Here is a 41,706-nt window from a genome sequence, read left to right as displayed (position 1 = left end):
GTTCTTTTTCTAAAAGTGCCTGTCCAGATAGTTGTTCTATAAGTGCCTGTCCAGATAGTTACTACTATTATGAATATTAAATCTCCCTTTTTATTATTTATATATGAGCACATGCATACGCTTCGATATGCAAAGCGTACTATTGAAAGCTATCTATATTGGATTCGATTTTTTATTAAATATAATAAAAATCAACATCCTAATGTCTTATCTGAGCATGATGTTGAATCGTTTTTAAGCTATTTAGCAAATCAAAGGCAGGTAGCTGCAAGTACACAAACGATTGCACTAAACGCGTTAGTTTTTTTGTACAAAGAAATCATTAAACGCCCGTTAAAATTAACTTTAAATTTTCATCGCAGTGCAAAGACCACCAAATTGCCCGAGGTTTTGACACCTCAGCAAGTCTCTATGCTTTTAAATCAACTGGCAAACCCGCAAAAATTACTCGCAAGTATCATGTATGGGAGCGGATTGCGTTTAATGGAAGCTATAAGGTTAAGAATTCAAGACATTAATTTTGACTACCAATGTATTGAGGTTTGGAACACGAAGGGCTTTAAAAATAGAAGGGTAACTCTAGCGACGGAATTAAATCAAGAGTTAGTAAAGCAAATGAATATTGCAAAAGCTTTTTATCTACAGGATATATACCCAAGCGACTTGAAGATGCGAGATTTCAGCAAGAGATAAAAAAACATTTAGACAAGGCATTGATTGCAGGTAATGGTTATTCCCTTGTCAAAATCAATAACGCCGTATAGATGTTTTTTAGCCTTGCCCTTGGGAGCTTCACAGCATTTCTATTACTGCGTTATGTTAATTTGAAAGGTGCCTACATTCCTGCATTAACATGCCTTGCACTAAAAACGCTGTGATAGCTCTGAAACATGCATCTTCAAGTCGCTTGGGTATAGAAATAAAGAGTATAGAGGGGTCAATTTACCTTTTGCGTTGGCCAAAAAATACCCTAATGCACCATTTGAATTTAAATGGCATTATTTATTCCCTTCTTATAAATTAAGTTTCGAACCCAATACACAAAATTTACGCCGTCATCATATTGACGAATCAACCATCCAAAAAGCCATTCGCAAAGTTGCACTTAATCTACAACTCAATAAAAGAGTTACACCTCATACTTTAAGGCATTCGTTCGCAACTCATTTGTTACAAGCTGGGGCTGATATTCGCACCGTTCAGGAACAACTTGGACACAATGATATTAGAACAACGCAAATTTATACCCATGTCTTACGAAGTGGTGCCAATAATGTTGTTAGTCCTTTTTCGAGGTTGTAAATAAACTCAATCACCTTCCAAAATACGAATCGAAATAGCTGCAGCAGCGGTGCGATTATCCACTTCGAGCTTTTTATATATTTGCTCTAAATGTTTAGTCACAGTTCTTGGGCTCATTTCTAAAATTTGAGAGATCTCCCAATTAGATTTAGCACTCGATACCCAAAATAAAACTTCAGCTTCTCTTTTAGTAATGCCTAATGCGGCTTTCAAATCCGCGGCGGTTTTCTTTGGCTGGCTTTGAGATATTCTCAGCAAATGCTTGCCGTCTTGTTCTCTTTGGTAAGCAACTTCAACCGCTTGGGTAAAGCAAGTGAGGATTAGAGGTGCACTTTGTGCATTGGGTAGCCATTTTTTAAGCTCAGGCATCATGAGCATCCAAGGTTTATCATTCACATTAGCGATTGATTCAATCAGCTCATATACATGCGGCGTAGCCCAATTTAAGTTACCGGCATTATCGATACAAAACACATAGCGGCCAGCATCATCTAAGGCTTGCTGAGCACTTAAGGCAAGTTTTGAAGTTTGCACATGGGTTTTGATTCTGGCAATGACTTCATCTGGTGCTATGGGTTTGGTCACATAGTCCACGCCACCAGCATCAAATCCTCTTACTACATCTTCAATATCGGTTAAGCCAGTCATAAAAATAACAGGGACATTGGGTAGTTTTTGCTTCAGCAAGCGACAGGTTTCAAAACCATCCAACTCAGGCATTACCCCATCCATTAAGATAACATCAGGATGCACCTTATCTGCGATAGATAGCGCTTGCGCCCCGCTTAAAGCAACCAGAGCAGTATAGCCAGCTTGATTTAATGCGACATTCAGCATGCCGAGAGATTCTGGGGAATCATCAACAACTAATACCACATCACTAATTTTATTGCTCATTCATTAACCCTTTTAAGTATTGGCTAATTCGAGGGAAATCACAGCCTGCTGCATATTTCTTTAAATCTGCCAATATTGAATCTGGAATTGTGTAGTCTTGATCTAACTGAATTAATTTATCGTTGAAGCCGGTTAAGTAACCAATTTCAGCGAGTGCAGATAAATCCTTGTATTGCGTTTTAGCAATCACAGGTTTCACTTTGGCCGGTATGCTTTTGCTTTTTTCTTTAGGTAAAGAGGATCCTTCCAAATATTTATACTGCCACTCTAAGTCTAAATATTGGCCAATTTTTCCCAGTAAGCTATCTATATTAATTGGTTTAGTGAGGTAATCATTATGATAATTCTCTGTGCTTTGATTAACATCTCTCGCATTGGCTGAAATCATAATGATAGGCTGTTTAAAATTACGTTTGCGGGCTGTCCTAGCAACTGCCCAGCCATCCATATATGGCATAGTGACATCGAGTAAAATTAAATCGAACGCGTCTTGTTGCAATATGGCTAATGCCTTTACGCCATCTTCGGCGGTTTTGATATTAAAACCCAGTGGCTCTAGTAAATCTTGCATCAGTTTTCTTTGGTTTGGATCGTCATCCACCACTAGGATTTGCTTAACGTCCCCATGATAGCCAACCGCCCTTGATTTAGCGTATTCAGGCTCGCTATGTTTATTGTTTAATTTAGGTAACATAAGCGCTAAGGTAAATTCACTACCCTTGTTTAGCTCACTAACAAGGCTAATTTGACCGCCCATTAACTCGGCTAAAGAACGAGAAATTGTTAAGCCTAAACCCGTTCCACTTATCGCTTGGGTTTGCTCTGTTGTTATTCGTTCAAAAGGTTTAAAAACTAGGTCTTGATCTGCTTGCGATATGCCGACGCCTGTATCTTTAATATTAAAATACGCAACTTCGTTACGGTAACTAACCGTAAAGGACACACTCCCTTGTTGCGTAAATTTGATCGCGTTCGATAACAAATTAATTAATATTTGTCTTAGCCTTTGTTTATCTGTGGCGACATATTGAGGCAAATATGCGCTGCATTGATAGCTAAACACTATGCCTTTCTTTTCTGCCTGCAACTTAAACATATCCACCAGCTGATTTAAAATAGGATGAATTCTGACTTCATCTCTTTGCAACCTCATTCGGCCTGCTTCTATTTTTGATATTTCTAGCAGCCCTTCGATTAAATCCGCTAAATGCTCACCATTACGTTTTAATATTTGAATTGTTTCTCTTTTAGCGGCTGGAATTGCTTCATCCTGCCCAAGAATTTGAGCATAACCGAGTAGAACATTTAGTGGTGTTCTTAACTCGTGACTTAAACCCGTTAAATACCGACTTTTAGCTTGGTTAGCTGTTTCAGCAATCTCTTTTGCCTGTTGTAATTCGATTGACGTTTGCTCATGTGCAGATATTTCGTGCGCTAATGTTTTAGCTTGTGATCTCAATTCTTTAAGCGCTAACCTGTTACTACTCCTTGCAAGTATAAATAACCAGCTCACCATACCGATAATAATCAGGAGTAGAAAAAATATTTTAATTAAGGTGATGCCAATAACTTGTTTTAATTCAATATCGTCGGCTGGCATTTGTAGATAAATTAAAAATAAAATCCCTGCACTAATACAACTTAAAAATAGAGTAACGGCAACAAATTGAGCTAAAGGCGAGCTAAATTTTTTCAGCGTTTTAGTCGAAAAAAAGCGATGAAAGAAATTAACCGACTGTGCAGCTATCGTCGCATCTGGACGACATTGGTCGCCACACCTGACATCTAAACTACAACATAGTGAACAAATAGCTTTGCCATAAGCAGGACAAAATGTCATGTCTTCACGATCAAAGCTGTTCTCGCATATATGACACTTTAGAAATGGCTCTAACTCAACAGTTTGATTATCGACTAAGTAATATTTACCTTTTGTTGCATAACCAATTAAGGGGACTGTAATCAGGGGTAAAGCAAACGCCAGATAAGAAGCAAGTGCCTCGGTTGTTTCTCCATACCACCCAAAATGAGCGGTAAAGCCAATAAATGAAGCAATAAACATAGAGCCAACCCCAACAGGGTTAATATCAAATAAATGTGAGCGTTTAAATTCAATATGTTTTGGGCTTATACCAAGTGGTTTGTTGATCAATAAATCAGCCGCGACCGAGCTCAACCAAGCGAGGACTAAAACAGAATAAACCTGCAGCATACTTTCAATGGTTTGATAAATACCCAGTTCCATTAATAACAGAGCAATGGCGACGTTAAAGAACATCCAAACCACTCGACCAGGGTGATTATGCGTAACACGTGAAAAAAAGTTAGACCAAGCTAACGAGCCAGCATAAGCATTTGCGACATTGATTTTGAGCTGAGAAATAATGACGAAAACAGCCGCGAGCACAATCGCGATTCCAGGGGTATCAAACACATAACTGAATGCGATTTGATACATATGTGCGGGATCATCCGCCAAATCAATCGAAACACCTTGTTTAAGTGCTAAATAAGCCAAAAAAGAACCCAAAAATAATTTAGCCGCACCAAAAATAATCCAACCCGGTCCAGCCGCAGTTAAAGCTAACCACCATTGCCATTGTTGCTTTTTCGGTTTTTCTGGTAAGAATCTTAAAAAATCAACTTGCTCGCCTATTTGAGCAACAAGTGAGAGTAAAACCGCAGATGCGGCACCAAATAATAAAAGGTTAAAACTTTGCCCTGTGTCGCCCGACTCACCTGTAAATTGAAACCACTCTTGAAAATCACTATCTGGATGGTTAAATACGTAAAGCAAAGGCACTATTTGCAACACTATCCAAACAGGTTGTGACCAAACCTGAAAACGACTGATATTAGTGATACCGTGCGTAACCAAGGGGATCACAACTAAAGAACTGACTATATAGCCCAAAGCTAAGGGCAACCCAAGTAAAATATTGAGCGCCATAGACATAATGGCGGCTTCAAGCGCGAAGAATATAAAAGTAAAGGAAGCGTAAATTAAAGACGCAATAGTAGAACCGATATAACCAAAACCTGCACCACGGCTAAGCAAATCTATATCGACGCCATATTTAGCAGCATAATAACTAATAGGTAAACCAACAAAAAAAACGACTGCGATAAGTGCCCCAATAGCCCAAGCTGAGTTGTAAAAGCCATAATTAATTGTGATAGCACCGCCTATTGCTTCGAGTACTAAAAAAGAAACTATGCCTAAAGCTGTATTGGCTATCCAAGTAGACGACCACTTTCTAGCCCGCTTGGCAGTGAACCTGAGCGCAAAATCTTCCATCATCTCATTGGCAACGAGCTTGTTATAACTTCTTCGAGCAAATAAGATTTTTTTATTCGACTGCATTAAAACCAAACTTATCAATTAGTGACTTGAATTTTTAACGATTCATAACCCAATGCAGTCGCTTAACTACACTTAGATTGCATATAAAAACAGCAAGCAAATAACAGACCAGCCATTCTCGGGGAACATTTTGCACGATAACTGACCGTGCGTCCGCGAGCATATCAAGATAGTAAAAAGATAAATATGCGTAATTTTACGTATATAACTGCGCTATTTTGCGAATGTTCACCCTTCCCAAAACACTAGATACTTACAAACGTCGAAATTGAACAGCTAAGCAGAGTAGCCAAATCCCAATACTAAGCTGCTTGGTTGTTCAAATCGACTTACTAGCGTCCATTATAAGAATTCGATCAACGGGAAAACCACATGAAAAAATTAACTAGCTTAACCCCAGTTGCTGCAATATTAGCTTTAACCTTGGGTAACGTTTCGACAGCAAATGCAGAAATTAAACTTGCAGACCAGCTAAGTGTGACTGGTTTTATCGACATGTCTTGGACATATACAGATCCTGACGGTGGCAGTTCAGAGCAATCATTTGGCTTAGACCAATTCGAACTAGATTTTTTATATAACTTCGACAGCAAGTTATCCGCTCAAGTCGACCTAGAATATCAAGATAATGGTACTGGGGAAGAAGTAGATATTGAGCAAGCTTTTATTACTTACGGCCTTTCTGACAGCTTAAGCTTTAAAGCAGGTCGCTTCTTAAGCTATTCAGGTTGGGAAACAGAAGAACCAACAGGCTTATTCCAATATTCAGGTACAGGTTACGCTAAATATTTTTATGGCGGCTATCAACAAGGTGTTTCAGCACTTTACAGTGGCGACGGTTTTGCCGCAGCAGTCTCTGTTGTTAATAGCCTAGGTGATTTAGAAGGTGAATTTAAAGACCCTTCAAGTCCAGCGATTGAAACCATGATTGCTCTTATGCCAACGGATGATTTTACGATTAAAGGTTTTTACTCAGTAGATAGCATTGCCGGTTCTAGCGAGTCTGTAAAAATGATGAATATCTGGGCTGCCTACTCTATGGGTGATTTAACGTTAGCAGCTGAATTAAATGATTCACAAAATACTGCAGGTATAGGGACTGACGCAGCAGGCTACTTGTTTATGGCGAATTACGCTTTTGACAGCGCGGGTATCACATTGCGCTATCACGACTACGAAGTTGAAACAACAGCAGGCGCTATTATCGATGATGGTAGTGCAATCACTATCTCTCCAAGCTTAACCATTAGCGACAATCTACTTATGGTTTTTGAATACCGTATGGATAGCAGCGACACCAATGGTGACAGCGACTCTATCGCAGTTGAAGCTTTAGTGACTTTTTAATCGAATAAGAATAAGTAGAGGAATAGATTATGAAATTTAAAAAACTCGTTGCCGCTAGCTCGATTATTGCGAGTAGCTTAGTCAGCCAAATGGCGATGGCCGCAGATACGATTAAAGTTGGTGTTTTACATTCACTTTCAGGCACTATGGCGATTTCAGAAACCACATTAAAAGATACAGTTTTAATGATGATTGAAGAGCAAAATAAAGCCGGCGGTCTATTAGGTAAAAAATTAGAGCCTGTAGTAGTTGATCCAGCGTCAAACTGGCCATTGTTTGCAGAAAAAACACGTGAATTACTGGCTAAAGAAAAAGTAGACGTTATCTTTGGTTGCTGGACTTCGGTATCACGTAAATCTGCTTTACCTGTATTGGAAGAGTTAAATGGTTTACTTTTCTATCCAGTACAGTACGAAGGTGAAGAGTCATCTAAAAATGTATTCTACACAGGTGCTGCGCCAAACCAACAAGCGATTCCAGCAGTTGATTACTTGATGAATGACATAGGCGCAGAGCGCTGGGTACTTGCAGGTACTGACTATGTTTACCCACGTACGACCAATAAAATCCTAAAAGCTTACCTAAAAGCAAAAGGCGTTAAAGAGAAAGACATTATGGTTAATTACACGCCATTTGGTCATTCTGATTGGCAAAGCATAGTGGCAGATATCAAGAAATTTGGTTCTAAAGGTAAGAAAACTGCGGTTGTTTCAACCATCAACGGTGATGCAAACGTACCTTTCTACAAAGAATTAGGTAACCAAGGTATTTCAGCTGACGATATTCCAGTCGTTGCTTTCTCTGTAGGTGAAGAAGAATTATCTGGTTTTGATACTAGTCCATTAGTGGGGCATTTAGCGGCTTGGAATTACTTCCAAAGCGTAGAGTCTGACGAAAACACTAAATTCATCAAAGCTTGGAAAAAATACATAGGCGACAAAAAACGTGTCACTAATGACCCGATGGAAGCAACTTATATTGGCTTCAAAATGTGGGCAAAAGCGGTTGAAAAAGCAGGTACTACAGAAGTTGATGCTGTTTCAGACGCTATCATAGGTGTCACTGTGCCTAACTTAACCGGCGGTATTGCGGTTATGAATGCTAACCATCATTTATCTAAGCCAGTATTAATTGGTGAAATCCAAGACGACGGTCAGTTCGAAGTTGTCTGGGAAACACCTGATACTGTGATAGGTGACGCTTGGTCTGACTTCTTACCTAGCTCTAAAAACTTAATTTCAGATTGGACTGCGCCAGTAAAATGCGGCAACTTTGATGTGACCACGGCTAAGTGTTCAGGTCAAAACTTCTAACTGATTAACCCAATAATAATAGAGAAGTATGCCCAACTAGCTTTGCACTTGCTCCAACTCGAGTGCAAAGCAGACCAAGGACGAGGGCAAAACTTCCAAACTCCAAGCTAAATTAAAAACTGCTAATTAAATAAGGTGCTAACGCGGACAAGTGGTAAACATACTTATGTTTAAAACTGTTAGCACCTAATTTTGTTTCACCCAATAAGGAATACCGCAATGTTGCGAATATGCTGCCTTCTTCTATGCATGCTTTTGCCCTGCAACAGTTTTGCAGAATCAACTGCTAGTAACCCAGAACTCACTTCTGCTATCTCTAAGTTACCTAAAAATAGTCTTCGCGAACTACCAAAGTTAATCGAAACAATTGAAGCTACCGAAAGCCCTAAAATAAAAACCATACTAACTAGTTTACTCAATGGCGACCTTTATTATATTCGAGCCAATAAACAAGTTGTTCGAGTGGTTAAAAATACGGAAGGTTTATACGACCAATGGCACATTTTAACTGACGAGCAATACCCAGCAGTTACTAAATCTAAACTAAAGAAAATTAGAACGAACAACTCAATCCGCGGCCAAATAAAAAGCGTTTTAGCATTACTCGACCTGTCGCATAAAGACCCAAGTGTCAGATTGGAGGCGGTTAAAAGAATTCTAGACAATCCAGATAAAGAGTCGACAGCCAGACTCAAAAAGCGTTTAGCAAAAGAATCTGATGAAGCAGTAACTCAAACCATTCAAGTTGCCATCTCAGTTGCAGCCTTAAAATTTGGCAGCCTAGAAGAACAAATAGCAGCAGTTTCCGTGCTAGCGGAAAGTTTAGAGCCAGCAGCGAACAACGTGCTTAGTAGAACAAAAGAAAGCTTAACTGAGAAAACAGCAGAACTCGCTGAGGGAGAAACGCTATCAGCTCAAGAGAAAACGCTACAAACGGCGGTCAATAAAGCTTTAGATAAAATTGAACAAAAGCGAGACATTTACTCCTTTGCTGAAAATTTATTTTTTGGTATTAGCCTAGGCTCGGTTTTATTACTGGCAGCAATTGGCTTAGCTATCACATTTGGTGTTATGGGTGTGATTAACATGGCGCACGGTGAAATGATGATGCTGGGTGCTTACACCACATATGTCATTCAACAAATGTTCCCTGAATTAATCAACTATTCTTTATTTATGGCGATACCTGCTGCGTTCTTAGTTTCGGGTTTAGTCGGTATTTTAATAGAGCGCGGTGTTATTCGTTACTTAAAAGGCCGACCGCTAGAAACCTTGCTCGCAACTTTTGGTATTAGCTTAATCTTGCAACAACTCGTCCGCACTATATTCTCGCCACTTAATCGCCAAGTTCAGGCACCAGATTGGATGAGTGGTTCATTAGAGATAAACCCAATATTTTCTCTAACCTATAACCGTTTATACATAATCATTTTCTCATTAGCGGTATTTTTTGCCTTGATGCTGATCTTGAAAAAAACCCCACTAGGTTTACATGTTAGAGCCGTTGCACAAAACCGAGAAATGGCGCGTGCTTTAAGTATTAAAAGTGACTGGGTAGATGCCATTACCTTTGGTTTAGGCTCGGGTATTGCTGGTATTGCTGGTGTCGTGTTAAGCCAATTAACCAATGTTGGTCCTAATTTAGGTCAGTCATACATTATCGACTCTTTCTTAGTCGTGGTATTTGGTGGTGTCGGTAACTTATGGGGAACCTTAGTTGCAGCTATGTCACTTGGCTCAATGAATAAATTCTTAGAACCGCTAACCGGTTCTGTATTAGCCAATATTATTGTTCTGGTTGGCTTGGTGCTCTTTATCCAAAAACGACCTAAAGGGTTATTCCCACAAAAAGGGAGATCAGCAGACTAATGACTACTTCAACTCAATCTATATTTAGCTTTTTGCCGCCAAGTTTACAAAGCTTAGCGACCAAAATGACCAGCTTACACTTTGTCGTGACCACTTTATTTGTCGCAACTTTATATGTCTCGTTTTGTAATCTAGTTTTTGAACCTGGTTCTGCACTGCATGTAAGTACTTACACAGTAACTTTATTAGGTAAGTACTTGTGTTATGCCCTACTCGCTCTTTCAGTCGATTTAGTCTGGGGCTACTGCGGTATTCTTAGCTTAGGCCATGGTGCATTTTTTGCGCTTGGCGGTTATGCCATGGGGATGTATTTAATGCGTCAAATTGGTGACCGAGGTGTCTATGGGAATCCAGAATTACCAGATTTTATGGTGTTCTTAAACTGGGATAGCTTACCTTGGTATTGGGCCGGTTCGGACAGTTTTATTTGGATGGCCGTTATGGTTGTACTGATTCCAGGTTTACTTGCTTATGTCTTCGGCAGCATGGCATTTAAATCCAGAGTGAGCGGTGTTTACTTATCTATTATGACCCAAGCTATGACCTACGCTTTACTATTAGCATTTTTCAGAAATGAAATGGGCTTTGGTGGTAACAATGGCTTAACTGATTTTAAAGATATTCTCGGTTTTTCATTGCAATCGGATACCACGCGAATCGTGCTTTTTATTATCACAGCTGTGATGTTGGCCATTGGTTATGCAATTAGTCATTACATAGTGAAATCAAAAATGGGCCGAGTCGTCACCGCCATTCGAGATTCTGAAAGTCGAGTTCGATTTGTTGGCTACAAACCAGAAAACTACAAGGTTTGGATATTTGTTGTGTCTGGCGTATTAGCAGGCATTGCTGGCGCACTCTATGTGCCACAAGTCGGTATTATCAATCCGGGGGAATTCTCACCACTTAACTCAATTGAAATGGTGATCTGGGTTGCCATTGGTGGTCGAGGTACTTTATATGGCGCGATTATAGGTGCGCTAGTTGTCAGCTACGCTAAAACTCGCTTTACCGCAATTATGCCAGAAGCTTGGTTATTTGCTCTGGGCGGCTTATTTGTTCTAGTCACCCTATTTTTACCAAAAGGGTTAGCTGGCTTAGCGCCGCAATTAATTGCTAAATTTAAACGTTCAGACTCGGCTAAAGCGGCTGACACAGCTGATACAAAAAGTGAGGTGAAATCATGATAGCGACGACAGGTACAACAACGCCTCCGAAGCAAGGCTCTCCGATACTAGCCGAAGAAAACATTAATCCAGACACTCGTCATGGCGTTATCTTGTATGTGGAAGATGTTAGCGTCAGCTTTGATGGTTTTAAAGCTTTAAACGATTTGAATTTATATATCAATGATGGCGAACTTAGGTGCTTAATTGGCGCGAATGGTGCGGGTAAAACCACCTTGATGGATGTAATCACAGGTAAAACCCGTCCAGATGTTGGTAAAGTCAGCTTTGGTCAACAAGTCGATTTACTCAGCTTGAGCGAAGCGGAAATTGCCAGGGCGGGTATTGGCAGAAAGTTTCAAAAGCCAACCGTGTTTGAAAATTTAACAGTGTTCGAAAATTTAGAACTCAGCCTTGCGGGTGATAAAGGTATTATTACTTCACTGTTTCACAAACTAAGCAGCGAACAAAAAGATCGCATTGCTGAAATATTAAAAACCATAGGGTTAACCCCACAAGAAAAGCAGCTAGCTGGGGCGCTATCTCACGGCCAAAAACAATGGCTCGAAATTGGTATGTTACTCGCAGCTCAGCCTAGATTATTATTGGTAGATGAACCAGTTGCAGGCATGACAGCGCAAGAAACCGAACGCACGGCTGAGTTATTAACTTCGTTAGCGGGTGAACACTCTGTTGTAGTGGTTGAACACGATATGGCATTTGTTCGTTCAATTGCGCGCAAAGTAACCGTATTGCACCAAGGTAGTGTGCTGGCAGAAGGCAGCATGTCAGAAATTCAATCTAACCCAGATGTCATCCAAGTTTACCTTGGCGAAGAACAAGGCTAAGCAGGTATATAAATTATGATCGAACTTAATTCTGTTAATCAAAAATACGGCGGCACACAAATTTTATGGGATATGAACCTGAAAATAGAGGCTGGTTCACGTACCTGTATTATGGGGCGTAATGGGGTTGGTAAAACAACCTTGCTTAAATGCATTATGGGCTTACTGCCTGTTAGTACAGGCACCTTAAGCATAAATGGTAAAGATGTCACTAAAGCCTCTGTTGAGAAACGCCCTGAAATAGGGATAGGTTATGTACCGCAAGGTCGAGATATATTTCCACAATTGACAGTTGAAGAAAATTTAAAACTCAGCCTGAACTGTAAACGACAAAAAAGTAAAACCATTCCAGAAGATGTTTACGAGCTTTTTCCTGTGCTAAAAGAAATGCTACAGCGCCGCGGCGGAGACTTATCTGGCGGCCAACAGCAGCAGCTTGCAATCGCTAGAGCACTGGTATTAAACCCTGATGTATTAATACTAGATGAACCAAATGAAGGGATACAGCCAAACATAGTTCAGCTAATTCGAGACGTTTTATTAAAGCTTAACCGCGAAAAAGGCATGACAATTGTATTAGTTGAACAAAAGCTACCTTTTGCGCGCGCTGTTGGTGAAAAGTTTCATTTAATGGAAAAAGGCCAAGTCATCGCTTCTGGCGATATGGTAGAGCTCAATGACGAGTTAGTCGGCAAATACTTAGCGGTATAAATTAAACCAGAACAACAAGGAAAATATTAGTAATGACAATTAGCTGTGCAAAAACGCTTCCTGATGAGGTGGGTCAATGGCAGGCCAGCCTTGCACTTGAGTTTAGCCAAACTCAACAAGGCAGTCGGCTCAGCTCGATCAAACGTAGGGGTCCTTTAGCCGTTCAAAAAGCCTTCTACCCTGAAGGGCCAAATTGCGCACATGTTTACTTGCTACATCCACCCGCAGGCATAGTCTCGGGTGACGAACTCACGTTAACGACACTCGTTAAACCAAATGCTCACGCTTTATTAACCACCCCAGGTGCTAATCGATTTTATCGAGCGAGAAATGGTGACAATGAAGCGCGAAATAAGCAAAAGCAAACTATCACGCTGACACTAGCAGAAAATGCCATGTTAGAAAACCTGCCGCTAGAGACACTTGTTTACGACGGTGCGAATGGTATTAATACGGTTGATATAAAACTCACAGAGTCTTCAACTTATATTGGTTGGGATATTGTTTGTATGGGGCTGCCAGCGTCAGCGCAGTATTTTAAATCAGGTCAATTTACCCAATTAAATCGGATTTACTGCGATAACAAATTAATTTATCACGACCGTATCAAGTTAAGTCAACAAAGCGGGCTATTAGATCAAAAGCAAGGTGTAGCTGGGTTGGCTGGCTATACCACTTTTGCCACTATGACAGCTTATTCAGCCAATTTTATTCGGCCTGAAAACAATCAAATCCAAGCCAAATTGTTAACCGAAATACGCGACATTATCGAACAAAAACAAGCGGAAGAATTAGTCAGTGTTACCTGTATTGATGGCTTATTCGTCATTCGCTATCTCGGCAACCAAAGTGAACAATGCAAACAAATTTTTACGGCTATTTGGCAATGTCTTCGTCCAGCTTGCTGTGATAAGCCGACAAATTCACCGCGAATTTGGCTCACCTAATTTCATCATTCAATTGATATTCATATAAGAGATACAAGATGGATTTACTACCAAGAGAAAAAGATAAATTACTGATTTTTACTGCAGCTTTATTAGCCGAGCGAAGACTCAATAGAGGTGTGAAACTCAATTATCCAGAAGCCATGGCTTATATCTCAATGGAGATAATAGAAGGCGCTCGTGATGGCAAGACAGTAGCAGAGTTAATGGATTATGGCAGAACCTTGCTAACCCGAGAGCAAGTTATGGAAGGTATAGCTGAACTGATTCCAGAGGTTCAAGTAGAGGCTACATTTCCTGACGGTACTAAATTAGTGACAGTGCATAATCCGATAGTTTAGCTATCCACAGCTACACCTAGAATTAGAGAGTAAATATTATGATCCCAGGCGAAATAAAAACAACAGCAGGCGAACATGAACTCAATATTGGTCGTCAGAAAATATCTATCAAGGTTGCGAATGCTGGTGACCGCCCTATCCAAATTGGTTCGCATTATCATTTTTATGAAGTTAACCCAGCACTCAAATTTGATCGTTCAGCTTGTTATGGCTACCGACTCGATATTACCGCAGGCACTGCCGTTAGATTTGAACCAGGGCAAGAAAGAGAAGTCGTTTTAGTTGCTTACGGCGGCAAGCGTCATGTTTATGGTTTTAGGGGTGAAGTAATGGGCGCGCTCGACAACCAACTCGACAATCAAGGTGCAGAGCAAAATTCAGGAGCAGATAAATAATGGCCAGTATAGATAAACACGCTTATGCACACATGTTTGGTCCAACCATAGGCGATAAAGTTCGCTTAGCAGATACCGACCTTTGGTTAGAAGTTGAAAAAGATCTGACATGTGAAAAAAACGGCTACGGTGAAGAAGTTAAATTTGGCGGCGGTAAAGTGATTAGAGATGGCATGGGCCAAAGCCAAGCATCATGTCATGATACTGTCGATTTAGTCATAACCAATGCGTTAATTGTCGACCACTGGGGCATAATAAAAGCCGATGTCGGCGTTAAAGACGGTCGCATTGCGTTAATCGGCAAAGCTGGCAACCCAGATGTTCAAGATAACGTGGATATTGAAGTTGGCCCAGGCACCGAAGTGATCGCGGGTGAAGGTCAAATTTTAACTGCAGGTGGCATAGATGCCCATATCCATTTTATTTGCCCACAGCAAGTTGAAGAAGCCTTAATGTCGGGCGTGACAACTATGATAGGTGGTGGAACCGGCCCAGCAACAGGGACAAATGCAACCACTTGTACACCAGGTCCTTGGTATATAGAAAAAATGCTGCAAGCAACTAATGATATGCCAATGAATTTTGGCTTTTTAGGTAAAGGCAATGCGAGTAAACCACAAGCTATAATTGAACAGATAGAAGCTGGTGTATGTGGCTTAAAATTACATGAAGATTGGGGCACAACCCCAGCTGCAATAGATACCTGTTTATCTGTTGCCGAAGAGTACGATGTACAAATTGCGATTCATACCGACACACTAAACGAATCTGGTTTTGTTGAAGATACAGTGGGTGCATTTAAAGGCCGTACTATACATACCTATCATACCGAAGGAGCAGGCGGCGGCCATTCACCCGATATAATTACGGCATGTGGTTTTAATAATGTCTTACCTTCTTCAACCAATCCAACACGTCCGTACACTATCAATACCATAGACGAGCATTTGGATATGCTGATGGTTTGTCATCACTTAGATCCCAATATTCCTGAAGACATCGCTTTTGCTGATTCAAGAATTCGTAAAGAAAGTATCGCAGCTGAAGACATTCTGCATGATTTGGGCGCAATCAGCATGATAGCGTCGGATTCTCAAGCGATGGGACGAGTAGGTGAAATGATCACTCGAACTTGGCAAACCGCACATAAAATGAAGCAACAGCGAGGTCCTTTAACGCCTGATACAGCGGAAAATGATAATTTCCGAATTAAACGATATGTTGCTAAATACACAATCAATCCGGCGATAAGCCATGGCATTAGCCACGAAGTTGGCTCAATCGAGGTTGGGAAGTTAGCGGACTTGGTATTATGGAAACCCGCATTTTTTGGCATTAAACCTTCCATGATAATTAAAGCAGGTTTTATTGCCGCTGCGCCTATGGGTGATGCCAATGCCTCTATTCCGACACCACAGCCTGTATATTATAGACCTATGTTTGGTTCGTACGGCCAAGCTGCTGCTAAAACCTCTATGACATTTTTGTCGCAAGCCGCAATTGACAACAAGATTCCAGAAAAAGTCGGCATGACTCGACTTGTTGGCGCTTGTAAAAACACTCGAAGAATATCCAAAGACGATATGATTCATAACAACTGGCAGCCAAAAATTGAAGTTGATGCACAAACATATGAAGTAACAGCTAATGGTGAATTACTCACCTGTGAGCCTGCTACTGAATTGCCATTAGCTCAGCGCTATTGCTTGTTTTAAGCCTATTTTTAATATTTAAGGAAACATTATGCTTCAAGTTTATCAAAGGCTTTCTCATATTCATCAGCCTTGCCACGATAGCATTACACTTGATTTCACCACCCGCCAAAAAGCGCGGATTAAAGCAAGTACAGATTCAGGCCAAGCGATTGGAATTTTTGTGGATCGCGGCAATCCACTTAAAGTGGGTGAAATACTCAAAACTGAATGCGGAAAATTAATCCAAGTAAATGGCGCCAAAGAAGAAGTTAATACTGCAACCACATCTGATTGGCACACTTTTAGTAAAGTCTGTTATCACTTAGGTAATCGCCATACTCAACTTCAAATGGGTGAGCTTTGGCTTAGATTTAAACCCGATCATGTTCTGGCTGAATTAGCAGAAAACTATGGTTTAAGTGTCAGAACCCATGATGCTGTATTTGAGCCAGAAAGCGGTGCTTATGGCAAACATTCAGGGCATTCTCATAGTCATGAAAATGAGCATGATCATGGCCACTCTCATAGCCACGACCACTCAGGTTCGCATAGCCATAAGCATGGAGCCTAAGCATGCATTTAGCGGTTAGCCAAACTAAGTTATCTAATCCTAATTCGGCACTGGCGTTAAACCGCCTGCTCCAGCTATGCAGCGCAAACTTGCCCGTTGGCGGATTTTCTTTTTCTCAAGGCTTAGAGTTCGCGGTTGAAAAGGCATGGGTTAAAGACACGGATACTTGCTATAACTGGATAAATTCACTGCTTGCAGAGTCAATCTGCGCGACGGATCTCGCGGTTTTACCTAAGTTAATCCAAGCGGCAGAGACTATAGATGCAGCGGCTTTTACTCACTGGAATGAGTTTTTAATTGCAACCCGAGAAAGCAGTGAGCTTAGACTAGCAGATTTAGCTATGGGCAAAGCACTCATCCGGTTATTAAATCAATTAGACCAAATTGATATGTCGATTTATCAAAGCCTATTTGATGATTCTGAAATTAGTTTTGTCAGTGCATTTGCCTTAGCAGCCCATAGTTGGCAAATCAACAGCCTCACAGCGCAAGCAGGTTATTGCTGGACAGTAATAGATAATCAAGTTGCAGCAGCAACTAAACTAGTGCCGCTGGGACAAACTCAGGCTCAAAATTTACTCTTTAAACTCACCCAAGGCGTAGACGCTTTCATTACTAAAGCTAACCAGCTAGAGGATGATGAACTAGGCGGTAGTTTACCCAGAATGGCGATGGCAAGTGCTTGGCACGAAACTCAATACACTCGATTATTTAGGTCTTAATTCAATTAAGCACAAACTAAAAAGATTAAAAACTCAATACACTCGATTATTTAGGTCTTAATTCAATTAAGCACAAACTAAAAAGATTAAAAACTCAAAGAAGAGAATACGAATATGAAAAAACAAACACTCAGAATTGGCGTAGGCGGCCCAGTTGGCTCAGGCAAAACAGCATTGTTAAGAACTCTATGTTTAGAACTTAGGGATAAATATAATATGGCTGTTGTGACTAACGACATTTACACCCGAGAAGATGCTGAGTTTTTAACTCGACACAATGCTCTGGATGCTGATCGTATTATGGGCGTTGAAACTGGCGGCTGCCCTCATACAGCTATTCGTGAAGATGCCTCGATGAACTTAGCCGCAATTGATGAATTACAAAGTCGGCATGCAAACCTAGATTTTGTGTTAGTTGAAAGTGGCGGTGATAACTTAAGCGCAACTTTTAGCCCTGAATTATCCGACTTAACAATTTATGTAATAGACGTTTCAGCGGGCGATAAAATTCCACGTAAAGGCGGCCCAGGTATCACCAAGTCTGATTTACTCATAATCAACAAAATCGACATAGCTGATATGGTAGGCGCATCACTTGAAGTAATGGATAGAGACGCGAAGAAAATGCGTGGTGACAAACCTTTCATTTTCTCAAATCTAAAAGCCAAACAAGGCGTAGCTGAGATCATTGCCTTTATCGAAGAAGAAGGCATGCTTAACTTGCCTTCAGCTAGTTAATTCCAATCAAATTCGAAGGAAATATATTATGAAATATCTAATTTTATTATTCACTGCTCTATTCAGCTCTGTAGCTTTAGCCCACGAAGATCACGCGTTAGAAGGCATCGCCCATGAGGTCTATCATGTGATGTTTTTAGTTTTATTAGTCTTGGTTTTATTTAAAGCGGTTTCTTGGTTTAAAACTCGTAGTAAAAATTCAAGCAACAAATTCAAGAAATAATTTCAAAAAGTCAAAAAATCACCCAAGCAAGCACTTACGTTTTGCTTGGTCGCTGCTGATAATCAGGTTAACGCCCATTAACCTGTTTATCAGTTTATGCTTTCAGTTTTGCCCTTGTTTGTTTAAAATACGCGCCAATTAAATTGCATTGAGATTACTATGGTTATTATACGCGCTATTTTAGGTTCACTTATTCTACTGATTGACTGGTTAACCACACCAAGAGGCGTTAAACGACCGGCAGAGCAGCAGCAAAAAATTAATGAAGCAACCCAAGCATTAGCCCTTTACCAATACAAAGCTTGCCCATTTTGTGTAAAAGTCAGACGCGCAATGAAACGCCAATCGCTCAAAGTACAAACCTTTGATGCAAAACGAGATGATGCGAGTAAACAAGCATTGTTAGCTGGTGGTGGAAAGTTAAAAGTGCCTTGCTTAAAAATAGAGAAAGAAGATGGCTCTGTTGAATGGATGTATGAATCTAATGACATTATTCAATATTTATCGAAACGTTTTGCTTAACTTTTTTGGCTAAGTTAACCGCGACTTGTCATCTGAACGAATAGCGTAAATCCCAACATTGAATTAAATATTTCAAATATGTAGGGTCGTGCTTCGCGTACCGCAACCTACTTATACCAACTAATCGTAGTTGCTAAGAAGTGAATGAATCAGTTGTTTTACTGTAGTGGGATCAAAAGGCTTGTCGCACAAAGAGTTAATTCCACTATTTTGGACGGCTTGTAACTTAGAATCGTTTTGTTCAGATGTCACCATTAAAATCGGGACATCTTGTTGGTTAGAAAAGTTTCGGATGAATTCGGTCAGTTCTTTGCCATCCATCACTGGCATATTTAAATCTGTCACCACGAGATCAAACTCATTCTCTTCGACTAGATGAATCGCTTCTTCACCATTACAAGCAAGTTTAATTTGCTCTACGCCGCAATTTTCAAATACACGCTTTAAATGCTTACGAGCGGTATCGCTATCATCCACAATCAATACACTTAAGTCTTCACCATAAACACCATCAATATTGATTTCTTGTGGATTCAATAAACTAAAAGTGGAATCTAGAGCTGATTTTAATTGCTCACCGGTAAAAGGCTTAGGTAAGATGGCAATCACACCACTTTGACGGATAATTTCTAATTCATTACCTCTATACTCACTGCTGACCAGAATGAACAAACTTTCAACCATAGATTCCATTTGGTTAAATCGTTGAACTAAATCAGTCGCTGTGCCATCTTCAAAATAGTAAGCACTGCACACTAAATCAGGCGTAAAAGTTTGGCATTTTTCAATTGCCTGCGCCACTGTTTCTGCTTCTGCCAAGTTTTGAATACCAAACTTTTCTAATCGACGACGTATCACCTTTCTCTGCATTGCAGAAGGCTCGATCAGTAAAATAGCTAAATTATTGATATCAATGTTTTGCATTTGGTTATTCATTAAACAATAGACTCTTATATTGAGTTTACTTGGCTTATTGAAAATAGTAAATAAAGTTGTAAATTTAGCTTTTGTACCAAATGTTTAGCAAGCTAGCTAAGCGGTTTAGGTCAATTAAAACCAATCCAAATTAAGCTCAACTGAGTATATATTCATTAATACAAATGATAAGTAAAGGGCACCAATGTTCAATTTTTTAAAACCAAATCCAAGCAAAAAACTAGCTAAGCAATATAACTTAAAGCTTGAGGAAGCTATGCATGCCCAGCGACGGGGAGATATGCGCAGTTACGCTATGTTAACAGCCGAAGCTGAGAATATTGCCACCCAAATAAAGTCCCTAGAAAACGCTAAAAATTGATTTTTTCTGTTTGTTCAGATGTATGAGTTCAAACTAGATTATATTTTTTCAAATAGCCCCTCAATTGGTGGTAGCTAATACTCAATAACTGAGCAGCTTGTTTTTGGTTAAACTTAGCTTGTTCTAATGCTTGTTTTATCAATTCAACCTCTTGCTGCTGGCAAGTTTGTTTAAAGTCGATAGGCCAGACGCTCTGCTGTTTGGGCTGACTGGCTACCTCCATCTCTTCAGATTTATTGTTTGCAGATGTCGATGTTACTTCATCAATACCTGCATTAAGCGGAGTAAACTCAAATTCGGTTTTGAATGGGTCAAAAATAATCGTATCTATTGCTGTATCTGGCGTATTAGCACGATAGACACTTCGCTCAATAACATTTTTGAGCTCTCGAATATTACCCGGCCAATCATATGCTAATAGTGCCTGCTGTGCCTCAGCGCTAAATCCGGAGAATAACTCATGCTTGAGCTCTCTTGCCATATTAATCGCAAAGTGCTCTGCTAACTCAAGTATGTCGGATTTTCTTGCCCTTAATGGTGGAACATTAATCACATCAAATGCTAAGCGGTCTAATAAATCGGCCCTGAACTGTCCAAGTTCAGCTAACTTAGGTAAATCTTCATTAGTCGCTGCGATGATCCGCACATCAGTTTGTATGGTTTGGCTACCACCTACTCGTTCAAATTCCCCATACTCAATTACTCTAAGTAATTTTTCTTGTACTAAGGTACTCGTGGTCGCTAATTCATCTAAAAATAAAGTGCCGCCATCTGCACGTTCAAATTTCCCCAAATGCCGCTTATTAGCACCGGTAAACGAGCCGGTTTCATGACCAAACAATTCAGACTCTAGTAAATTATCATTCACAGCAGCACAATTGAGTTTGATAAACTCCTCTTGCCAACGCTGAGATAAAAAATGTAATCGCTCTGCAACTAACTCTTTACCGGTTCCCCTTTCGCCTATAATGAGTACAGGTTTAGTTAACGGCGCTAACTGCGAAATATGATCTAGCATAGCGAGAAAGTAATGTGACTGACCGATTAAATTATCATTATTGGTTGAATTAGCCATGTTTTAGTCAAAATAACAAATTATTGGTTTTATTAATTATTCTACATTCTACCCCAAAACGCCAACTTTCAATAAACACTTCCTAATCAATGACTTAAAAACTTGGTACGCTGCCTGCAATATCTTTAGCATGTAAAGCACACGCACAATCAAGATTTTTAACTTAAGGAATTATTACTATGGGTATCTTTTCAAGATTTAGTGACATCATTAACTCGAATATAAACGCATTACTAGATAAAGCCGAAGATCCAGCCAAAATGGTGCGTCTTATCATCCAAGAAATGGAAGATACGTTAGTTGAAGTGAGATCTAGCTCAGCCAAAACCTTAGCTGAGAAAAAAGATTTCACGCGCCGCTTAACTAAACTTGAGCAATTAGCTCAAGACTGGCAGGCAAAAGCTGAATTAGCAATCAGCAAGGATAGAGAAGATCTAGCTCGCTCAGCTTTAATTGAAAAAAATAAGATTATTGAACAAACTAAGAGCTTGTCTCACGAAATAGAGCTATTAGACGTTCAAATTGACAAACTTCAGTCTGAAATTACACAATTACAAGATAAGCTAACAGATGCGAAAACCAGACAAAAAGCTTTATTGTTAAAGCAAAATACGGTTTCTGATCGTCTTAATGTTAAGCGCCAATTACATAATGGCAAAGTAATCGACAGCATGGAAAAGTTTGATGCTTATCAACGCCGAATTGATGATTTAGAAGCAGAAGTAGATAGTTATGATTTAGCCAAAAAATCTCTAAATGATGAATTCGCTGAGTTAGCCGCGCAAGATGAGTTAGATGAAGAAATTGCACGTATGAAAGCTAAGCTTAACTCAACAGATAAAGCCTAATAAAATCTAAACTTATAAATTAAGGGGAAAAATAATGCCATGGTATGCAATAGTCGCTTTGGTGCCAATGATAATATCCATGTTAATCATTGCGCCTTTATGGCTGATATTAAGTTATAAAAGTAAGAAACAGTCAAACCAAAGTTTGACTGAAGAGGAGTTTTATCAAATTCAGCAACTGGCTACTAAGGCTGAGAAGCTAGCAGATAGAGTACAAACACTAGAAAAACTATTAGATGTTGAATCACCTAATTGGCAGGAGAAAATCTAATGTCAGAACGTAAATCGACACTAAAGAGAGATGTTCAACGCGCCCGAATTAAAGGTGTTTGCGCTGGTTTTGCCAAATACTTCGGCATTGAGCTTTGGGTTGTTAGGCTAATAACCTTTGGCGCTTTTATTTTTGCGCCCCCTTTTATGCTATTTCTTTATATAGGTTTAACTTTAATCCTAGAAAAAGAGCAAATAGAAAAGCCTTACCAAAGGTTTGAACAGAACACTTATAGAAATAATGAAGACTATCATGTCAATGTTAAAACCACAGCATGGCAAGCAGGCTTACCACCGAAACAGGCCTTGGCCTCGATAAATGAATCATTCGATAAGCTAGATAGTCGAATTCAAAATTTGGAAAAGTATGCAACATCGGAAAGATTCAGAGTCGAACGTGAATTTAGGCAACTGTAAGCTGAGTTGCCTAGCTAAACTTAAACATCTAGATGCATATGAAAGGTTTTTTATGGCTGCTTTAATTATAGCTATCATCTGGGAAGCTTGCGTTTTAGCCCTCTTTTTTGTCGCGAAAAAACGTAATAGAAAACTGACTATCCCCCAACAATTTGCAGCTGTTTTATTAGGGCCTGTCGCGCTAGTTTTGGGGATATTCTTTCTTAAAACAAAACTCTAATAACTTAACCTAAATCTGGTTATTTAAGCGCTTGCTTAAGAAGCTGTATTTTTTCTTCCACTTTTTTTGATTCGTGACTAGATAAGTCAATTTCGGTTAAAGCCTGTTTGACATTATCTTTATCTGAATTAGCAATCTTCAACCAAGCAATTCCTGTGATTTCATCCGTATCAACGCCTTTTCCTTCAAGGTACCATAGGCCGAGTTGTTCTTGAGCAATACTAATGCCAGCAATTGCCGCTGTCTGCATGTGCTTAACCGCTTTGACAAAGTCGACTGATACACCTAGACCTTTGGCATACACGTAGGCGAGACTAACATTCGCGAATAAGCCACCTGCGTCTAATGAAGCTTGATAGAGCTTAATGGCTTTTTGATAATCTTGCTCAACGCCAAATCCATTTTCATATTGATCACCTAGATTATTTAATGCTTTGGCATCACCTTTAACAGCCGCTTTAGCATTCCAAAAAGCCGCTTTTTTATAATCTGAGTTTGTTAAGTATTTAGCACCGATAAAACTTTGCGCGGAAACATAGCCACTTTCAGCTAACCTCTCCAATCCTTCAAGTGCTCGGCTTTTATTTTGATCAACCCCGTCACCATAGTACAGAGCCAAACCTAGCCTAAATATTGCGGGTTTATAGCCCTGCTCTGCCGCTCGCTGCAGCAATTGGTAAGCTTTTACTTTATCAATCTGGGTACCATCGCCTCTTTGATACATCAAGGCTAAGCCATATAACGCCGATTTATTGTTTAATTCAGCAGACTTTGAATAAAGTTCAAATGCTTTATCATCATTTTTATCTACATATCTCGCGTAATAATACATATTGCCTAAAGCATAAATGCCCGCTGCATCTCCTTGTTCAGCTGCTCGGCTGAAAAGTTCAAATGCTTTAGCATAATCAAGCTCAATGCCTTCGTATCCGAATCGATATAAATATCCGAGTGAGAGTAAAGCCTTTGCATAATTTTGTTCTGCCGCTGCATGCCACAACTCAATTGCTGCTGGGATATTTTTCTCAATACGGCTGCCAAGTCGATATTCGACAGCTAATTCATGTTGCGCTTGCGCGTTACCCGCTTTCGCTTGTTGTTGTAATTCATCCAACTTGGTGTTTAAGCTAATGACCTCTTTAGAGTTGAGGAGTGCTCTCGCCCAAAAATAAGAAGATTGACGATAAGCTTTTTGCTGTAAAACCAGTTCGAACTGTTGCTGAGCTAGCAAATAATTTTGTTGAATTAGCGCTTTAAAGCCAATGAAGAACTCAATATCGCTTTGACTACAAGGAGAAGTAATTTGTTGTCTAAGCTCATCCATTGATTCTTTTTGGGCTGATTTTAAAAATCGAACAATAGGGTCATCAGGTTTAAAACGGCTATAAGTAATAGATTGTTTTTCAGATAAGTTTAAGGTTTGATCGGCATAAATAGACAAGTAAATATCAAAACTATCAAATTGCTTAGCATCTAACATTTGTTTAATCGATGAAATAATATTGTCGGTTTGATGCAATTCGATTTGCATTAAAACTTGAATACGATTTGCAGCGATCACATTATAATTTTCTCTAAGTGATTTAATTGCAATTTCAACATCTTGATACTTTTTTAGGAGTAAAGCTGACTCAGCATAGATCAGAGCACTCCAATAACTAGGTTTAGCCTCAAAACTAGCTTTTGCGAGTTGAAATGAGATTGGAAACAATCCTAACCTTAAGTATTGAAAGGCAGCAAACTCAGTATATTCTGGTGTATTTTTGGCGAGTTTAGACGCTTTTGCTAAATACAGAGCAGAACGAGAGACCTGTTCAAGTTCAGCATAAACACATTGTGAAGCCTCTGCTCGTGTATTTAACGCTGAACCTAGCTGATACATATAAGCCGGCGTATCAGGCTGTTTAAGATTAGCAATATTGGCACTCGCCACTGCTAAATCAGCTTGCCCAGATTTTTCATATAGCTCAGACAAAATTAGCCATTGATATGGCGAATATGGGTTTTGTTTGATTGCTTTTTTTACCAAGTTTAACTGCGCGGTATAATCTACTTGCTCAGGATCTTGTCTGTCTTTTAACAATAAGTATTCAATAAATGCAGGGGCTGTCAGATCTGGGTATAAAACTGGATGCAATTGAGTAAATAAAGTCTCTGTTTTTTGTTTCTCAAATTTTTTGTTAACTAAGGCTGAAGCCGACATAACTCGATATAAATAATACTGAATATTAACTTGGTCAGCTTGTTGCTGGTAAGCTTGTTCTAAGTATTTATAGGCTTGAGCTAATAGCAATTCACTGCTTTCTTCCTCTGTCCACAGCTGATAACTTTGCTTTCCTAGTTGGAAGTAATTGATTGGTAACCCAGACTTGGGACTATTGACTGATAAATTCGCTGTACCAGAGTTAGGTGTTGAGCTACAAGCAATTAACTGGCTTAGGATGACTAAGCTAGCAATCAAATAAAATTTTATCTGCATCATCAATCCCTTATGGTATGTAACCTAGTTCTGCCGCTTTAGCAAAAGATGCCATAGATGCTTCCATTTGTACTGCGAAACCTTGCGCTGTGGCGAGTAAATACCAAGCTTCGCCATTGTTAGTATCGATTTCAGTGGCTTTTTTAGCAGGTATAATCGCAGCTTCAAATTCCCCCTGTTGGAGCAAGAGTTTAACTTTTGCTAGATAAGCCTGAAGACTATTTTCACCGTATTGATTTGATTGAGCCGCTAAATCAGCAGTTAGGGTTTGCTCAGGATGCTGCTGCATTGAAACCAGCCAAGTATCCAGCTTAGTTAAGTGCTCCACTGCTTTGTGATATTGGCTATATTGCTCAGGAGATAAATCGACCCTGTGCTGTTGAAAAAGAATATCTATGCTATAGCTGTTTTCTGACGCTTTACCTGACTGCATCAAACTAAAGAAATCATTTTCAAAATTTAGACCTGACTGATACACAGCAGGTAAATCGCCTTCGCGTCCATGAAACTTAACCTTCATGTCGAGTTGGTACGGGTACTTTTCTATATACCTATGTTGGCGATTATCAACCGGGGGTAAATTAGCAAAATTGGCGAACATGTTTATCACTTGCATCACATTAGCCCCGACCGTTTTTTCTTGCTCTGTAACAAAATCAATATCTGCGGATATTTCGACAGGTATGTACAAATCTTCACTATGCTTGAGCTGAGACTTTATCTCTAACTCAATTGCTTGGTTAAACATGCCTTTAAGCATTTTATCTAATTCGGCTTCTTTTTCTGTACTATGTTTCCACCAAGAACGCATGTATTGTTCGAAAAAGCCTTGCAGACTAATCGTAATTTCAGCCTTGATATTGGTTTGATTTAGGTAATAATCGACTTGCATTAACACCTTGTTCTCAACAAAGCTATTCGCTGAAACCTTGGTCAGTTTGCCTCCATCAGGGGTAACAATTAGCGCATTTTGTCCCGGCATTCTATTTGAAATACCTGGAAATAATGCTCTATCTCCTGTGGTATCCAGCCAAATTTCTGAACGCGTTTGGCTTGCAGGTATGTAAACTAGCATGTGATCAAAAATCAGCCGAACTAAATCTGTTTCACTATCACCATTTCTAGAGGTTTCGACTAAAGCAGGTGAGGCGTCAACACCTAAAGCCTTCAACAAAGTGACAGCGAGTACGGTTTGATCTTTACAATCACCATAGCTAGCAGAGATAACTTCACTTGGGTGATGAGCATCGTAGCCACCTCGTCCCAAATGCGCAAAAACATAACGAACGTTTTGCTGTATATACTGATACACGGCTTTAATTTTTTCTATATCGCTCGCATTTTCAGCTAAGTTAAAACGTTCAATAATTTGTTTTATTTCTTGAGTCGTTTCTAATTGATGCGCTATTTTTTGCCAAGACCAATCATTTAACACCCGCCAATCCGTTAAGGTTGATAGGCTCAACTGAGCCCTTATTTCACGGGCTTGCGGCATATTACGTTCTAACTTTAGTTGAGGGACTTGTTCCATCTGCCATAAATTGACAGACTTTCCTGCTAACAACTTAACTTTGGCTTTTTCTGGATGAGAATTATAAGCTTTTATGTATATTTTTTGCGCTTCATCATGAGTCAACTCAAACTGATAAAAATGAACATAATCAGCTCGCCAATTATCATTGCCAACCGTACTTTGATACCAATATGGTGTGCTTCTCTCTGAATAAAGCTGCGCAAATGCAAGATTTTTACTGGTGTGAGTAAATTGAAATTCTAAGATAGTGCCGACTGATACATCAGGTAATGAAAATACAATTTCGCTGCTATCAGAATAAAAGTCTTGTCCTCCTCCTGTCACCCTAGTCTGAACGGCATCTTGAGCAAGCGAGTTTAATTTCCCTTGTAGACTTAGCGTATTGGCAAAGTCTAACTTCATTTCAGAATAATAGTGATTAAAAGGGATCAGAATACGACCATAATCTCTAGCAGCGGCTAAGTCATTAATGCGAATAGAGTAATAAGAGATTCTTTGCCAATGTCCGTCAGGGCGTAGCTGAGTTTTACTAATGGAATACAGAGTTTCAGCTGTGTCACTGCGTTTGATGATATTAGCCTGCTCGACGAGTTCAGGCCCTAGGCGCTCGCTTGAAACTACACTAAATGAAAAGAAAAAAGTAAGCAGTAAGATAATTTTTTTCAACGCGATATCCATAATCTGTATAAAAGTATTAGCCAAAGCCTTTGGCTAGGGCGTGTTTATAATTTGAGCGGATAGAAAAGATAACACAAAGATCCACACGCCCTGAATATAACTATATACGTTAATTTAGTTAAGATACATGCTTCAGCAGCCCCTTGTGTAGCTTGATACAGACAAGCTAGACTAGCTAAAGTTTCTATTTATAGTGATTTAACTAGGTAGAAGACAAAATTAGGGTTAAGTAAATCTTGAACTTAACCCTAAATAACAGCTTTCCTAGATTGAAATAGGCGCTTTAATATGTGGATGCGGGTCGTAGTCAACTAATTCGAAGTCTTCAAATTTAAAGTCGAAAATGTTTTTCACATTCGGGTTAATTTTCATTTTAGGCAAAGGACGAGGCTCTCTGCTTAACTGTAATTTAGTTTGCTCTAAGTGATTTAAATACAAGTGCGCATCACCTAAAGTATGGACAAAGTCGCCTAGCTCTAAGTCACAAGCTTGCGCTATCATCATAGTAAATAATGCATAGCTTGCGATATTAAAAGGCACACCTAAAAAGATATCTGCACTACGCTGATATAGCTGACAACTTAACTTATTGTCGGCAACATAGAACTGAAATAACGTATGGCATGGCGGTAAAGCTTGTTTACCTTTTGCTGCATTTTCACTTGGCGAAAATTTTGTATCAGGCAGTACACTGGGATTCCACGCACTTATTAACAAGCGACGAGAATCAGGCGTTGCTTTAATTTGCTCTATTAGTTCTGAAAGCTGATCAATAGATTGACCATTTTGTGTAGGCCAACTGCGCCACTGAGCGCCATATACAGGGCCAAGTTCACCTTCTTCTGTCGCCCAATCGTCCCAAATTTTTACACCATTATCATTTAAATATTTGATATTGGTATCGCCAGCAATAAACCATAATAATTCATGAATAATAGAGCGTAAGTGGCATTTTTTAGTGGTCACTAATGGGAAACCTTCGGCCAAATTAAAGCGCATTTGATGACCAAACACACTCACAGTGCCTGTACCTGTTCTGTCTGTTTTAGTTGTGCCGTTATCCAGCACGTGTTGCATTAAATCTAAATATTGTTTCATGCTGGGTTTACTCCTGAATTGGATTTATTTTTTGTGTAAGCAAAAACGATAACAATTAAACCAACGATCACCATAGGTAAAGATAATAACTGGCCCATAGTGATATAACCATTCATAAAATCTTGTAAATGAGCGTCAGGCTCTCTGAAATATTCCACAATAAATCTAAATGAACCATATCCAATTGCAAACAGTGCCGCAACTGCACCGACTGGGCGTGGCTTTTGACGATATAAATTCAGTATAATAAACAGAACTAAGCCTTCTAAAATACACTCGTATAATTGCGATGGGTGACGCGGAATACCACCTGCATTTGGAAAAATAATAGCCCAAGGAACATCCGCTTGGCGCCCCCATAATTCAGCATTGATAAAGTTGCCAATACGGCCAAAAAACAGGCCAATAGGGATCATAGGCGCAATAAAGTCGGCAACCTGTAAAAATTTAGTATTGGTTTTATATGCAAACCAGAACATAGCAGCTACTACACCTAAAAAGCCGCCATGAAAAGACATGCCACCAGACATAATATCGAATAAATAAAGCGGATCAGAAATGAAATGCTCAAATTGGTAAAATAGAACATAACCAATTCGCCCACCAAGCACGACACCTAAAAAGCCGTAAAATAAAAAATCGCTAATTTGTTCTTTGTTCCAATAACAATCGTGTTGTCCTACTCTTCGATTTGCAAAATACATAGCCCCGACAAAACCGAGTAAGTACATTAATCCATACCAGCGTAATGCTATCGGCCCTATGCTGACAATAATCGGGTCAATCGCTGGAAATATCCAATATTCGTTCACTGAGTTTTCTCCAAAATCAGATACTAATAAACATCTTGATAGCCGAAGCGGTTAAAGCTACGCCTAAACTAATTCGTATGACTTTTTCTGAAAAGAAAGTCGCCATTTTTGCTCCCACAGGGGCAAATAATACAGAGGTCGCTATAATGCCAAAAAATGCAGGTAGATAGATATAGCCAAGCATATATTCTGGTAAATTAGTTTCGTTTACCCCTGTAATCAAATAACTAATTGACCCAAACACAGCAATAAGTAAACCACAGGTAGCGGAAGTACCAACAGCTTTCCTAGCTTCTAAACCTAGCCAAATTAAAGCAGGACCCAACATAGTACCACCACCAATTCCAACTAAACTAGAAATAATCCCAGTGACAAAGCCAATTAATGACAACCAACTACGACTATGAGCATAATCAGCAACAGGTCTCACATAACGTTTACCAAACACGACATATAAGCCAAGGAAGGAACAAAAACAGCCAAAAATAATCGCCAGTAATTTGCCGCTGAATTGTGAGCCTAAAGTAGCGCCTAGCATAGCGCCAAACATTAAACCAGGAAACAGACTAAACACAGCAGGCCAAACCACATTATGATTTTTTCTATGTGTGTATGTAGAAGAGATAGCAGTAAAAACAATTGTTGCTAGCGAAGTACCAACTGCAATAACCATCACCTTATCGTCAGGAATACCTGCCCAAGGGAGCACGACTGACAGCAAAGGAACAACAACTAATCCTCCACCTATTCCTAAAAAACCAGCTAAAATGCCAGCAAAAACACCTGTGGCTAGAAAAATTGCAGCTAAAGTTAAATCCATGAAAAGCTCTAATTATTAATATTATTTACCAGCGCGGATAAATCCACCTAATTGATTTTGCTCTAGTAATACCTCAACAAGCTGCCTGACTTGCTCAGGGCTAGATAAAGATTTAGTTTGAAACTTTAAGTTTTGAACTTGCTCAACACTTGTATGCTTTAAGACCCACTTGGCTTTCAATAAGCTTTGCGCACTCATACTAAAGTTTCTATATCCCATCCCAAGCAAAAGCAGTAACCCAACGGGTTCCGAAGCCATTTCGCCACATATACTAACAGGCATAGCATATTTTTCACATTGTTCTGCAATATATTGAAGCGCCTCTAATACCCCTGGGTGGTAATAATCGTATAGATTAGCGACACGAGAGTTATTACGATCAACAGCTAATAAGTATTGGGTTAAATCGTTAGTCCCTACCGAGAAAAAATCGACTAGTTCAGATAATAGGCCTATCTGGTACATGGCAACTGGCACTTCCAACATAACCCCTACTTTAGGATAAGAGATGACTTGGTCATATTCTTCGCTGAGCTCTGTATGCGCTTGCTCTATTAATCTCAAGCATTCAATAACTTCATCGATAGAAGTAATCATTGGCAACAAAATTTGTAAATTACCTCTGCCCATATTGGCTCTGAGCATTGCCCTAACTTGGACTAGCAATATCTCTGGGTGATCTAATACCATACGAATACCGCGCCATCCCAAAAACGGATTGTCTTCTTTAATTGGGAAATAAGGCAAAGGTTTATCACCACCGACATCCAAAGTTCGCATACAAATAGGTTTATTCGGATACGCATCTAGCGCTCTTTGATAAAGCTCCATTTGCTCCAGTTCAGAAGGAAAGCAACTTCTGATCATAAATGGAATTTCGGTACGGTATAAACCGATGCCATCTGCTTTTATCCCTCGAGCAACCTCAAAATCAACCGCTAAACCGGTATTTATATTAAGTGAAACTGGGATATTATCCTTGGTTTTGGCAGCATCTTTTGCAATGCTTTGAACTAGTAAATCTAATTCTTTTTCTTCGGCTAATAAAGCTTGATATTCTTTAGTGACAATCGCATCTGGGTTAAAAAATACTTGTCCACTGTAACCATCTAATACAGTTGCTCGACCATCTAGATGATTCAGTGGCAAATCTTCTAAACCCATAACAGCTGGAATACCGAGCGCCTTAGCTAAGATAGCCGCGTGAGAGTTATTTGAGCCTTTGATCGAACAAATGCCTTTGAGTTTCTCTCTTGGTAACTCTGCGAGCATAGAAGCTGTCACTTCTTCCGCAATCAAAATTAAATTCTTCGGTAGAGGTCTCTTATCTAATTCTTTTTGTACTATATTAGTTAAAACTCTTTGCCCTATATCACGGATATCCGTCATTCTTTCTCTAATATAAGGATCTTCCATTTGTTCAAACTCAGCACAGATTTCTTCAATCACTATTTTCAGTGACGTCGCTGCATTCCATCCGTTATGGATTTGCGCGTGTACTTTCTCCCCCAACAAATTGTCATTCAACATATGGTGGTATACATCAAAAATAGCGGATGTGTCACTTGGCAGAATTTGATTCATCTTACCGGATAAAACGCTTAATTCTTGTTGGGTTACTTTTACTGCCTGTTTAAAACGAACAATTTCACGCCCTATATTATGGGTTCGTCGCGGTAAAATAGAGCTAAAACTAATTTTAGGCTGGATGATAAAAGCAGTACCGATTGCAATACCGCCAGAGCCGGCTACGCCTTTTAATGCTCTTGAACGGACATTATTCCGCTCTACTCTATCAATTGCTTCTCGAGCTTCCACGTGCGCGATAGCACCACCTAATTGAGCAGCTAACGTAACAAGAAAAGCAACTGAGTTTTGATCATACATTTCTGCATCTGATTGCTGCACACTGATAATGCCCAAAACTTTTCTTTGGTGAATAATGGGTGCGCCGAGAAATGAGTTGTACGATTCTTCTAAAACTTGAGGGGTAACTAAGAATCTGGGATGTTGTCTTGCATTAGCAATATTAACGGGCTCTTCTTTCTGACCGACTAAACCAACTAAACCTTGGTCATAATTAATCACGACGGAGCCTACGGCTCTTGGTGACAATCCATCAGACGCCATGAGTAAATAATGCCGACTTTCATCATCGGCAAGATATATAGAACAACACTCTGTTTGCATAGTTTGTTTTACAAGCTCAGCAACCCTGTGTAGGCCTTTCTCCAACACAGTTTGGCGATTAAACTCATCAACAATACGCTTAAGAGTGGTTATCATCGTCGAAACAATCTCCGTTTCTTATTTTCTTTTTTTCTATATGGCATAGCGATAGAAGCGAATTCACGCATTACTTTGCGATAGACATCCCGTTTAAACGAAACAACCTGACGAACTGGATACCAGAAGCTTACCCAACGCCATTCATCAAACTCAGGATGATCTGAACTTAGTAAATTTACTTCACTTTCATGACAAGTTAATTTAAGTAGAAACCACTTTTGCTTTTGGCCGATACAAACTGGATTTGAGTCCTTACGAATAAGTCGCTTTGGCAATCTATATTTATGCCAATTACGGGTATAGTAGAGAATTTCAACATCCTGCTTTCTTAACCCTACTTCTTCGTATAACTCTCGATACATAGTTTGCTCGGGGGTTTCACCTTCATCCATTCCACCCTGTGGAAATTGCCATGAATGCTGCCCATAACGTCTTGCCCAAAAAACTTGACCAAATCCATTACAGATCACTATGCCGATATTGGCACGATAACCATCGGCATCAATCACACTGTTACTCACAATAAAAAATACATATAAGCCATGATTCTTTCACAATCTTGTCACATGAGCAAACACCAAAAATTGATTCGGATAAAAAACTTCTAAAAATTTAATTTTTTATGAATAAAAAAATTAAATTAGCCTAAAAAACGACTTAAAACGAGCTTTAACTCTTCAACTTCAATCGGTTTGGTTAAATAATCATCCATTCCAGCTTGATAACAAATTTCTTCATCCGCGCGAAAAGCATGCGCAGTTAATGCAACGATAGGCGTATTTTTTCGTTCATCAATTCGTTTAATGACTTTAGTTGCACTTAATCCATCTAGCACAGGCATTTGTAAATCCATAAAAATAAGATCATATTTTTTTGCTTGAACAGCATCAATGGCTTGCTGACCATCAAATACAAGATCGACATTTAATTTAAATGATTCTAATAAATTTTTAATGACTTCTTGGTTAATATGATTGTCTTCAGCAACTAATATTTTTCGATTAACCCAAGTCAAAAATTGATCTGAATCTAAACTTGCTTGCGACCTGAAAATAGCAGCTAATAAAGCTTTACTGTCTGAAAATTTAGCGATGTAATCTAGCTTGTTAAACCGAGTAGAATCTGACGTTTGTCCTAGTGCAATCCACCTTATTTTATCATCTAGTGAAGGGACATAAGGAATCAAGTCAAAATCAAATAATACGATATCAGCTCTTGCTGCCGTAAACTGCTCTAGTGAAGTATCTTCAACTAATTCGACTTGGCAATTTAGCTGATTTAGTAAAGATTGATAGTAATAAGCCTGCAAAGGATTTTGAGTAACCAAGATAATTTTTAGTTGCTTGATTAAATTTGTTTGATATTCAGATAAACGGCTGTCTGCTAAGCAAGGCATAACTGGAATAATAATACTAGTATCGGTTCCTTTACCTAACTGACTGGACATTCTAATTTGCCCATCAAGCAAGTTAACTAACTTATTAACGATAGACAAACCGACGCCACAACCAGAGAATTTTCGGTTTACATCTTTTTCAGGGTAATATTTTTCATTAATAATAGAATCTAGTACAGACTGAGCGATACCTACACCAGTGTCATGTACTTCTATAATTAAGGTTTGAAATTTGTTCTTGGATAAAAAACTAATATCCAAAGATACCCTTCCCCTTTCGGTGAATTTTACCGCATTCGATAGTATGTTATCTAATACTTGAGCAATCGCTTTCGCATCTGATTGCAGCCAAATAGGCGTGTTCTCAGTGACTGATATTTCAAAATTAATATCTCTGAGCTGACATGAGGCTAAATAGGGTTCAGATACTTCATCCACGAGCTTAAATAAATTAAATGGCTGCTTTTTTAACACAACCAAATCTCTTTCTAGCTCAGAAAACTTCATTAACGAATCTAATATTTTTAATAAATCCCTCGCACTGTGTTGTGCCTTTACAATATTAGTTTGTAGTTGATATGGATTTTCTTCAATGATTTTAAGCATACCTATAACGCCATTGAGCGGCGTCCTGACTTCATGGCTGATATTACTTAAAAGATGCGTTTTCAAATCATTCGCTAATTCAATTTTTTGCTTTGCTCTTTCAACTTCAGCCTTATGCTTCTCTATTGCTTTAATACTGGTAATAACCAGTTTATTTAATGGTTGGAAAATATATTTAAGTTCCGCAAGCAAAATAAAGATAACCAGTAATATAATTAAGATTTTAATGAGTTTTAATTGGGAAATAGATTCAGCGGCTTGCTTTTCATAAAGGTTAACGACCTGATTTAAGCTTTGTAACAGACTTTCCATTTGCTCAAGCTGAAAAAGTAGTTGATATCCCGAATGGGCATTAGTCTCTAATAGCCGATCAACATCTAGATAAAAATCATGTAGTAACGAATTGATGCCATTGTTATCATTCTGGTACAACTGAGTTATCTGACTAAAATGAACGCCATTAAATAAACTCAAGCTCACTTCTTGCTTAAGATGGGTATGATTTGACTTTAATTCGTCTAACGATACGCGAAGTAAGTTCTCATTCTGCTGTCTGATCTGCTCATTATTAGCGTGTAAATAGTATGAAGCATGCAAGCTAATTTTTTGCGATAACATCCTTTGTTTACCGGCCATATTAATATAGTAAGCAAAATCATCCTGCTGCTCTACATAATAGAAAACAAATAAAGAAGAGGCTGTAGTCACGACTAAGATGATGCCGATAGCCAAACGATAATGAAATTTTATTTTGTTAAAAATAGAAGTTGTAAATTCAGGCAAAACTCATTCGCAAATAAATCATTCCAATGCAAATGAGTGTAGGTAAGGTTAGAGTATTATTCGAGAAAAATTGTAAAAAATTAGCAAGTTTTACAGCTGCGGCAAAGTTTCACATTCATCAAATGAGCAAAAATAATTAAACCTGCACCCAAAGCAATTAAATATGGGTGGAAGTCCTCTCCTAATGATTCTTTAAGAGAATAGATAATACCACCTAAAGCAAGGCAGTAAATTGGGTACATTTTTCTGTGATAACGTTTAAAGCCAGTGAATAAAGCAATAAAACCAGCAAGCATAGAGATAATCAAAACAATATTTTCAAATGTATGATCACCCACAAACGAAAGACCAATTAAAGGTAAGACAGGCAGCAACAAAGGAAGAAAAACACAATGGATCGCACAAACAGAGGCAATTGTAATACCTAATTTATCTAATTTATTGTTGCGATTAAAATCAGATTGCATGCCAAAACTCCAAATACAGTGTTAAGTTATAATATAACACAAGGCTAAATGTTACGCTATAACATTTGCGTCGACAAAGAGAAAGAATTTGATAAAAAATGGTATAAAAAAACGTGCAGAAAGGAAGTAACTAATCAAATTTTTTAGTGAGTGAGATTTTTACTGCTAGGTAAAAATATAAAACAAAATTAAGTGGGTATAAATCAATTAAATTAACAAGAATTTTGGGGCTTCAGAAACGAAAACACCGCCCAGCAAGACGGTGTATTCTAATTCTTGAATCAAAGTACGATATCAGGCTTAAGCTTCAGGGATTACTTCAAGCTTGATAGTCGTTGTCACGTCTGCGTGTAATTGTAATGCGATATCGAACTCGCCAGTTACACGAATAGTGCCGTTTGGTAAACGAACTTCAGACTTAGCAATTTCTACACCTGCAGCCGTGATTGCATCTGCAATATCACGAGTACCGATAGAGCCAAATAATTTACCTTCGTCACCTGCTTTAGATGCGATTGTAACTGTGGCTAATTCTGCGATTTTTTCAGCGCGAGCTTCTGCTGTTGCTAAAACGTCTGCTAATTTCGCTTCTAATTCTGAACGTTGTTGTTCAAAATGTTCAATGTTGGCGCCAGTTGCAGGAACTGCTTTTCCTTGTGGGAATAAGAAGTTACGAGCGTAGCCCGCTTTAACTGAAACTTGATCACCTAAGCTGCCTAAGTTGGCAATTTTATCGAGAAGAATGATATTCATCTTGCTACCTTTAAACTATTTAAACTAGGCTATTAAGCGTGTAAATCAGTGTATGGTAACAAAGACAAGTAACGAGCGCGTTTGATTGCGCGAGCTAGTTGACGTTGATACTTAGCACTGGTGCCAGTGATACGGCTAGGAACGATCTTGCCGCTTTCTGTAACATAGTTTTTTAGTGTAGCGATATCTTTATAATCGATTTCACTTACGCCTTCTGCCGAGAAACGGCAAAATTTACGACGTCTGAAATAACGAGCCATTGGCTATCTCCTAATTAATACGGTCAATTTGTTGTGCATGCAAAATTATGTGGCTAATTCCATTACTAGCTTTGTGGCTATGAATGAAACCTGTCACTTTAACTTGCACTCCCAACTCTAAAATTTGAATTTGTCTTTCTAATGCTTGTCCGCTCGCTAAAACTCTAATTCGGCAGTAGACTCTTCTGGGTAAATCAGCTTCAATCTGCTCTGAAACATGTTCCATTGCAAACTGAAAGTGAGGAATGCCAGCTGGGCTTACCGTTCGTTTTACAGCTTTAACTATCTCACCTGAAATAATCAGGCAATTATCGAACACTCTTACTCAGCAGCTGCTTCAGTAGAAGCTGGTGCTTCTGCTTTTTCAGCGCGAGGTGCACGAGTAGATTCTTCTCTTTTAGCCATTGGTGAAGCTTCAGTAACAACTGATTTAGTACGCATAATGATGTTACGTAAAACTGCATCATTAAAACGGAAAGCTGTTTCGATTTCTTCAATAGCTGAAGTTGGCGCTTCAACGTTCATAAGAACGTAGTGAGCTTTATGCAATTTTTCAATTGGATAAGCTAATTGGCGACGACCCCAATCTTCCAAACGGTTAATTTGACCGCCAGCATTAGTGATAACGCCAGTGTAGCGCTCAATCATACCAGCAACTTGTTCACTCTGGTCAGGGTGAACCATAAATACGATTTCATAATGACGCATTTATTGCTCCTTACGGTTTAGTTAGCCCCGAGAACAGCTCAGTCAAACTGTCTATTGAGGCAAGGAACTTCGAAATGACTGATTAGAGGGCGCGAATTGTACGGTAAGCTTGAGGTGATCACAAGTAATAACGCATTTGTTGATAAAATAACCTAACTAAATGCTTGCTCACAAGCCAGAGTCTCAGTATCTTGCATTCAAAAAAGGATAAATAATGCAAAAAATTACAATTAGCTTACTCGCATTTTGCGCCGGTTTTTCGATTATGTCATTTGAATTATTGGGTGGCAGAATGTTAGCGCCTTACTTTGGTAGTAGCGTTTATGTTTGGGGAAGCATAATCACAGTCTTTATGCTCGCCTTATCCATTGGATATTTATCAGGCGGAAAATACTCGCTATATAGACCGAATCTAAAAAAATTCGCGATCATTTTCTTAGTCGCTTCAATTGCTTTATTGCCAGCAATCTATTTTTCAGAATATTTTTTTGAATTTGTATTTCAACGAGTTGAAGATCCTAGGTATGGTTCATTATTGGCATCTTGCTTAGTCTTCCTAGTTCCAAGCATGATCATGGGGATGATAGCGCCTTATTCTGTGAGGTTACTCACTGTATCTGCCGACTCATCTGGTAGCACTGCTGGGTTTCTATATTTCATCTCTACCTTAGGCAGCGCGATTGGCACTATAATGACTTCGTTTTATCTCGTTCTCTGGTTAGAAGTAGATCAAATTCTTTGGTTCATTTTATCTATCCTTGCGACTTGTTCTGGTTTGGCATTCGCTAGCTTTTATTTCACTAACAGTAAGATATTAGCAACGAATGAAAACACTCTAAGCACGGAGAATTAAAATGAGATACAGCATAATTTTAATGGCTATCAGCTTTATGTTTAGTTTAAGCGCCAACGCCAAAGAAATACATAAAGAAAGATCTATCTACCGGAACGTTGTTATCACAGAAAAAGACCAGATTCGTTGTATGCGGTTTGAAACTAGGCGCAAGAAAGTCAGCAACCAAACCTGCATAGACTTATCAGACAAACAAAAACTCGTATTCGAATATACTCAAGGCATACTAGCTGGGCTAGCAATACAAACTAAACCAAGTCGTGTGCTCATTTTAGGCTTAGGTGGCGGCACTCTATCGAATACGATTAACCAAATATCGCCGACAACCGAAATTATCGCAGTCGACATAGATCCCGTTGTAGTAAAACTCGCTAAAAGGTATTTTGATTACAAAGAAAATGAGCAAGTAAAGACTGTCATTCAAGATGGTAGAGTCTACGTAAAAAGAGCCTTACTTAAACAAGAAAAGTTTGATTGGATTATATTGGACGCCTTCAATGGTGACTATATACCGGAGCACATGATGACTAAAGAGTTCTTAAGTGAAGTCAAAGGTTTATTGACTAATGAAGGGATCATTAGTGCGAATACATTTAGTAGCAGTGAACTTTATCATTATGAGTCCGTGACTTACCAAAACGTATTTAATCAACTGAAGATTTTTAAAGCGCCAACCAAAGGCAACCGGGTTATCTTTGCTTGCAATTGCGATAAGCTAACTTTTCCAGAAAAAATCCCGCTTACGTTAGAGAATCACTTCTCGATTTACTCTATGAAGTATCTCAACATAGTTTCACAAATAAATGATAAGGTAGATTGGAATCTAGATTCGCCAATGCTCACCGATCAATACTCGCCAGCCAATCTACTGAAATGATCAACTAGCCTTAATAATTTAATTAAGGCTAAGCTATCTTAAAAAATTAACCTTAATGATGTGATAACCAAATTTGGTTTTAACCGGACCAATAACTTCACCAATTTTGGCATTAAAGACAGCTGCTTCAAAAGGCTTAACCATAACACCGCGTTTAAATTCACCCAGATCGCCGCCTTTCTTAGCACTTGGGCAATTAGAGTGTCGACGAGCTAGCAGTTCAAACTTTTCACCTTTTTTAACCTTTGCCATTATGTCCGCGGCTAGATCTGGGTTTCTCGTTAAAATATGTTGAACGGTCGCAAAGGTAGGCTTAGCGCTCATTTTTTTACCAGCATATAAAACCATCAAGATTCCTCTCTATAAATAAACAAAAAAGCCAGCGATATCGCTGGCTTTTGCTCATTGCTTTAGTAAGACTTACTCAGCAAATGGGCTACGTACTATCATAGTTTCGTTGCGATCTGGGCCAGTTGAAATAATATCAACTGGTACTTCTAAAATCTCTTCGATACGTTTGATATAAGCTTTAGCTGCTTCAGGTAACTTGTCGTATTCAGTTACACCGAAAGTTTGTCCGTCCCAACCTGGCATTGTTTCATAAACAGGTGTTACTTTTTCATAACCTTCTGCAGCCATAGGTGGTACGTTAGAAACATTACCTGCTTCATCTTGGTAACCAATACAAATTTTAATTTCTTTTAAACCATCTAAAACATCTAGTTTAGTTAAGCAGAAACCTGTAATTGAGTTGATTTGTACTGCACGACGCATAGCTACGGCATCTAACCAACCAGTACGACGTAAGCGACCTGTAGTTGCGCCAAATTCATGACCAACATCACCAAGGTGTTTACCTACTGGATCTTGCTTATCAAGACCATCGTAAAGCTCTGTAGGGAAAGGACCTGAACCAACACGAGTTGTATAAGCTTTAATGATGCCTAAAACATAATCCAAGTTACATGGGCCAAAACCACAACCAGTAGCAACACCACCAACTGTCGTATTTGAAGACGTAACAAAAGGATATGTACCGTGGTCGATATCTAATAAAGTACCTTGAGCACCTTCGAATAAAATAGATTCGCCAGACTTACGAGCATTATCTAAAACTTCAGTAACATCAACAACCATGTTAGTTAAAGTTTCACGTAATGCTAAAGCATCTTTTAACGTTGTTTCATAATCAACAGCTTCGGCATTGTAATAATTAACTAGCATGAAGTTATGATATTCAACAACTTCTTTTAGCTTAGTTGAAAATTGCTTCTCGCAGAACAAGTCACCAACGCGTAAACCGCGACGTGCTACTTTATCTTCGTAAGCTGGACCGATACCACGACCTGTTGTACCAATTTTGTTATTACCGCGAGCGGCTTCACGAGCTTGGTCAAGCGCAACGTGATATGGCAAAATTAGTGGACATGCTTCACTAATCTTTAATCTTTCTTTAACTGGTACGCCACGCTTTTCAAGCATAGTCATTTCAGTTAGTAAAGCTTCAGGAGAAAGCACAACACCATTACCGATAATACAAGTAACATTGTCTCTTAAAATACCTGAAGGAATTAGGTGTAGAACCGTTTTTTCACCGTCAATAACTAACGTATGACCGGCATTGTGTCCGCCTTGATAGCGAACTACGTATGAAACTTTATCAGTAAGTAGATCAACTACCTTACCTTTACCTTCGTCACCCCATTGAGTGCCGAGAACAACGACATTTTTACCCATAATACTGTGTCTTTTCAAAAAACAGGTCGCGGATTCTACCAATTTGTTGGCGGAAGATCACCCATTATGGACAATAAATTACAAGTTTTAATTAAACTACTGAAAAGAATAAGCAGATTAACATTAAGATCTCAGCTTATTAACTTATCCACAATATAATTGTACCGATTAATAAAAGAATAAAGCCCATTTGACGGAGTTGTTTAGCAGGCATAGTTGCGACTTGTAGCATGTAGTTTTTCCACTTATTTGGAATCAGAAAAGGCGCGATACCTTCAACAATCAAAACCAAGGCAATTACTTTTAACCAATCCATTTCACCTCCAATTAAAACCATAGATGACTAAAACACAATCCATAAAACAAAAACCCCGCCAGAAAAAAGCGGGTTTGCCATTAAACAAAAAACCGCCAGAAAAAAGCGGGGTTTGCCATTAAACAAAAAACCGCCAGAAAAAG

The 41,706-nt window shown here is 39.0% G+C and carries 43 protein-coding genes and 1 pseudogene; 24 read left to right on the top strand and 20 right to left on the bottom strand.

The annotated features are described in order from the left end of the window. Positions 1 to 69 precede the first annotated feature (69 nt). Complete coding sequence (locus XM47_RS14850) at positions 70 to 693, top strand: phage integrase N-terminal SAM-like domain-containing protein (RefSeq protein WP_053084580.1); 624 nt, start codon at positions 70 to 72, stop codon at positions 691 to 693. A gap of 225 nt (positions 694 to 918) precedes the next feature. Further along, positions 919 to 1,302: pseudogene (locus XM47_RS14845) on the top strand (tyrosine-type recombinase/integrase); the annotation flags it as partial. Positions 1,303 to 1,308: 6 nt separating this feature from the next. Here XM47_RS14845 and XM47_RS14840 read toward each other — a convergent pair. Then, the gene (locus XM47_RS14840) at positions 1,309 to 2,199 is read right to left on the bottom strand and encodes a response regulator (RefSeq protein WP_048694167.1); all 891 of its coding nucleotides are present in this window, start codon (positions 2,197 to 2,199) and stop codon (positions 1,309 to 1,311) included. After that, positions 2,189 to 5,563, bottom strand: coding sequence for an ATP-binding protein (locus XM47_RS14835; RefSeq protein ID WP_048694164.1), 3,375 nt, complete (start codon positions 5,561 to 5,563; stop codon positions 2,189 to 2,191). Before XM47_RS14835 ends, XM47_RS14840 begins: the two co-directional genes overlap by 11 nt. A 372-nt stretch (positions 5,564 to 5,935) precedes the next feature. Here XM47_RS14835 and XM47_RS14830 point away from each other — a divergent pair, with 372 nt between their 5' ends. From XM47_RS14830 to XM47_RS14760, 15 genes are all read left to right on the top strand, one after another. After that, entirely contained in the window at positions 5,936 to 6,910 is a 975-nt protein-coding gene (locus XM47_RS14830; protein ID WP_048694162.1) for a porin, read from the top strand. Between the two features lie 29 nt (positions 6,911 to 6,939). Then, positions 6,940 to 8,223, top strand: coding sequence for an urea ABC transporter substrate-binding protein (gene urtA / locus XM47_RS14825; RefSeq protein ID WP_048694160.1), 1,284 nt, complete (start codon positions 6,940 to 6,942; stop codon positions 8,221 to 8,223). Between the two features lie 249 nt (positions 8,224 to 8,472). Further along, the gene (gene urtB / locus XM47_RS14820) at positions 8,473 to 10,092 is read left to right on the top strand and encodes an urea ABC transporter permease subunit UrtB (protein WP_245623476.1); all 1,620 of its coding nucleotides are present in this window, start codon (positions 8,473 to 8,475) and stop codon (positions 10,090 to 10,092) included. Positions 10,093 to 10,157: 65 nt separating this feature from the next. Continuing rightward, positions 10,158 to 11,279, top strand: a complete 1,122-nt coding sequence (gene urtC / locus XM47_RS14815; protein WP_048694190.1) for an urea ABC transporter permease subunit UrtC — start codon at positions 10,158 to 10,160, stop codon at positions 11,277 to 11,279. Further along, a complete protein-coding gene (gene urtD / locus XM47_RS14810) occupies positions 11,276 to 12,106 on the top strand; it encodes an urea ABC transporter ATP-binding protein UrtD (RefSeq protein WP_048694156.1) in 831 nt (276 codons plus the stop codon). The genes urtC and urtD overlap by 4 nt, the downstream gene beginning before the upstream one ends. Before the next feature lie 15 nt (positions 12,107 to 12,121). Next, positions 12,122 to 12,817 carry an urea ABC transporter ATP-binding subunit UrtE gene (gene urtE, locus XM47_RS14805; protein ID WP_048694153.1) on the top strand — a complete coding sequence of 232 codons (696 nt, stop codon included), beginning with the start codon at positions 12,122 to 12,124 and terminating at the stop codon, positions 12,815 to 12,817. A 32-nt stretch (positions 12,818 to 12,849) separates the two neighbouring features. Continuing rightward, positions 12,850 to 13,764, top strand: coding sequence for an urease accessory protein UreD (locus XM47_RS14800; protein WP_048694151.1), 915 nt, complete (start codon positions 12,850 to 12,852; stop codon positions 13,762 to 13,764). A gap of 38 nt (positions 13,765 to 13,802) precedes the next feature. Then, positions 13,803 to 14,105: an urease subunit gamma gene (locus XM47_RS14795; protein WP_048694149.1), complete on the top strand. Its 303-nt coding sequence runs from the start codon at positions 13,803 to 13,805 to the stop codon at positions 14,103 to 14,105. A gap of 38 nt (positions 14,106 to 14,143) precedes the next feature. Next, positions 14,144 to 14,500, top strand: coding sequence for an urease subunit beta (locus XM47_RS14790; RefSeq protein ID WP_048694147.1), 357 nt, complete (start codon positions 14,144 to 14,146; stop codon positions 14,498 to 14,500). After that, positions 14,500 to 16,215, top strand: a complete 1,716-nt coding sequence (gene ureC, locus XM47_RS14785; RefSeq protein WP_048694145.1) for an urease subunit alpha — start codon at positions 14,500 to 14,502, stop codon at positions 16,213 to 16,215. Before XM47_RS14790 ends, ureC begins: the two co-directional genes overlap by 1 nt. A gap of 28 nt (positions 16,216 to 16,243) precedes the next feature. After that, positions 16,244 to 16,765, top strand: coding sequence for an urease accessory protein UreE (ureE, locus tag XM47_RS14780; protein ID WP_048694143.1), 522 nt, complete (start codon positions 16,244 to 16,246; stop codon positions 16,763 to 16,765). 2 nt (positions 16,766 to 16,767) lie between these two features. Further along, entirely contained in the window at positions 16,768 to 17,487 is a 720-nt protein-coding gene (locus XM47_RS14775) for an urease accessory protein UreF (RefSeq protein WP_048694141.1), read from the top strand. A 114-nt stretch (positions 17,488 to 17,601) separates the two neighbouring features. After that, positions 17,602 to 18,225 (top strand): urease accessory protein UreG, encoded by a 624-nt coding sequence (gene ureG, locus XM47_RS14770; RefSeq protein ID WP_048694139.1) that lies wholly within the window; start codon positions 17,602 to 17,604, stop codon positions 18,223 to 18,225. 28 nt (positions 18,226 to 18,253) lie between these two features. After that, positions 18,254 to 18,448, top strand: coding sequence for a hypothetical protein (locus tag XM47_RS14765; protein WP_048694136.1), 195 nt, complete (start codon positions 18,254 to 18,256; stop codon positions 18,446 to 18,448). 159 nt (positions 18,449 to 18,607) lie between these two features. Beyond that, positions 18,608 to 18,970, top strand: coding sequence for a glutathione S-transferase N-terminal domain-containing protein (locus XM47_RS14760; protein ID WP_048694133.1), 363 nt, complete (start codon positions 18,608 to 18,610; stop codon positions 18,968 to 18,970). Positions 18,971 to 19,090: 120 nt separating this feature from the next. Here XM47_RS14760 and XM47_RS14755 read toward each other — a convergent pair whose 3' ends face one another. After that, a complete protein-coding gene (locus tag XM47_RS14755) occupies positions 19,091 to 19,894 on the bottom strand; it encodes a response regulator (protein WP_077066578.1) in 804 nt (267 codons plus the stop codon). 196 nt (positions 19,895 to 20,090) lie between these two features. On the opposite strand from XM47_RS14755, the gene XM47_RS19060 reads away from it, so the two are divergent. Beyond that, positions 20,091 to 20,267: a DUF6435 family protein gene (locus tag XM47_RS19060; RefSeq protein WP_149865528.1), complete on the top strand. Its 177-nt coding sequence runs from the start codon at positions 20,091 to 20,093 to the stop codon at positions 20,265 to 20,267. Between the two features lie 28 nt (positions 20,268 to 20,295). Here XM47_RS19060 and pspF read toward each other — a convergent pair whose 3' ends face one another. Then, positions 20,296 to 21,342 (bottom strand): phage shock protein operon transcriptional activator, encoded by a 1,047-nt coding sequence (pspF, locus tag XM47_RS14750; RefSeq protein ID WP_048694128.1) that lies wholly within the window; start codon positions 21,340 to 21,342, stop codon positions 20,296 to 20,298. 179 nt (positions 21,343 to 21,521) lie between these two features. On the opposite strand from pspF, the gene pspA reads away from it, so the two are divergent. From pspA to XM47_RS19145, 4 genes are read left to right on the top strand one after another with little or no spacing between them, the layout of a single operon-like run. After that, a complete protein-coding gene (pspA, locus tag XM47_RS14745) occupies positions 21,522 to 22,190 on the top strand; it encodes a phage shock protein PspA (RefSeq protein WP_048694125.1) in 669 nt (222 codons plus the stop codon). A 34-nt stretch (positions 22,191 to 22,224) separates the two neighbouring features. After that, a complete protein-coding gene (gene pspB / locus XM47_RS14740) occupies positions 22,225 to 22,461 on the top strand; it encodes an envelope stress response membrane protein PspB (RefSeq protein ID WP_048694123.1) in 237 nt (78 codons plus the stop codon). Continuing rightward, positions 22,461 to 22,877: an envelope stress response membrane protein PspC gene (gene pspC / locus XM47_RS14735; RefSeq protein WP_048694121.1), complete on the top strand. Its 417-nt coding sequence runs from the start codon at positions 22,461 to 22,463 to the stop codon at positions 22,875 to 22,877. Before pspB ends, pspC begins: the two co-directional genes overlap by 1 nt. 52 nt (positions 22,878 to 22,929) lie before the next feature. Next, a complete protein-coding gene (locus tag XM47_RS19145; RefSeq protein WP_154665755.1) occupies positions 22,930 to 23,097 on the top strand; it encodes a hypothetical protein in 168 nt (55 codons plus the stop codon). 19 nt (positions 23,098 to 23,116) lie between these two features. On the opposite strand, the gene XM47_RS14730 is transcribed toward XM47_RS19145, so the two are convergent. The 13 genes from XM47_RS14730 to rpsF form a co-directional block, all read right to left on the bottom strand. Then, positions 23,117 to 25,576, bottom strand: coding sequence for an SEL1-like repeat protein (locus tag XM47_RS14730; protein ID WP_048694119.1), 2,460 nt, complete (start codon positions 25,574 to 25,576; stop codon positions 23,117 to 23,119). Positions 25,577 to 25,586: 10 nt separating this feature from the next. Continuing rightward, positions 25,587 to 27,776, bottom strand: coding sequence for a DUF3857 domain-containing transglutaminase family protein (locus tag XM47_RS14725; RefSeq protein ID WP_172656543.1), 2,190 nt, complete (start codon positions 27,774 to 27,776; stop codon positions 25,587 to 25,589). 276 nt (positions 27,777 to 28,052) lie between these two features. Continuing rightward, on the bottom strand, positions 28,053 to 28,886 hold the full coding sequence (locus XM47_RS14720; protein ID WP_048694113.1) for a thymidylate synthase: 834 nt from the start codon (positions 28,884 to 28,886) through the stop codon (positions 28,053 to 28,055). Continuing rightward, a complete protein-coding gene (gene lgt, locus XM47_RS14715) occupies positions 28,883 to 29,698 on the bottom strand; it encodes a prolipoprotein diacylglyceryl transferase (protein WP_048694112.1) in 816 nt (271 codons plus the stop codon). Before lgt ends, XM47_RS14720 begins: the two co-directional genes overlap by 4 nt. A 16-nt stretch (positions 29,699 to 29,714) precedes the next feature. Then, entirely contained in the window at positions 29,715 to 30,518 is an 804-nt protein-coding gene (locus XM47_RS14710; RefSeq protein ID WP_048694109.1) for a sulfite exporter TauE/SafE family protein, read from the bottom strand. 21 nt (positions 30,519 to 30,539) lie between these two features. Further along, positions 30,540 to 32,804, bottom strand: coding sequence for a phosphoenolpyruvate--protein phosphotransferase (ptsP, locus tag XM47_RS14705; protein WP_048694107.1), 2,265 nt, complete (start codon positions 32,802 to 32,804; stop codon positions 30,540 to 30,542). After that, entirely contained in the window at positions 32,801 to 33,316 is a 516-nt protein-coding gene (gene rppH, locus XM47_RS14700) for an RNA pyrophosphohydrolase (protein WP_048694104.1), read from the bottom strand. The genes ptsP and rppH overlap by 4 nt, the downstream gene beginning before the upstream one ends. Before the next feature lie 131 nt (positions 33,317 to 33,447). Next, positions 33,448 to 35,592 (bottom strand): response regulator, encoded by a 2,145-nt coding sequence (locus XM47_RS14695; protein WP_048694103.1) that lies wholly within the window; start codon positions 35,590 to 35,592, stop codon positions 33,448 to 33,450. An 80-nt stretch (positions 35,593 to 35,672) separates the two neighbouring features. Then, the gene (locus XM47_RS14690; RefSeq protein ID WP_048694098.1) at positions 35,673 to 36,059 is read right to left on the bottom strand and encodes a MerC domain-containing protein; all 387 of its coding nucleotides are present in this window, start codon (positions 36,057 to 36,059) and stop codon (positions 35,673 to 35,675) included. 300 nt (positions 36,060 to 36,359) lie between these two features. Further along, positions 36,360 to 36,812, bottom strand: coding sequence for a 50S ribosomal protein L9 (gene rplI / locus XM47_RS14685; protein WP_048694096.1), 453 nt, complete (start codon positions 36,810 to 36,812; stop codon positions 36,360 to 36,362). 32 nt (positions 36,813 to 36,844) lie between these two features. Then, a complete protein-coding gene (gene rpsR / locus XM47_RS14680; RefSeq protein WP_048694093.1) occupies positions 36,845 to 37,072 on the bottom strand; it encodes a 30S ribosomal protein S18 in 228 nt (75 codons plus the stop codon). A 10-nt stretch (positions 37,073 to 37,082) separates the two neighbouring features. Beyond that, positions 37,083 to 37,391, bottom strand: a complete 309-nt coding sequence (gene priB, locus XM47_RS14675; protein ID WP_048694091.1) for a primosomal replication protein N — start codon at positions 37,389 to 37,391, stop codon at positions 37,083 to 37,085. A gap of 2 nt (positions 37,392 to 37,393) precedes the next feature. Continuing rightward, positions 37,394 to 37,780 (bottom strand): 30S ribosomal protein S6, encoded by a 387-nt coding sequence (gene rpsF, locus XM47_RS14670; protein WP_048694088.1) that lies wholly within the window; start codon positions 37,778 to 37,780, stop codon positions 37,394 to 37,396. A gap of 214 nt (positions 37,781 to 37,994) precedes the next feature. On the opposite strand from rpsF, the gene XM47_RS14665 reads away from it, so the two are divergent. Then, positions 37,995 to 38,633: a fused MFS/spermidine synthase gene (locus XM47_RS14665; protein WP_048694085.1), complete on the top strand. Its 639-nt coding sequence runs from the start codon at positions 37,995 to 37,997 to the stop codon at positions 38,631 to 38,633. Between the two features lies 1 nt (position 38,634). Next, complete coding sequence (locus XM47_RS14660) at positions 38,635 to 39,510, top strand: spermidine synthase (RefSeq protein ID WP_048694083.1); 876 nt, start codon at positions 38,635 to 38,637, stop codon at positions 39,508 to 39,510. Positions 39,511 to 39,543: 33 nt separating this feature from the next. On the opposite strand, the gene XM47_RS14655 is transcribed toward XM47_RS14660, so the two are convergent. The 3 genes from XM47_RS14655 to XM47_RS14645 all read right to left on the bottom strand — a co-directional run bounded on the left by XM47_RS14655 (position 39,544) and on the right by XM47_RS14645 (position 41,563). Beyond that, positions 39,544 to 39,858, bottom strand: coding sequence for a peptidylprolyl isomerase (locus XM47_RS14655; RefSeq protein ID WP_048694080.1), 315 nt, complete (start codon positions 39,856 to 39,858; stop codon positions 39,544 to 39,546). Positions 39,859 to 39,930: 72 nt separating this feature from the next. Beyond that, positions 39,931 to 41,247, bottom strand: a complete 1,317-nt coding sequence (locus XM47_RS14650; protein ID WP_048694076.1) for an adenylosuccinate synthase — start codon at positions 41,245 to 41,247, stop codon at positions 39,931 to 39,933. A gap of 139 nt (positions 41,248 to 41,386) precedes the next feature. Then, positions 41,387 to 41,563 carry a DUF2065 domain-containing protein gene (locus XM47_RS14645; RefSeq protein ID WP_048694187.1) on the bottom strand — a complete coding sequence of 59 codons (177 nt, stop codon included), beginning with the start codon at positions 41,561 to 41,563 and terminating at the stop codon, positions 41,387 to 41,389. Positions 41,564 to 41,706 lie beyond the last annotated feature (143 nt).

It is taken from the genome of Catenovulum maritimum (genome assembly GCF_001050375.1).
GTDB classification, from domain to species: Bacteria; Pseudomonadota; Gammaproteobacteria; order Enterobacterales; family Alteromonadaceae; genus Catenovulum; species Catenovulum maritimum.
This window is presented reverse-complemented; position numbering and strand designations above follow the sequence as displayed.

What these genes read in the sequence shown, in the direction of transcription:
- XM47_RS14790 (WP_048694147.1), top strand. Translation starts at nt 14,144, where the DNA reads ATGATCCCAGGCGAAATAAAAACAACAGCAGGCGAACATGAACTCAAT.
- urtB (WP_245623476.1), top strand. Translation starts at nt 8,473, where the DNA reads ATGCTTTTGCCCTGCAACAGTTTTGCAGAATCAACTGCTAGTAACCCA.
- pspB (WP_048694123.1), top strand. Translation starts at nt 22,225, where the DNA reads ATGCCATGGTATGCAATAGTCGCTTTGGTGCCAATGATAATATCCATG.
- rpsF (WP_048694088.1), bottom strand. Translation starts at nt 37,780, where the DNA reads ATGCGTCATTATGAAATCGTATTTATGGTTCACCCTGACCAGAGTGAA.
- XM47_RS14730 (WP_048694119.1), bottom strand. Translation starts at nt 25,576, where the DNA reads ATGCAGATAAAATTTTATTTGATTGCTAGCTTAGTCATCCTAAGCCAG.
- XM47_RS14710 (WP_048694109.1), bottom strand. Translation starts at nt 30,518, where the DNA reads ATGGATTTAACTTTAGCTGCAATTTTTCTAGCCACAGGTGTTTTTGCT.
- urtD (WP_048694156.1), top strand. Translation starts at nt 11,276, where the DNA reads ATGATAGCGACGACAGGTACAACAACGCCTCCGAAGCAAGGCTCTCCG.
- ureC (WP_048694145.1), top strand. Translation starts at nt 14,500, where the DNA reads ATGGCCAGTATAGATAAACACGCTTATGCACACATGTTTGGTCCAACC.
- XM47_RS14665 (WP_048694085.1), top strand. Translation starts at nt 37,995, where the DNA reads ATGCAAAAAATTACAATTAGCTTACTCGCATTTTGCGCCGGTTTTTCG.
- urtE (WP_048694153.1), top strand. Translation starts at nt 12,122, where the DNA reads ATGATCGAACTTAATTCTGTTAATCAAAAATACGGCGGCACACAAATT.
- XM47_RS14690 (WP_048694098.1), bottom strand. Translation starts at nt 36,059, where the DNA reads ATGCAATCTGATTTTAATCGCAACAATAAATTAGATAAATTAGGTATT.
- XM47_RS14720 (WP_048694113.1), bottom strand. Translation starts at nt 28,886, where the DNA reads ATGAAACAATATTTAGATTTAATGCAACACGTGCTGGATAACGGCACA.
- rpsR (WP_048694093.1), bottom strand. Translation starts at nt 37,072, where the DNA reads ATGGCTCGTTATTTCAGACGTCGTAAATTTTGCCGTTTCTCGGCAGAA.
- XM47_RS14835 (WP_048694164.1), bottom strand. Translation starts at nt 5,563, where the DNA reads ATGCAGTCGAATAAAAAAATCTTATTTGCTCGAAGAAGTTATAACAAG.
- pspA (WP_048694125.1), top strand. Translation starts at nt 21,522, where the DNA reads ATGGGTATCTTTTCAAGATTTAGTGACATCATTAACTCGAATATAAAC.
- ureG (WP_048694139.1), top strand. Translation starts at nt 17,602, where the DNA reads ATGAAAAAACAAACACTCAGAATTGGCGTAGGCGGCCCAGTTGGCTCA.
- XM47_RS19060 (WP_149865528.1), top strand. Translation starts at nt 20,091, where the DNA reads ATGTTCAATTTTTTAAAACCAAATCCAAGCAAAAAACTAGCTAAGCAA.
- XM47_RS14755 (WP_077066578.1), bottom strand. Translation starts at nt 19,894, where the DNA reads ATGCAAAACATTGATATCAATAATTTAGCTATTTTACTGATCGAGCCT.
- XM47_RS14655 (WP_048694080.1), bottom strand. Translation starts at nt 39,858, where the DNA reads ATGGTTTTATATGCTGGTAAAAAAATGAGCGCTAAGCCTACCTTTGCG.
- ptsP (WP_048694107.1), bottom strand. Translation starts at nt 32,804, where the DNA reads ATGATAACCACTCTTAAGCGTATTGTTGATGAGTTTAATCGCCAAACT.
- rplI (WP_048694096.1), bottom strand. Translation starts at nt 36,812, where the DNA reads ATGAATATCATTCTTCTCGATAAAATTGCCAACTTAGGCAGCTTAGGT.
- pspC (WP_048694121.1), top strand. Translation starts at nt 22,461, where the DNA reads ATGTCAGAACGTAAATCGACACTAAAGAGAGATGTTCAACGCGCCCGA.
- ureE (WP_048694143.1), top strand. Translation starts at nt 16,244, where the DNA reads ATGCTTCAAGTTTATCAAAGGCTTTCTCATATTCATCAGCCTTGCCAC.
- XM47_RS14795 (WP_048694149.1), top strand. Translation starts at nt 13,803, where the DNA reads ATGGATTTACTACCAAGAGAAAAAGATAAATTACTGATTTTTACTGCA.
- XM47_RS19145 (WP_154665755.1), top strand. Translation starts at nt 22,930, where the DNA reads ATGGCTGCTTTAATTATAGCTATCATCTGGGAAGCTTGCGTTTTAGCC.
- XM47_RS14660 (WP_048694083.1), top strand. Translation starts at nt 38,635, where the DNA reads ATGAGATACAGCATAATTTTAATGGCTATCAGCTTTATGTTTAGTTTA.
- XM47_RS14760 (WP_048694133.1), top strand. Translation starts at nt 18,608, where the DNA reads ATGGTTATTATACGCGCTATTTTAGGTTCACTTATTCTACTGATTGAC.
- urtA (WP_048694160.1), top strand. Translation starts at nt 6,940, where the DNA reads ATGAAATTTAAAAAACTCGTTGCCGCTAGCTCGATTATTGCGAGTAGC.
- XM47_RS14650 (WP_048694076.1), bottom strand. Translation starts at nt 41,247, where the DNA reads ATGGGTAAAAATGTCGTTGTTCTCGGCACTCAATGGGGTGACGAAGGT.
- XM47_RS14840 (WP_048694167.1), bottom strand. Translation starts at nt 2,199, where the DNA reads ATGAGCAATAAAATTAGTGATGTGGTATTAGTTGTTGATGATTCCCCA.
- XM47_RS14765 (WP_048694136.1), top strand. Translation starts at nt 18,254, where the DNA reads ATGAAATATCTAATTTTATTATTCACTGCTCTATTCAGCTCTGTAGCT.
- pspF (WP_048694128.1), bottom strand. Translation starts at nt 21,342, where the DNA reads ATGGCTAATTCAACCAATAATGATAATTTAATCGGTCAGTCACATTAC.
- XM47_RS14775 (WP_048694141.1), top strand. Translation starts at nt 16,768, where the DNA reads ATGCATTTAGCGGTTAGCCAAACTAAGTTATCTAATCCTAATTCGGCA.
- XM47_RS14830 (WP_048694162.1), top strand. Translation starts at nt 5,936, where the DNA reads ATGAAAAAATTAACTAGCTTAACCCCAGTTGCTGCAATATTAGCTTTA.
- XM47_RS14645 (WP_048694187.1), bottom strand. Translation starts at nt 41,563, where the DNA reads ATGGATTGGTTAAAAGTAATTGCCTTGGTTTTGATTGTTGAAGGTATC.
- XM47_RS14850 (WP_053084580.1), top strand. Translation starts at nt 70, where the DNA reads ATGAATATTAAATCTCCCTTTTTATTATTTATATATGAGCACATGCAT.
- urtC (WP_048694190.1), top strand. Translation starts at nt 10,158, where the DNA reads ATGACCAGCTTACACTTTGTCGTGACCACTTTATTTGTCGCAACTTTA.
- XM47_RS14800 (WP_048694151.1), top strand. Translation starts at nt 12,850, where the DNA reads ATGACAATTAGCTGTGCAAAAACGCTTCCTGATGAGGTGGGTCAATGG.